The sequence below is a fragment of the Paenibacillus sp. JMULE4 genome (assembly GCF_013337105.1).
GTDB lineage: Bacteria > Bacillota > Bacilli > Paenibacillales > NBRC-103111 > Paenibacillus_G > Paenibacillus_G naphthalenovorans.
Window position 1 is genome coordinate 1 of record NZ_SGWF01000013.1, and the last position, 57,671, is coordinate 57,671.

Sequence of the window (57,671 nt, forward strand, 5' to 3'; positions counted from 1 at the left end):
GAGAAGTGCTCGTTTGGCACAAAGGTCAAGCAATTCCGCTGAAAGAGACGGAAAAGCCAGAACGGGTGAAGCAAGCAAAAAAGGCGAGTTCTGCGCAGCACCGCAAACCCGCCGCCGATCATCCTTGGAGGATGTATCGGAACAAAAACCAAGTTCAGAATAGCACAAAATTAACGGTAATCCAAGCCACCTGACGGTGGCTGGGCAAACTAAAAAAGTGACATTTTTATAGGCGAGTTAAGGTGACATTTTCACAGACGCTTGACACCTTGGGCACCCGCTGCGGAGAAATGACTTCACTGACGGTGCCAAGCTGGAGCCCCTTGGATTTGATCGCGCGAATCATTCCCGGGAGCGCTTTACTGCTGGAGGAGGTCGGATGCATGAGAATAAGCGAGCCGGGTTCTATTCTTGTCTCAATTTTACGGACGATGCTGGAAGGTTCAGGGTTTTTCCAGTCTACGGTATCGAGCGTCCAAAGGATGGTTCTCAACTTCATGCTGTGCGCGATCTCCACCGTAGTCTGATTGAAATCCCCGGAAGGCGGTGCAAAAAGCTTATTGTCTACACCGAGTTCCCGCTTTAACAGTTCTTCGGTTTTACTGATCTCGGCGAATGCCTGCGCCCGGCTTAATTTACTCATATCCTTATGGGAATACGCGTGATTGGACATCTCATGCCCCTGCTCCATGATGGTCCGGGCCATGGGAATATTTTTACGAAGCCACGATCCGTCAAAAAAGAACGTTGCGCGCACATTTTCTTTCTTCAACGTCTCCAGGATGACCGGTAAATATTCTTCCCCCCAAGCGACGTTGATCATAAAAGCAGCCATCGGCTTATTCGGATTCCCCTTGTAGACCGGATGAGGCCCGAGCTGCTCCAAGCCGACTTGAGGAGGAACCTCCCTGAAAAGAAGCTTGGGCGGGTCTGGAAACGACTCCCGCTCGGCAAGCTCCAACGTTTTCTCCACATCGATTTCAAGTCCGTTATATCCGGGTATCGCCTTCCAAACCCGGTCGACCTTCGCGTTAATCGGTGCAACGTTCAGCCGCTTCGCCTCCGCTTGAATATGCTCGAGCAGCTTCGCTTTACGGGTATCCGGGTCTTCTCGCCATACCTGCCTGGCTAATTGGCCCAGAGGAGATCCGATCAGATTCGTTGAGGCACTGCTTTGTATCGCATGCTGCACAAATCGTTCCACTTGAGGCGATTGCTGCACCAAGACAAGCACCGCACCGAAGCAAGCTGCTGTGAACAACAACTGGTAGCGTTTCATTCGCATTCTCCTGTCGTTCCTCATTTGTCCCATTCATATGCCTTTTGGGACAAGGTTAGAACCGGAGAACCAACAGGCCAAACAAAAAAGAGACAGACTGCTCTGACTCTTTCTTCATTCCCGCTTTATTAAGACTATGAGATTTAGTTTTGTGCCGGAACTTGTGCCGTCAATACCGCTTTGCGCGATAAATTCACGCGGCCCTGGGCATCAATTTCAGTGACTTTAACCGTAATCGCGTCACCGATCTTCACTACATCCTCTACCTTGCCAACGCGTTCGGTAGACAGCTGCGAGATGTGCACCAATCCTTCTTTGCCCGGTAAAATTTCAACAAAGCAGCCGAATTTCTCGATGCGCTTGACCGTGCCAAGATAGGTTTCTCCTACAACGACTTCGCGGACGATGCCTTCGATGATTTGACGAGCCTTCTCGTTCATCTCCTCGTTCGACGAGGCAATGTACACACGGCCATCCTGCTCGATATCGATTTTCACGCCGGTTTCCTCAATGATTTTGTTGATGATCTTACCGCCTGCTCCAATGACATCGCGGATTTTGTCCGGATTGATCTGCATCGTGACAATTTTCGGCGCATATTGCGACAACTGGGATTTCGGCTGATCGATGCGCTCGAGCATTTTGTTCAGGATGAACATTCGGCCTTTCTTGGCCTGCTCCAGCGACTGCGACAAGATAGCCCGGTCAATGCCGTCAATTTTGATGTCCATTTGCAGTGCCGTAACGCCTTTGGCCGTACCGGCCACTTTAAAGTCCATATCGCCGAGGTGGTCTTCCATCCCTTGAATATCTGTCAAAATGGAGAAGTGATCTCCATCTTTAATCAGTCCCATGGCAATACCTGCCACCGGCGCCTTGATCGGAACGCCTGCGTCCATCAAAGCCAGTGTACTGGCGCAAATACTTGCTTGCGACGTCGAACCGTTGGATTCCAATACCTCCGAAACAAGCCGAATGGTATAAGGAAATTCGGATTCCGAAGGAATAATCGGCTCAAGCGCACGTTCGCCAAGCGCTCCGTGACCGATCTCACGACGACCCGGAGGACGCAACGGCCTCGCCTCGCCCACACTGAACGGAGGGAAGTTGTAATGATGCATAAACCGTTTCGATTCTTCCAAATCCAGCCCGTCAAGAATTTGCACATCGCCCAGTGCCCCAAGCGTACAAACGCTGAGCGCCTGTGTTTGGCCGCGGGTGAAGAGTCCTGATCCATGCGTACGAGGCAGCAGATTGATGTCGCACTCGATCGGGCGGATTTCTTCCAATCCGCGTCCGTCCGGACGCACCTTGTCGTGCGTAATCAAACGGCGCACTTCTTCTTTTACGATATCGTAAAGCGTTTCTTTCACATCCGCCATCTTTTCCGGAGTTTCTGCATAGACCGCAGCAAAGTGCTCTATTGCATCGTTGTTTACCGCATCGATCGCATCTTGTCTGGCGTGCTTTTCTGGAACCTTCACCGCTTCGATCAGACGGGCAGTTGCAAACTCGCGAACCGCCTGGCTCACTTCCGCGTCCACGCTATGTAGCTTGACTTCCATCTTCGGTTTGCCGACTTCTGCAGCAAATTGCTCTTGTATGGCAACGATTTTACGGATTTCGTCATGCCCGAACATGATCGCTTCGAGCATCACTTCCTCGGGAACTTCTTCCGCACCGGCTTCCACCATCATAATGGCATCCTTGGTCCCGGCCACTACCAGATGAATGTCGCTTTTCTCGGCCTGTTCCACTGTCGGATTGATGACGAACTGTCCATCTACCCTTCCGACAATCACACCGCCGATCGGACCGTGAAACGGCACGTCCGAAATGCTGAGCGCCGCGGATACGCCGATCATCGCCGTAATCTCCGGCGCGCATTCCTGATCCACGCTCATGACCATCGCTACGACCTGCACATCGTTACGGAAGCCTTCCGGGAACAACGGCCGAATCGGACGATCCGTTAAACGGCTGGCGAGTATGGCTTTCTCGCTCGGACGTCCTTCCCGCTTGATGAATCCCCCCGGAATTTTCCCTACAGAATAAAGCCGTTCCTCATAGTTTACCGTCAGCGGGAAAAAATCCAAATCTTTCGGTTCAGCCGATGCCGTAACCGTGCAAAGCACGACCGTCTCACCGTAGCGGGCTAAAACAGCTCCGTTGGCCTGCTTGGCCAAACGTCCGGTTTCAAGAATCAGCGGACGCCCCCCGAGATCCATTTGCACCTTCTTCTCCATAAACAACCTCCTAAAAATTTGCGTTCGCTCCATGAAAAAACATATACACGAGAAATCGCTTATGTAGTGTTAGCGACCGTCTTCGGAGAAAATTACCGCGGCGGCCGGATCGAGTTTATCTATAATGCATTCTGCATAATGATTAGTATTTCCTTCTTTTGCGAAAATAGTAGCCGAAAAAAAGCAACCCCGCAAGCCTATGCATCCATCGCCATAGGCCTGGCGTGCACAAAGGACAAGCGTGGTTGCTTTTGTTATGACCGTAAATTAACGGCGCAAGCCGAGCTTTTCGATCAAGGCGCTGTAACGCTGAACGTCTTTGTTTTTGAGGTACGTCAGCAGCTTACGGCGCTGGCCTACCATCTTGAGCAAGCCGCGACGAGAGTGATGGTCCTTCTTGTGCGTCTTCAGATGGTTGGTCAAATTGACGATGTTTTCCGTAAGAATTGCGATTTGCACTTCAGGAGATCCTGTATCGTTCTCATGCGTCTTATGAGTTTGGATTAATTCCTGCTTGCGTTCTTGAGTCAATGCCATTCCAATTCACCTCCATAAATAATCTAATCTCCTTTGGCCCAGAGATCGTTGGAGTGTTCGATTCTCCACGCCAAGGTTTCTCTATTGTCCCGCTTGTCATCCCCAGAGATATGCACTCGGGCAACGTTACAAAGTATATCATATTCCATCTGTAAAAGTAAAATCATATTATAAGTTTTGCATGGATCTGCGTTCTGCTACGATGAAACGCGCTTGGTCCGCATCCTGGCGGATTTGGGAAATCAGCTCCTGAACGGAGCCAAATTTCCTTTCATGTCGAATAAATCCGAGCAGTTCCACCTCTATGGTCTCACCATAAACCATATCGGAGAAGTCAAACAAATGCGCTTCCAATACCGGCTGCAGCAGGCCGGTATCGAATGTCGGCTTGACTCCGACATTCATAACGCCGCCTACTTTACGTCCCCGAACGGTTGCAACAACGGCATACACGCCATTGGCCGGAATCACATAGTCTTCCGACACCTCAATGTTAGCCGTGGGAAACCCGATCGTGCGGCCGCGGCCGTCTCCGTGAACTACTCTCCCTTGAAGCTTGTACGGGCGGCCCAAAAGAAGACCGGCTTCTTGAACGTCGCCGCTTAGAAGCAGGTTGCGGATTTGCGTACTGCTCACCTTTTCTCCGCGAAGCTCAAACGGACGTACCACCTCTACGGCAAAGCGCCCTCCAGCGAGATTGCAAAGCGTGTCCGATGTGCCCGCGCCCTTAAAGCCGAAGGTAAAGTCAAACCCGACAAATACGGTATTCACCCTCAAAGGAATAAGCATTTGTTCAACAAACTGCTCAGGGGATACCCGCATCAAAGTTTCGTTAAAATCGACGATGTACGTCGTATGAACTCCAAGTGCTTCAAGCTGCTCCTTTTTGGCAGCAAGCGGTGTCAGCAGTTGAGTGTATTTATCTATCCCCAGCACTTGACGGGGATGCGGATGAAACGTCATAATGGCAGCCGGAAGGCGCAATTCGGCCCCACGCTCGACCGCACGACGGATCACTTCCCGATGACCGAGATGTACGCCGTCAAATTCGCCGATAGCCAGCACCCGGGAGTCTGCAACACACGCCTCAGGGAGCGGAAACGTTAGCTGTACCGTATGCATCGTATTTTATTTCACCTACATTTCTTATAGGGCACGCTTTGCCGCCCATCTTCAAGAAAAGATTTTGTTTGGTAATAAAAGACCGCGCCGCGGATCCCATTCAAAAATACCGATCAACCGGCCTTCGCCAGAGAATCCGGCAATAGGTTTGCCGGAATCCGCTTGTGAATTGTCCGTCTGCGGCCAATGAGCCGGCTCCAAACGAATTTTTTGTCCTGACAGCGCTCTTCGGGCTGATTCATCATCCAAACGGACCGATGGCAAACAGCTCAGCACATGTTCCATCGGTATCAGCTTATCCGACAGCGCCCCCCGTTCGTGAAGCTCTTCCACCTGCTCCAAGGTCAAGCACTGCTCCGGACCGATGTTGCCCGAAGACGTTCGCACCAACTCTCCCATCACCGCAGGGATTCCGAGCGCTGCACCAATGTCGGCGCACAGCGTCCGGATGTACGTACCCTTGGAACATTTCACGCGGAACCGGACTTCAGGAAATTCTCCCGACCAATCCGTTTTCAGCACTTCTATACTATAGATCGTAACGGTGCGTGCCTTGCGCTCGATTTCAACGCCTTGCCGCGCCAACTCGTATAAGCGCTTGCCCTCCACTTTCACAGCGGAATACATAGGCGGCACTTGTTCCATCGTTCCAACGAACTGTGCTATCGTCTCGGTCACCTGCTGAGGAGTCACCCTTCCTCCAGGATTCTCCAATCTTTGAAGCACTTGTCCGCTCATATCTTGCGTATCCGTACAAAGACCCAGACGGAGTACGGCTTCGTATGCCTTGGGCATTTCCTGCACGTACTCGACCAACCGGGTCGCACGCCCGATACAAAGCGGCAGCACGCCGGTCACTTGAGGATCCAGTGTGCCCGTATGGCCGATTCGTTTAATTCGTATGATCCGGCGAACCTTTGCCACCACATCATGAGAAGTAAAGCCTTTCGGCTTCCAAATCGGTAAAATGCCTTCGAGCGTCATGAGAGCTCCTTCCCTACTTCCTTGACTACTTGCTCAATCGCTTCCTCGAGACTGCCGCTGATCGTACAGCCCGCGGCACGAACGTGCCCGCCGCCCCCGAACCGCTTGGCAATGGCAGCCACATCCGCTTGGCCCGCTGACCTCAGACTTACTTTTACAGATCCGGGCTGCTTCTCCTTGAACAGCATACCGACCTCCACGCCCTCCACATTACGGGCATAGTTCACCAGCCCGTCCATATCCTCAGAGGTCGCTTCGGTGGACGACAAATCGTCCAGTGTCACATACAGCCAGGCCGCCCGATTATTATGGGCGAAAGACAATGTACTCAAGCTCCGCTTGAGCAGCGAAACCTGACCGTAAGTCATCGTTTCGAGCAGCCTTTCGGCGAGCTTGTGTCCTTGCACGCCGCGCGCCAGCATGTCGGCGGCAATTTGCAGCACTTTGGGAGTGGTATTGGCGTAACGGAAGCCGCCCGTATCGGTAAGAAGACCGGAATAAATGCAAATACTCAGCTCACGGGTCAGCTCGACGCCAAGCTCCAGTGCCAGATCGTACAGCACCTCGACTGTAGCTGCAGCATCGGCCCGGACCAGATTGACTTGCCCGAAGTTATCGTTTGTCGCATGATGATCGATATTTAAGAGCTGCCATTGCGGGGCAAAGCAGCTCCGTACTTGGCCGATACGCTCAAAATCAGCACAATCAACCGAAATAATCGTCCTGAACGTCCGTTCGGGACGTTCCAATTCGTAAGGTATGACAGAAAACGAGCCGGCCATGTACATGAACTTCTCCGGAATCCGGCCCTCATTGATCAACGTGGCCTTTTTATTAAGGGACTTCAGCAGCCATGCCATAGCGAACGTGGAACCGGAGGCATCCCCGTCAGGCTGGACATGGGATACCACCAGGAAATCATCGTTATTGCGGATAAACTCAGCCGCTGATCGGAGCTGAGCTTCGTAACCGACGGTCATATATTCGGGTTCTCCTGTTTAATTTGCTGAAGAAGCCCTTGAATCTTAGAACCGTAATCAATCGACTCATCGAATTTGAACAGGAGTTCCGGTATCTTGCGCATCCGAATTCGCTTGCCGAGCTCCGAACGGATAAAACCGGTGCTGCGGGTCAGTCCCTTCAACGTTTCTTCCTTCTGCTCATCGGTGCCGAGAACGCTCAAAAAGACCTTCGCCTGAGAAAAATCATTCGTTACATCCACGCCCGTCACCGTAATAAAACCGATCCGAGGGTCTTTTAACTCCGACTGGATGATTTGGCTCAGCTCTTTTTTGATTTGTTCTCCGACTCTGCCCACGCGAATTTTAGCCATATGCGGATCACCTCTCTACAGTTTCCATTACGAAGGCTTCAATCGTATCTCCTTCTTTAATATCATTGAATTTGTCTAGAGATATACCACATTCGTATCCTTGAGCAACCTCTTTGGCGTCATCCTTGAAACGTTTGAGTGAATCGATTTTTCCTTGGTAGACGACAATGCCGTCGCGAACCAGGCGCACTTCCGCATTGCGTGTAATTTTGCCGTCGATCACCATACAACCGGCGATCACGCCGACTTTGGACACTTTAAAGGTATTGCGCACTTCCGCATGGCCGATAACCACTTCTTTATATTCAGGATCAAGAAGCCCTTTCATAGCGTGCTCAATTTCTTCCATCACTTTGTAAATAATGCTGTGCATACGAATATCGACTTTTTCCTGCTCAGCCGTATTCTTCGCCTGCGGCTCGGGACGAACGTTAAATCCGATGATGATCGCATTGGAGGCCGATGCCAAAATAACGTCGGATTCCGTAACCGCGCCTACGCCGCTGTGTATGATTTTAACCCGTGCGCCTTCAACATCGATTTTTTCGAGCGAGCCTTTGAGCGCCTCGGCAGAACCTTGTACGTCCGCCTTAATGATGACGTTGAGATCCTTGATTTCGCCTTCTTTGATTTGTTTATACAAATCATCGAGCGTTACACGGGCATTCGCCCCCATTTCGGATTGACGAAGCGTCACCGCACGCTTCTCGGCAATGGCTCTTGCCTTACGTTCGTCTTCAAAGACAAGGAATGGATCGCCGGCCTGCGGAACTTCGGTCAAGCCGGTAATCTCAACCGGTGTGGAAGGTCCCGCTTCTTTAAGCTTACGGCCCCTGTCGTTGACCATCGCCCGTACGCGGCCAAAGCAAACGCCGGCTACGAAGCTGTCGCCCACCTTCAGCGTACCGTGCTGAATCAGAATGCGGGCAACCGGTCCTTTACCCTTATCCAGCTCTGCCTCGATGACCGTGCCTCTTGCCCGTTTATTCGGATTGGCTTTTAATTCCTGAACCTCGGCGACAAGCAAAATCATATCGAGCAGGTTCTCAAGACCGATGCGCTGTTTAGCGGAAATGTTGCAGAAGATCGTATCCCCGCCCCACTCCTCAGGTACCAGTTCGTATTCCGTCAGCTCCTGCTTGATGCGGTCCGGATTAGCATCCGGCTTATCAATTTTGTTGACAGCGACAATGATCGGTACTTTTGCCGCTTTGGCATGGTTGATCGCCTCGACGGTTTGCGGCATGACGCCGTCATCCGCAGCTACAACGATAATCGTAATATCCGTCACCTGAGCTCCGCGGGCACGCATCGACGTAAATGCTTCGTGGCCCGGAGTGTCCAGGAACGTGATTTTTTTGCCGTGAGCTTCCACTTGATACGCACCGATATGCTGAGTGATGCCTCCGGCTTCGCCTTCCGTGACGTTGGTCTTGCGGATCGCATCCAGCAGTGTCGTTTTACCATGGTCAACGTGACCCATAATGGTAACGACCGGCGGACGCTCGAGCAGATCAGCTTCGTCGTCAATTTCTTCAAACTGCTCGAACTTGTCTTCCTCAACCGGAATCTTCAGTTCCACTTCGACTCCGTAATCGGAAGCCAGCAATTGAATCGCATCCAAATCAAGCTCCTGGTTGATTGTAGCCATCACGCCCAGGAACAATAGCTTCTTAATCACCTCGGAAGCGTCCTTGTGAAGCGCCTTGGCCAACTCGCCTACCGTCATGGTACCGCGAACGATAATTTTCTTGGGCGTATTGTCGATCTTCGGCCTCGGAGGCTCGGAGTGATTTCTACCGCCCTTGCCTTGATTCTTTTGATTGCCGCGGTTTTGAAGCCCTTTGCCGCCCGATTTAAAATCGTCAAAACGTTTTTGTCCCAGTTTTGTTTTCTTGTTGGCTGCGCCTTTAGCTGCTACATTATCGTCGACATCCACCTGAAGCACGCTCCCCAGCGATCGGGACTCTCCAGACCCGGGAGTCCGATTACTGCCTCCGCGCTGGTCCAATCCGTTTCTGCGGGCATCCGGTCTTTGCCCCTGCTGACCTCCGCCTTGCTGACCTTGCGGACGCTGCCCGGGACCCCGGCCGCCTTGGCCGCCGCCGCGGTTAAAGCCGCCTCCCTGACCTTGTCCTTGACCGGAGCCCGCCGGGCCACGGCGTTCGCCTTGAGGGCGTCCGCCGCCTTGGTTTCCTTGACCGCTTTGACGATGCTGGCCCTGACCTTGTCTGCTGTCGCCCTGCGGTCTGTTGGAGGAGGATGGCCCCCCTTGACCTTGACCTTGACCGCCCTGCGGTCTGCCTGACTGTCCGCCGCCTTGGCCTTGCGGTCTGCCCGATGAAGGCGCGTTGCTTGGTCGGGTTGCCGCCGATTGCACTTGCGCCGCCGACTTTCTTTGCTCCGGCTTGGATTGAACTGCAACCGTCTGCTGCTTAGGTTCCTGTCGTCCTGCCGGTTTATCGGCCGATTTGGCGGCCGCCGCTCCATCATTTCTCTTTGCCGCTGCATTTGCCTTTACATCTTTGAAAAATTTCTCCACACTTTCCACCGCATCATTCTCCATTACGCTCATATGATTGTTCACCGGCTTGCCCAGTCGTTTTAAAATCGTAATAATCTCTTTACTGCTCATGTTCAAGGATTTCGCATACTCATACACTCTAATTTTATCTTTATTGTTGTCTTGTTTTGTCAATACAGTCCACCTCCGTGCGTTCTCCTACTGCTTCAACATGCGCGCAAACCCCGCGTCCGTTACCGCAATAACGACCCGCGTTTCCTTACCGATGCTTGCCCCCAGCTGATCCCGACGGCCGTACTGATAAATAGGAACCCCATAATAACTGCATTTATCGTTAACTTTTTTGAATGTACCCTCGGAAGCGTCTTCGGCTATGATCACCAGCTTCGCCTGGCCGCCTCGTATTGCTTCAATGACCATATCTTCTCCGGTGACCAGTTTTCCTGCCCTCATAGCCAGCCCCAAATTCGAAAAAAATTTATCATTCTTCATCTTCGTCGTCCACCGCATCTTTTCCGGCAATAAACTCGTCTTCCACCTTAATGAAATCCTGTTCAAGCGCATCGTAAATGTCCGGAAGGACCGCAGTCTTCAGTGCGCGGTCCAAGGCACGCGACTTTTTGGCCAGCCTGAAGCAGGACTGCTTTCCGCACAAATAAGCTCCTCGCCCCGCTCTCTTTCCCTTCAGATCGATATGGAGCTCGCCGTCGGGAGTCTTTACCACTCGGATGAGTTCTTTCTTTGGCATCATTTGCTGGCAGGCCACGCATTTGCGTAGAGGTATTTTTCGCTGCTTCATCGTTTCATTCCCTCCCGTATGCTAATCCACCGACCCGCCTGATTTAGTCGATGCTGACCGAATCCTGATGCATTTCTTCGGAGTTGGCTTTAGGACGCCCATACTCCTGCTCCGCTTGCGTTTCGCTCTTGATATCGATCTTCCAACCGGTCAGCTTTGCGGCAAGCCGGGCGTTCTGCCCTTTAATTCCGATAGCAAGAGACAACTGGTAGTCGGGAACGATGACTCGTGCCATTTTTTCCGCTTCGAACACCTGTACCTCCAGAACCTTGGAAGGGCTCAAGGCATTGGCCACATATTCTTCAATGTTTTCCATCCAGCGGACAATGTCGATCTTCTCGCCTTTCAGTTCGTTGACGATCGTTTGTACGCGCATGCCCTTGGGACCTACGCAGGAGCCGACCGGATCAACCTCCTCGTTGCGGGAATGCACGGCGATTTTGGAACGGTACCCGGCTTCTCGCGCTACCGAGCGGATTTCCACCACGCCTTGGAAAATTTCCGGAACTTCCAGCTCGAACAAACGTTTAAGCAGACCCGGATGGGTACGTGACAGCACAATTTGCGGACCTTTGGTCGTATTTTCCACTTTTGTGATATAAGCTTTCACACGGTCGCCCTGTTTGAATTTGTCCGTAGGCATCAACTCGCCAAGCGGCATCACCGCCTCAATCTTGCCGAGATCAATGTACAGGTTGCGTTGGTCCTGACGCTGTACAATCCCGTTGACGATGTCTTCTTCCTTGTCCACATAAGCGTTATATATCAAACCGCGTTCCGCTTCACGGATCCGCTGCGTGACGACCTGCTTTGCGGTCTGCGCCGCAATACGCCCGAAATCCCGCGGCGTCACTTCGATTTCGACGATATCGTTTAATTGATAGTTTTGATTTATCTCCCGTGCGGCGTGAAGTGAAATCTCCAGGCGAGGGTCGAGCACTTCATCCACAACCGTCTTGCGCGCATAAACTTTAATCAGACCCGTATGGCGGTTGATATCGACGCGCACGTTCTGCGCTGTATTGAAGTTGCGCTTATAACTGGAAATTAGAGCCGCCTCGATGGCATCGATGAGCACTTCTTTGGAAATGCCCTTTTCTCTTTCAATTTCATTTAACGCTTCAATAAAATCCATGTTCATTTGAACGGAGTTCCCCCTCTCGTATAATTGAGAAATGTGACTAACGACAATTCAATGCTTTATCAGAACACAATGGCAAGCCGTGCGCTTGCCACTTTCGCAAAAGGTATAACATGCTGTTTCTTGCCGACTTCAATCACTACCGTCTGCTCGTCGAACGACAGGAGCTTGCCCTCGAACTCTTTTAAACCGTCAACCGGTTCATAAGTCGTAACGAAAACATGCTCCCCTACCGCCTTGTGATAATCCTGGGTTTTCTTTAAGGGGCGCTCTGCTCCCGGGGACGACACCTCAAGGAAATAGGCGTTTGGTATCGGGTCCTTTTCGTCCAGCCTTGCGCTCAAATACTCGCTGATGCGCCCGCAGTCGTCAATGTCGATGCCGCCTTCCTTGTCGACGTACACCCTTAGAAACCAGTTGCCGCCTTCCTTGACATATTCAATGTCGATCAGTTCAAATCCGTTCTCGTCCAAAAAAGGCCGGACCAGCTCTTCCACTGTGGATTTGATGTGTGTGCTCAACCTGCTTCCTCCTATTCACTCGCTTGAATGCCTTATACAAAATGTAAAGAGTGGGTTTCCCCACTCTCTGGTTACGAGATATAACATTACTACCGTAGAAGATTATACCATAAGTGCCGTTCAATTTGCAATAATGATGAAAACGACAACCTCTTCCGTTTAAAACAGCGAAAGCTGGTTTGTCTCCGGCAAACCTCGGAAGCAGCCCATGCCGGCCAAAATTTCTACAATCGTTTTCGACGCTTTACTGCGCGTTTGGAAATCCTCGATAGACAAGAACGGACCATCGTTTCGGGCCGCTGCGATATTTTTGGCCGCATTCTCGCCGATTCCGCCAACAGCCGAAAACGGCGGTATAAGGGAGTCTCCGTCAATCAGAAACTTGGTAGCGTCCGATTTGTACAAATCGATGCTTTTGAATGTAAACCCGCGCGCAGTCATCTCCAGCGCCATCTCAAGGATGGATATCATATTTTTTTCTTTCGGGGAGGCTTGAAAGCCCTTTTCCTCGATCTCGATCAGCCTGCGGAGAATCGCGTCGTAGCCCTGGCACAGGAGCTCAATCTCAAAGTCCGTCGCCCGAACGGAGAAGTAGGTCGCATAGTAAGCAATCGGATGGTACAGCTTAAAGTAAGCGGTACGTACGGCGGAAATGACATAGGCAGAGGCGTGCGCCTTCGGGAACATGTACTCGATCTTCTCGCAGGAGTCGATGTACCACTGCGGGACATTATGCTTCTTCATCTCTTCTTTCCACTCTTCGGTAAGCCCTTTACCCTTACGCACGCTCTCGGTAATTTTAAAGGCGAGTCCCGCGTCCATTCCCGCTTTATAAATCAAATACAGCATGATATCGTCGCGGCAGCCAATCACCGTTTTGATCGTACATATGCCTTTTCTTATCAGCTCTTGCGCGTTGCCGAGCCACACTCCGGTGCCATGAGACAGCCCGGATATTTGCAGCAGATCCGCGAAGCTGCTGGGCTTCGCCTCTTCCAGCATCTGACGCACGAACTTCGTCCCCATCTCCGGAACGCCGTACGTCGCTACGGGTGTCCGAATCTGTTCCGGCGTGACGCCAAGCGCTTCTACGGAGTTGAACATGCTCATGACTTTCGGATCGTTCATAGGGATCGTTGTCGGATCGACCCCCGTCAAATCCTGCAGCATCCGCATCATCGTCGGATCATCGTGTCCCAGTATATCAAGCTTGAGCAGATTGGCATCGAACGCGTGATAATCAAAATGCGTCGTCTTCCATTCCGCGCTTGTGTCGTCGGCCGGGTACTGGACCGGCGTAATATCATTAACATCGATATAATCCGGAACGACCACGATCCCCCCGGGATGCTGTCCTGTGCTTCGCTTAACCCCCGTACAACCCATAGCCAAACGGTTCAGCTCCGCTCCGCGCCACTTTTTGCCGTGCTCCTCTTCATATTTTTTCACGAATCCGTAAGCCGTCTTTTCGGCAACCGTACCGATCGTTCCGGCCCGGAATACGTTTTTCTCGCCAAACAGCACCTTCGTGTAGTTGTGAGCATGCGGCTGGTATTCGCCGGAGAAGTTCAGATCGATATCGGGGACCTTATCCCCTTTAAAGCCAAGGAACGTTTCAAACGGAATGTCCTGACCGTCACCTTTCAACTTCTCGCCGCAATTCGGGCAATTTTTATCCGGAAGATCGAAGCCGCTCGGAATCGAACCGTCGAGAATCCACTCGCTGTGTTTACACGATTTGCATACATAATGAGGCGGCAGGGGGTTGACCTCGGAAATCCCCAGAAACGTAGCCACGACGGAGGAGCCGACGGACCCCCGGGAGCCGACGAGATAGCCGTCTTGGTTGGATTTTTTCACAAGCCGCTCGGATATCAAATAGTTGGCCGAGAAGCCGTACTTGATGATCGGCACCAATTCCTTCTCCAGCCGCGCCGTCACCACTTCCGGAAGCGGATCCCCATAAATCTGCCGCGCGGTTTCGTAGCAAGTGTTGCGGATTTCTTCGTCCGCACCCTCGATGATCGGTGTGAACAGCTTCGTCGGGAACAGCTCCAGCTCCTCGAACTGGTCGGCAAGCTCGGAGGTGTTTTTGACAACGACCTCATAAGCCGTCTCTTTACCCAAATATTCGAATTCGGCCAGCATTTCCTTCGTAGTCCTGAAATGAACGTCCGGCTTGCGGATGTCTTTCAAAGGACTAAAGCCCGTAATCCCGTGAATCGTAATGTCGCGCGATATTTTTTCACGCGGATGCAGGTAGTGCACATTGCCGGTTGCAATGACCGGTTTGCCGAGCTTGCGCCCGATCTCAATGATTTTACGGTTCGCATCCTCCAACTGTGCAGGGCTTCCAACCAGGCCTTTTTCCACCAAATGCATATTGATGCCGGTCGGTTGAATTTCCAGCACATCGTAGAACGCTGCAACGTTCTCCGCTTCTTCCAACGATTTATTGAGCACCGTTTCAAAAAACTCGCCCTTTTCGCATCCGGAAGCGATGATCAGGCCCTCGCGCATTTCCTGCAGCTTACTCTTGGGAATGCACGCCACCCGGTGGAAATATTCCGTATGCGATAAGGATACCAGGGTGAACAGGTTCTTTTTGCCTATCATGTTCTTGGCATAAATACAACAGTGGAACGGCCGTTGGGTAGCCAGATTCTTGCCCACCTGATCGTTAAGCCTATCCAGCTGCGTGTATCCCCTGTCCGCCGCTTCCTTTAACAGATGGAAGAGCACGAAGCCAAGCGCAATCGAATCGTCGATCGCCCGGTGATGGTTGTCCAGACTCACCTTGAACTTATCCGCCAGTGTATTGAGACGGTGGTTCTTCATCGTCGGGAACAATAAACGCGCCAGCTCCAGCGTGTCCAGCACCGGATTGCTCACTTCCGGCAAGCCAAGCCGCTTGCAGTTGGCCTGAATAAATCCGATATCGAACCTGGCGTTGTGCGCGACCAGAACGCTATCCCCGACAAACTCGATGAATTTAGGAAGCACATCCTCCAGTTCCGGAGCGCCCTTTACCATATCATCGGTGATGTTGGTCAATTGCTGGATATTGTACGGAATCCGTTCGTGCGGATCGATGAATGTAGCAAAACGGTCAATCTCCTTGCCTTCCTTCATTTTGACGCCGGCGATTTCAATGATTTTGTTGCTGGTCACGGACAAACCGGTCGTCTCGATGTCGAAAATAACGTACTCCGCGTCGGCAATCGCGATGTCGGTCGCATTCATGACCACTTGGACCGAATCGTCAATCACATTGGCCTCCAGTCCGTATATGACCTTAATGCCGTGTTTCTTCGAAGCTTTATAAGCCTCGGGAAAACTCTGAACGCCGCTGTGATCGGTGACGGCGATCGCCTTGTGCCCCCATTTGGCCGCTGTTTTAATATACTGATCCACAGGAGTAATCCCGTCCATCGTACTCATCGTCGTATGTAAATGAAACTCTACGCGCTTCTCCTCGGCATCATCCATACGATCCGGCGGAGCCACGATTTCGTTTATATCCGATGGAATCATGACCAACTCGGGTGTTTGCATAAACCGGTCGTACTCCACCCGTCCACGCAGCTTCAGCCATTTGCCGTTGGTGATGAGGTTGTAGATTTTTACGTCTTCCTTCGTTTTGGCGAATGCCTTCACCATAATGGAATCGGTAAAATCCGTGATGTTAAACATATATAAAGTGCTTCCGTTTTTCAGCTCCTTGACTTCCATGCCGAATACGGTTCCCTGTACCGTAATTTTCTTTTCCTCGTCCTGTACCTCTTGCAGCGGTACGGCCGGTTCCTTGATGTCATAGCCGACCATCAGCTTGAGTTCTTCATTTGACTGCGATGCCGCTTCGTTCTCCGCTTCCACCGCCGTCATGATGACACTTGCGACCTCTTTTTCTTCCTGAGCGATCTGCTTCGCGAATTTCTCCATTTCTTGCTCCCGTGACCCGCTCACGGCATACTTCACATGAAAATCAACGCCGAAGAATTGGCTGAAATAGTTCTGAATCAAGCCGCCGATATTTTTCTTCTTCGCCAGCTCAAGCCCGATGGAATCCAGCAGATGAAGCGTCAGCACGTTATCCTTCACTTCAATGTGCGCCTTGGTCATCCATCCGTTGATGGACGCCGCCTCCCGCTGCACCCACTCGATAAACATGCTCCAATATTCATGCGCGACCGCTTCCGGTTTGACCTCCGCCGTGTACTGCAGCACGAAACGTATCGCGGCAATATGTGAAAATTTATCGCGTATCATCTTGCAGAAGGAACGATAGATGTCAGAAGGGACGATTTGGCTTTTCACGATAAAGAAGACCCATTCTTTATTTTTACGACTCGTCTCTACCTTATCAATATACCCGTCCGAAAAAAAAGACTGAACTACATCTGTCGGAACGCCCGCCTGATGCATCAGCATCTCAAACCTGTCGCGTTTATGCGCCGTACTGCTGCTGCTCATCTTGACCTCCTATCTAAAGAAAAGCTCCTGATCAAAGCCCTTTCGTTAAAGAACCGTTCGTGGTTTAACTGCAGCTCTTTTCTTGCGATTATTGAATCCTCCGGCTCCGTTGAAACTTTCAGATGATGTATTCTTAAAAAATAAGGGGCTTGTATGGACAAACCCCTAAATTGGTTTCGTATTTTAGTACGCTCGTCCGAATACAACGGTATGCTTGGCATCCGAACCGCAAACAAGACATTTGGTTTTGTTCGTTCCCGGCTCAAACGGGATATTGCGGCTTGTAGCGCCTGTCTCTTCCTTCACGTGCGCTTCGCAAGTCTCCGATCCGCACCAGCCCGATAGCGCGAACCCCCGTTTCTGTTCGAGAAACGACTTCAGCTCGTCCACGGAGTCCGCCTCTGTCATATGCTCGTCGCGGAAACGCTTGGCCCGATCATACATTTCCTGCTGCGTTTCCGTCAGCAGCTTTTGCACTTCTTCCGTAAATTGATCCTGGGCCACGATGCGCTTCTCGCCGGTAATCCGGGAAACCAATACCACCTGACCGTTCTCCATATCGCGCGGTCCGAGCTCGACGCGAACCGGAACGCCGCGCATTTCGTATTCATTGAATTTCCAACCCGGGCTTTGGTCCGGACGGTCATCCACTTTCACGCGCACACCGGCCTTCTTCAACTGATCATAAAGCTCGTTAACCCGGCCGACCACCTGATCGCGTGTTTTGGGCGGTCCAATCGGGATCATAACCACCTGCGTCGGAGCCACCTTCGGCGGCAATGCAAGCCCGCGGTCATCTCCATGGACCATAATCAGGGCCCCGATTAACCGGGTGCTGACGCCCCATGAAGTGGTGTGGCAGTATTGATGCTGGTTTTCCCGATCCAAATATTTGATGTCGAACGCTACGGCAAAGTTCGTGCCCATATAATGGGAGGTTCCGGCTTGTACCGCTTTTCCGTCCTTCATCATCGCTTCGATAGAATATGTATCAACGGCTCCGGCGAACTTCTCGGAAGGTGTTTTTTGTCCCATGATGACAGGAATCGCAAGGAAATTTTCCACAAAATCACGGTAAATCTCCAGCATCTGCATCGTTTCTTTGCGTGCGTCCTCCTCATTCTCATGGGCCGTATGGCCTTCCTGCCACAGGAATTCGCTTGTACGCAGGAACGGCTGGGTACGCTTCTCCCACCGGACAACGTTTGCCCACTGGTTAATGAGCAGCGGCAGGTCCCGATAAGAGTTAATCCACTCGGAATACATATGACCGATCATGGTTTCGGACGTCGGGCGAATGGCAAGCCGCTCCTCCAGCTTCTCTCCGCCCGCTTCGGTTACCCAAGGCAGTTCCGGATTGAAGCCTTCGACGTGTTCTTTTTCTTTCTGAAAAAAGCTCTCAGGGATAAACATCGGAAAATAGGCGTTGCGGTGTCCGGTTTCTTTAAACCGCGCATCCAGTTCCTTCTGTATATGCTCCCATATTTCATATCCGTCCGGTTTAAACACGATACAGCCGCGGACCGGAGAGTAGCTCATCAGATCCGCTTTTTTGATCGTGTCAATGTACCAGCGCGAGAAATCTTCGCTTTGCGGCGTGATTTCCTTTACAAATTGTTTTTCCTGTTTTGAATTCGACATCACTCTGATTCTCCCCCTACAGAAGGCAGTTCTTACCCGTTCATCAAACGCAAAATATCGTTATACGTTACGGCAATCATAAGCAGCATCAGCATGGCGAAGCCGACAAAATGGACCATGCTCTCACGGCTGGGATCGACCGGTTTGCCCCGCACCGCTTCAAGTCCCAAAAAGACTAGGCGGCTTCCGTCCAAAGCCGGAATCGGCAGAAGATTGAAAAGCCCCAAATACAGACTCATAATGGCAGTCCACGAAATATACTGCGCCCATCCTGCGCTGGCCTGCTCGCTTGTAAACTCGACGATCCTCACAGGTCCTCCCAAATCGTCAAGTTTAAACTGCAGTGTCGCGAGCTTGCCGAATCCATCCAATATCAGCATGGTAGCGGAAGAAAGGCTGTTCCAGCCGCTTTTCAGTCCTTCCATTACGGTAGCCGGTCTCGTCTCGGCAACGAGCGTAACGCCGACGCGAATCACCCCGTCCTGGTCGACAGCCGGCGTCACATTCTTCCTGATGATCTCCCCGTTACGTTCAATCGTCCAATCCATGGGTTTATTGACGGAGCTTTGAATAAGGGAGGTCAGCTTGTTTCGATCCGCTCCGATGTCCACTCCGTTTACGTTCAAAATCAAATCCCCGGATTGAAGCCCCGCAAGCTGAGCGGCGGAACCCGGCACCGTACCGGCAATTTTCACTTTATGCGGCACGCCGGCAATAAACACAACGGTCACGAACAGAATGAACGCCAAAATAAAGTTCATCAAAGGGCCGGCAAATATCGATAGAGCCCTCTGGCCTACCGTTTTGCTGCCAAATTGGCGGTCCCAGGGAGCGATTTGAATTTCCTTGTCTTTGCTGATCATCATCGCTTTGGGATGGACGGAAAACCGTTGGATGTCGCCGTCGACGTCCAGGCGGACAAACAACTTTTTCTCCAAATCGATCTGTTCAACCACACCTTCCAAGCTGCCTGTACGACTGTCAAAGTCGTTTAAATAAATGTGGGTAACTTGATCGTCGGTCAGCTTAACGGCGATGCGTTGTCCCGGATTGATTTGAACGATTTCCGGATCTTCTCCGGCCATTCTTACAAAACCGCCGATCGGAAGAAGACGCAGTGTATATCGGGTTTCATCCTGTTTGAAGGACAGCAGCTTCGGTCCAAATCCAATGGCAAACTCTCTGACCAAAATGCCTGCACGTTTAGCAAAATAAAAATGTCCCCACTCATGAATCGATACGAGAACAAAAAACAAGAGCACAATTTGAAATATATTCTGCAGCGTCGCCAATACTTTTACGGCCTCCTTAAGCACGAATGTTCACATCGATAGTTACGTAAAAGGCGTTTCCTTATCTTAAGATTAACATTAATGATGAAAGGAATACAAGCCGCCCCGTGATATGAACCTATGACCGGTTTACCGGAAAAATGCTTGCTGCTTCAGGCTGCCATTATAGCTGTGGCATGACGTTCCGCGCGGCCAGCCTTGCCCATTTGTCGATCTCGAAGATCGCAGGCAAGTCGGGGAATGCGACCGGTTCGTGTTCGGCCATCACTTGTTCAATGACGCGCTCGATGTCCAAAAAGGAAATCTCTCCTTTTAAGAACCGTTCCACCGCCACTTCATTGGCTGCATTATACACCGTCGGCATAGATCCGCCGATTCTGCCGCTTTCAAAAGCCATTCGCAGGCACGGATACCGCGAGAAATCCATCTCGCGAAAATGCAGTCTGCCTATATCTTTCAACCGCAGCCGCCCGGCAGGTGTTTTCATCCGGTTCGGATACGTCAACGCATATTGAATCGGCACCCGCATGTCGGGCAGCCCCATCTGTGCGATGACGCTGTAATCTTTAAACTCGACAAAGGAATGAATGATGCTCTCCGGATGAATCAGCACTTCGATCTGGTCGTAAGACAAGTCAAAGAGCCAATGAGCTTCAATCACTTCCAAACCCTTGTTGACCATGGTCGCCGAATCGATCGTAATTTTGGCGCCCATGGCCCAATTCGGATGCTTCAATGCATCCTCAACCGTAACATGCTTAAGCTCGTCACGAGTACGGTCCCGGAAGCTTCCGCCGGAAGCGGTCAGCGTAATCGTATGTATTTGTTCTTGGCGCTCACCCTGCAAACATTGGAAAATAGCGGAATGCTCGCTATCGATCGGCAAAAGGCGAACGCCCCGCCGATTCGCAAGCCCGGTTACGAGATGACCGGCACTGACCAAGGTTTCTTTATTGGCCAGTCCGATTTGTTTCCCTGCTTCTATAGCCGCGATAGTCGGCGCCAAGCCTTGGCTACCCACAACCGCCGTGACGACAAACTCGGCATCCGTACCTGCCGCGATCTCGATGAGCCCCTCTTCTCCGTAATATACCTTTACATCCGAGGGGATTTCCAGTGATAACTGCTCTGCCAGCTCCTTTGTCGCTACCGAAGCCTTGCGCGGACGAAACTGCCGGATTTGTTCCGCCAGCAGCTTAATGTTATGTCCTCCGGACAAGCCCTCCACCGTATACTGCTCAGGATAATGGGAAATGACATCCAGCGTTTGCGTGCCGATAGAGCCGGTGGAGCCCAGAATGCTGATTTTTTTCACAATTGTTTACCTCCGGCTATATTATACGTGAGGGATCCATGACAGCAGGTGAAGAAACGGAAAAACAATCAACCAGCTATCCGTCCGGTCCAGCACGCCGCCGTGACCCGGAAGAATCGCACCCGTATCTTTAATGCCTTTTACCCGTTTGTAAGCGGACTGCATTAAATCCCCCATTTGGCCAACGACAGCAATCATCAGTCCAATCCAAGCCGCGCGAGCATAATCGAGAAGCTCGGGTTGAAACGAGGCGAAGATCAACGCAACAAGGATCGAAATCACCACTCCGCCAATGGCGCCTTCCACTGATTTTTTGGGGCTGATCGCCGGCCAAAGCGGTGTTTTCCCAAACTTTGATCCAACAAAATAGGCGCCGGAATCCGTTGACCAAATGCAAAGGAATACAAGCAGCGTCCAATACAACCCGTTTTCGGTCAGGTCTCTTGTCGCAATCATGTAATGAAATCCGAAACCGATATACACCATGCCGATGAAGGCCATCGCAATCTGATCTATCGTTGTTTTATTTTTGGAAATGACCGTTGCGGCCATAAAAAGAAACATGAACAACCAGACCAGTTGACTCAGCGTAACTCCGGTATGCTGCCACTGCAGGGTAAGGCAAAACACCCCTAAATAGCCGATGATGACAATGGCTTTGTTTCCCTTCAGTCCGTTCATCCGCAGAAACTCATCGTAACCGATCATCGACAATATCAAAAGAAGCCCGGCAAACCAATAACCGCCCAAATAAAGCATGATGAAAAACCCGATCCCTGCGACGATCCCTGTAACGATTCTCTGCTTCAATTCCATTCCTCCATAGAACTACAACCCACCGTATCTTCTGGCCCGGCGCTGGTACTCTTGTATAGCTTCGAAGAAATGCCGCTCCGTAAAATCAGGCCAGCAAAGATCCGTAAACCACAGCTCCGAGTATGCGAGCTGCCACAGCATGAAATTACTGATGCGTTTCTCCCCACTCGTGCGAATTAACAAATCGGGGTCCGGAAGCGGATCGGTCAGCAAATATTTGGAAAACAAGGTTTCATCGATTCCGTCCGGATGTACTTTGTTCTCTTTCGCATCTTGTACAAGCTGTTGGATGCCCCGAAGCATCTCTTTGCGGCTGCCGTAGTTCAGTGCAAAATTTAAAATAAGACCTGTATTCCGCTTCGTCTGATCGATCGCGTCTTCAATGGCTTTAAGCGTATGATCCGGAAGGCCCTCTTGCCAGCCGGTCATACGGATTTGGACGTTGTTGGCTATGAGTTCGTCGATTTCCTTGGGGAAAAATTCAAGCGGAAGTTTCATTAAATAGTCGACTTCCTCTTTCGGCCGCTTCCAGTTTTCCGTGGAAAAGGCATACATCGTAAGCACCTGCACACCGATGCTGTCCGCCGCCATCGTGATTCTCTTCACGTTTTTCATCCCGGAATGGTGTCCGGCAACCCGCGGCAGTCCGCGCTTTTGCGCCCAGCGGCCATTACCGTCCATAATCACAGCCACATGATTTGGAATATTATCTGCATCGAGCTGCCGGGCGAGCTCCTCACCCTCCGGTTTGCTTCCAAACCATTTCTTGAAAGGTATCATGCTAATCCCCCATCAGGAAAGACTAAAAGCCCCCTCAAACAAGGGGGTCTTCACCAATTATACTTCCATAATTTCCTTCTCTTTAGCTGCGAGCACTTTGTCGACTTCGGCAATATACTTATCCGTAAATTTCTGAATATCGTCTTGATGGCGACGGGATTCGTCTTCGGAAATCCCCGTCTTTTCCAACTTCTTGATATCGTCATTGGCATCGCGGCGAATATTGCGGATGGCGACTTTGGCCTCCTCGCCGTACTTCTTCGTCATTTTAACCAGCTCTGTACGGCGCTCTTCCGTCAATGCCGGAATGACGATACGAATGGAGCTGCCGTCATTGGTAGGTGTAAGGCCAAGATCCGATTTCATGATCGCTTTCTCAATAGCGGACACAGAGCTTTTATCCCAAGGCTGGATCATCAGCGTCCGGGAGTCCGGCGTGTTAATATTGGCCAGTTGGTTCACCGGGGTCATCGTACCGTAGTACTCTACCTGCACACGATCGAGCAGTGCCGGTGTTGCGCGCCCCGCACGAAGCGAAGCCAGCTCCTTCTTCAGCGCACCAATCGCTTTTTCCATACGGTTTTCCGCATTTTTCTTTATCGATTGAGGCATCGTTATACACTCCCTTTTACTATCGTACCGATTTTTTCACCGAGTACCACTCGCTTGATATTGCCGCTTTCCGTAATCGAGAAAACGATCAACGGTATGTTGTTGTCCATACATAAGGAGGATGCGGTTGAATCCATTACACCCAAATTTTTGTTGAGCACTTCAAGATAAGTGAGCGTTTCGAACTTTTGAGCATCCGCATGTTTGAACGGGTCCGCGGAATAAACGCCATCGACTTTGTTTTTCGCCATCAGGATAACCTCTGCCTCGATCTCAGCCGCTCTGAGCGCAGCTGTCGTATCGGTGGAGAAGTACGGATTTCCTGTGCCTGCCGCGAAAATAACCACTCTTCCTTTTTCCAAATGACGCATTGCTCTCCGGCGGATATAAGGCTCGGCAACCTGCTGCATCGTTATCGATGATTGAACGCGGGTAGGCACTCCGATCGTCTCCAGAGCATCCTGAAGCGCCAGCGCATTCATCACGGTCGCAAGCATGCCCATATAATCTGCGGTAGCACGGTCGATGCCTCTCGCGCTGCCGGCAATTCCGCGCCAAATGTTTCCTCCCCCGACGACAATGGCAACCTCGACTTGCAGGTCCACAACTTCCTTCACCTGCTGGGCGATGGATGAAATCACTTCAGCGTCGATGCCGTATCCCTGCTGTCCTGCCAAAGCTTCACCGCTAAGTTTCAAAACCACTCTTTTATATATCGGATGTTCCAAACAACAACCCTCCGTTTCAATCAGACCGCATTCCCTCTCCTGTTAAAAAAGAAGGAACACCAAGTGTTCCCACATTTCCTTGCCTATTCACTTCGATCAACGTTTTACTTGCGACATAACTTCTTCCGCAAAGTTTTCCTGCTTCTTCTCCAAGCCTTCTCCGAGCTCATAACGAACAAAGCGGCGGATCGAAATATTCTCTCCGATGGTGGCCACTTTTTCGTTCAGAAGAGCATTGATCGTTTTGTCCGGATCTTTAATGAAGGACTGCTCCAGCAAGCAGAATTCTTCAAAGAATTTGCTCATGCGGCCTTCCACCATTTTTTCAACGATGTTAGCGGGTTTGCCTTCATTCAAAGCCTGGTTTTTCAAGATTTCGCGTTCTTTATCCAAAGCTTCCTGCGGAACATCCTCACGGCGAACATATTTCGGATTCGCCGCTGCAATTTGCATTGCGATGTCACGGGCGAATTCTTTAAAAGAATCCGTTTTGGCCACGAAGTCGGTTTCGCAGTTAATTTCAACCAGTACGCCAATTCTTCCGCCGGCATGAATATAGGATTCCACAACACCTTCCGTTGCAATCCGGCCAGCCTTGTTTGCTGCTGCAGACAAGCCTTTCTCACGAAGGATCTCAGCCGCTTTCGTCAAATCTCCGTTTGCTTCCTCTAATGCTTTTTTGCAATCGAGCATACCCGCTCCGGTTTTTTCGCGCAATTCTTTTACTGCTGCCGCATTAACTGCCATAAGTTTGGCCTCCTCGAGTTCAATATGTAACCCTAAAAAAAGGGCGGTGAAAGGATTTTGCACCTTCAAACCACCCTTTCATGTATTCAATCCATTAGGCTGTCGTTTGTTCGCCTTGATGCGCTTCGATGACTGCGTCAGCGATTTTGGCTGTCAGCAGCTTTACCGCACGAATAGCATCATCGTTACCCGGAATGACATAGTCAATTTCGTCCGGATCGCAGTTTGTATCGACAATACCGACGATCGGAATACCCAGCTTGCGAGCTTCGGCAACGGCAATCCGCTCTTTACGAGGGTCGATGACGAACAGAGCGCTCGGCAAACCTTTCATATGCTTGATACCGCCCAGGAATTTCTCAAGGCGATCTTTTTCTTTACGCAGGATAATTACTTCTTTCTTAGGAAGCACATCGAATGTGCCGTCCTCTTCCCATCTTTCCAGTTCATGAAGACGGTTGATCCGGTTTTCGATCGTTTTGAAGTTCGTCAGCGTTCCGCCGAGCCAACGTTGGTTAATGTAGTACATTCCGCAACGTTCCGCTTCTTCCTTAACGGAATCTTGCGCTTGCTTCTTCGTTCCTACGAACAAGATTGTACCGTTCTCTTCAGCAATGGATTTGACGAAGTTATAAGCTTCCTCAACTTTTTTGACCGTTTTTTGCAGGTCAATGATATAAATTCCGTTTCTTTCGGTGAAGATGTATCGATCCATTTTCGGGTTCCAACGACGGGTTTGATGACCGAAGTGCACCCCAGCTTCAAGCAGCTGTTTCATGGAGATTACTGCCATCCTCACGCACCTCCTCTGGTTTTGGTTTTTTGGTTTCCTCCGCCAATCTCATCTTCGCGACAAAACTCCATTGACACACCAACCATCATGTTATGTAATAGCTGTTGCGATTGCCCTCAGAGCACCCTTGCCGGAATTAATCAGCGTGTGGATTTTAACACCGACAACTAATATACCATAACTGACATTGGTATGCAACACCCGCGATTTTAAACCTAATAACGACAAAATCGGACCCGGTCAGCCGGTTCCGATCCTAACGTGTCGTCAGCTTCGTAATTACTTCGGAAAGCTCCATCGGGCTCTTGAATACATGAATCCCGGTAACGATTTTATCATTTAACCGCTTGCGGCGCATCTCGTCCGCGAACGCTTTTCTGTCCGTAATGATACCGCTCGCCAGCAGCATATCCGCCACATGGCCCGCTGTCAGGCCGCCGGAGATATAAATGTAGGTTTCTTTGACCGGTGCGGAAGCCGCAGACTGCTGTTCGGCCGCCAGTTTTTCCTTTTCCTGCTGCAGTTTTTGCAGGACCAATGCATCGAGTTGGGTCTGATCATACAGCTTCTGATCTTTGTCATACACCTGAAAATATACGGACGCGGCTTCCTTCAGCTGCGCCGGATTCATTTCTTCCAGATCGGGACCGGACACTGCCGTTGAGGAAGACGCATTCATCAATTGGAGAAGCACCGCACCCAAAATCATTCCGGCGCCGAGTCCGGTAAGCATCGATTTATTGTTAGCCATCGGACAGCTCCTCCTGTTTGGCCAGTTGCAGAATCAGGTTGATTTCTCCTTTGTTCTTACCGAGCTTCTTCGCAATATAATCGGTCGATTTGCCCTGTTGATACAATGCGAACAACTCACTGTACCGTTCCTTCATATCCGAAACGAACGATACGGCAGGCGGCTCCTGCGTGACCGGCTCAGGAGGGCTCGCCGCATTCGCCGCTTCGGCATGCCGTTCGGGTTCAACCGAACCGGCGGTTTCACCAGAGTTTCCCGCATCGCTTCGCGTTTGGTCAGACAGCCGCGCTTGAAGCTGCTCGCAAACATACCCTATCCGGCTGATCTCCTGCTGAAGCTGGCTCCCTTGCTTTTCGAGTGTTTCTATGCGGTAAACGAGCTTAGCCGAATGCAGCTCGTATTCCTTCTTCGTTTCGGCAACCATCTGAATTAACGCTTTGTTCTGTTCGTCAAGCTCGGCGGCAAAATGGTCCATTGTTTCTTCCATTTCACTGAGCATGCTGCCGCTCTGCGATTTGCTTCCTTGGTTTCCCGAGCTTCTCGGAACCATTCTGGCATACACGATCAGCACGAGACCGACAAGCACAATATAAATCCAAGGTTGGTTCACTGCATTCACCTTTTTCACACAAGGGTTAAAGCGACAAATCGATATGCTGTCCTTTGAACGGATGGTCTCTCCGGGGCTCAGGCCTGGCGCCGCTCTGACCGGCAAACTTGCCGTCCCTACGGCGTTTTTCTTGCCCGTGCTGCCGCTTTGGCCCATCGTCCTTCACGGTGGAGCCGTTGGTCTCCTCCGCTTTGGCAGCGACTTGTCGCTCTTTCAACGTATGTTTCTCAGCTTCATTTGAGAGCACCGTCTGATCCTGAACAGGCTTGTTCATCAGTTGATGCTGCTTTAGTCCGGCTTCATCATTCTTATGAAGAGCGAACTGCATCTCAATGGATTTTAGGCTCATTTCAGGTACCCTCCTTTAAGCCGGGGCTTACATGATCAGCCGTTAAACGATTGGAAGCATGGCAATATCTCCGTCGAGCAATTGAAATTTCACCCGATGCGATGTGTCTTTAACGAATTTCGTATATCGCCCGATCACGATTTTCGCTCCGCTGTAGATCGTTGAAATGACTTCCACCTTGGCTTTTTCCGAATCCTCCAGCGACTTCTCGATTTCGAAGATCCGATTTTTGGCTGCGGCCATCTCTTCGGCGGTCTGCTTTTTGTTGTGGTTCAGCTTGATGCGCATGGACACTTTATCCGGCCCAAGCTGCCCGGCGGCAGCCAGCTGATCCAGCAAAGTAAGTGCTTTCTCCGTTTTTTCCATATTCTCGCTCATGGTTCTAAGATGGGCGCGAAGCTGCTGCAGCTCATTGCGAAGCTCAGGAAGCACCCCTACCTCAATGACTGTCGTCGTTGACATGGAGTTTCCGATGGTGCGGGCAGCGACCCACTCTCCCGCCTGAATCATTCCGCCGACAATGAGCCCTTTCGTGCCTTTGCAAACCACCCGCTTGCCCGCGCGGATTTGCGAATGCATAATGCTTTGACTGACGAGAACTTCCTCTCCCGCTTCCACCGTGGCGTCTTGAATAAAGGAGCTTTTCACCCGATTGCCTGCCCGAATGACACTTTTGTAATGTCCAAGAATGCCGGCGGTAATTTCGATGGAGCCTTCTGCTTCCAGATCGGCTCCGTCCACGCTTCCGGTGATCCGGATATCGCCGGCTGCTTTGATCCGAAAGCCCGGGAGCACACTGCCGCGGATGACAACTGCCCCGACAAAGTCAATATTGCCTATGTTATAGTCCACGTCCCCGTTCACTTCAAAAATCGGAAATACGTTGATCTTATCCCGGTCCGTTTTCGTCACCATACCGTCGATGGCCGCGTACATGGCTGTTTGCTCCGGATCCACAACAACGTTTTTGCCGATTTTGAATCTGGCTTCTTTGCCGTCTTTGGCAAACAAGGTTTCACCTGTAACCGCTTTTCCCGGCGTGCCTGGAATGGCAGGAACCTTTTGAGCGATCAACTGGCCTTTGCGTACATTATGGATCGACGTCACTTCCTTGTAATCCACTTTGCCGTCGTCAAGCTCCGCCGGTTTTTTCAATTTGTCATCCAAATTGTACAACATGTGGATATGCCCGTCCTGACCGTCAATCGGAGGGTGGCCTTGGGCAATCAGCGTCCTGGAATTGAAAAAGGCTGCGGGATTCTTGGCGATGGCAGTCAGCTTCTCCTCATCGATTCCGAACACGATATGGTGAGATTTTAAAAATTCCTCCAGCGCTTCACGCGAAATCTGAAAGGATTGGTCACAATTCGTAAACTGTAAATATGCGGACAATTTATCGTCTGACAAGGAGATATCCAAGTAAAAACTGATCGGCAACTCCGAATCACTCATCGTTACTCCGCCTTCCATTGGTTAATCGTATAACAAATGGGTCTTGTGCCGGCTCAAAGCGCCCTTCAAGCGCTGAATCGCTTTGGAATGCAGCTGGGAAATTCGCGAGGGGGAAAGGCTCATGACCTCGGCAATCTCGCTTAAAGACAATTCTTCATAATAGAAAAGCGAAACCACGGTTCTTTCCTTTTCCGTCAACCGCTCTATCGCTTTTGCCAACGTTTCCTTTATATAAACCTCGTTTACTTTGAATTCAGGGTTTTTGGCCTTCTCATCGATCAATAAAGAAAGTCTCGTCTCCGAATCCTCTTCTCTAATGGGATCATCAATGGAACAAACGGTAGAAACGGCAACGTCCTGCACCATTTGTTGAAAATCGTTCTCGCTAACTCCCAAATAGTCGCTCATTTCGGTATCCGAAACGGAACGTAAATAGCGCTGTTCGAGCACCTGGTAAGCTTCTTCAATCTTTTTGGCTTTCTCGCGCACCGAACGGGGAACCCAATCTCCTTGACGGAGGCCATCGATGATAGCGCCGCGGATTCGCCATGAAGCATAAGTTTCAAACTGCAATCCACGCTGATAATCAAATTTTTCTATAGCATCGATAAGTCCCATCACGCCGAAGCTGGACAAATCTTCTTTGGACACATTTTTGGGCAGGCCGATGGAGAGACGGCTGGACACATAGTCCACAAGCGGCAAGTACGTTTCGATCAGTGCCTTTTTTGCTTCCAATATCTTATTTTCTCTCCATTGCACCCATACGTCCATATTGGCTAAGTGGGATTTTTGGCTGATCATGACGGACTGTCACCACCCTTATTCATCAGACATTCGACGAACCGCTTGCGCCATCTCTTCCGGATCCGGCTGTTTTTTTACCCGGAGCTTCGGAGGATTCAACGGAGTAAAGTCAGCCGCTGCTGATTTCGGATCGGCTCCGGGTTTTAGCAGCTCATGCAGCTCCTCGTCCTCGTCAGGGGTCACCGCATCGACTGCGATACCTTTGGCTTCCGTTTCCCCGGCTTCCTGTTCTTGTACAGAAAGACGGTTCAGTCCGGCAAAGGTGCCCAGCAGAAAACGACACAAAAACACGAGAACAAACAGTATCGCAAAGCTGTAAAAGCTACGAATGATGGTTGTTAGCCAAATATTTTTGGACATGGAAAGTACAAACGTGACAATAAACGCCAAAGCGCCTATGATAAAATTCCAACGAATCGATCCAATCATGGTTCACAATTCCTTCACGCCGTGTTGTACGCTGCGAACTACAAGAATACCCGTTTGACAGTCAAACTCTATCGTTCTGCCATAATTGGCCCCGGTATCTTCCGCCTTGATCGGAATGCTGTAGCGGTGGAGCACTTCTTTGCAGGACTCTACATTCCGCGGACCGATCCGCATCGAGTCGGATTGGGTGCCGAATGAAAACATTTGTGCGCCCCCGGCCATTTTGGCTTCCATACGCCGAATCTCTGCACCAAGCGCTTGCATCAGACGGATCAGCTCCGGAAGGGCAGAGTCCGCATATTTGGCAATGTTGAACTTTCCTTCTCTTGCGATATCCGAGCTGGGGAGCATGATATGCGCCATTCCCGCCACTTTTACCTTGGCATCGTACAAAGTAACGCCTACGCAAGATCCCAAACCTGTTGTTTTCAACACCCCGGTCCTGTGTGCTACATTCAGGTCGGCCATTCCAACTTTAATGAGGTTTTCTTGAATCATGGAGTCTGTACTCCCAAAGCAACAAAAATTCGTTCAAACGATTCCGGATCCGGGATCAGGAAAAAATGACCCTCAATTTCATCATGACCGTCCAAAAATTTCGTATCGATGAGCAGCGCCTGATCTCCCATTTGACCGAATTGAAGCAGGCCGTAGCTTAGAATCGCCCCTGCCATATCCATGGCCAGTGAAGGTACGGTGGGCTGCATATTCAGGTTTGTAAAATCCGCCAGCGAGGTTAGATAGGAGCCGGCCAATATATTACCGATCTCGTTCAAGGCCGAAAGCTCCATCTCCGAATATTCTTCTTCGCCGGTCTCCTCGATGCCAACCACATTGCGGAGCAGCTTTTTGGCGGAATCCATGGTAAGGATAAAGAACAGATTGCCGGGCGTCTCCCCCTCTACCCGCAGGAAGATGGCGATAACCACCTCTTCCGCACCGCCCACGCTTTCCGCTACTTCTTCAAACGGAAGCAGCCGCACTTTGGGGACCAGCATATCGACGGGCTTATCGAGCAGCTTGGACAATGCCGTAGCGGCATGTCCGGCGCCGATGTTGCCCACTTCCTTTAGAACATCCATCTGGAACTCTGCAAAAGAGTTGAAAGTTTCCACTAAACCTGCTCCTCTAACTTTTCCAATTGGATGATTTCATTTTTATTGAGTACTTCCTTCAGATTCAAAAGCACCAGCAGGCGTTCATCGCTCACTTTTGCGATACCCCGCAAATATTTCGCTTTGATTCCGCCCACGATTTCCGGAGGATCCTCAATGCAGTCGCTGTCGATATCGATAACGTCATTGGCCGCATCCACAATCAAACCGACTTCCAAATCCCCTACAGCTACGATAATGATGCGCGTGTTGTCGGTATATTCGCTCGGCGGGAAGCCAAAGCGGCCATGCAAATCAATAACCGGCGTTACCACACCGCGGAGATTAATGACGCCCCGGACGAAATCCGGAGTTTTGGGAACACGGGTCATCGGCTGCATCCGCTCGATAGTCCGTACACTCTCCACCTCCACCCCATATTCTTCATGCGCTAGTGAAAAAACGATCACTTTTAACTCCTGTCCCATACTATCAGCCTCCTATAGTTATCGTGAGAAGCGAGAATTGCCGCTTTTACTTTATTAAAGCGTTCGTATCAATGATCAAAGCGACCTGCCCGTCACCCAGAATGGTGGCTCCCGAAACCGCAAACAGGTTGGTTAAATATTTACCCAGCGATTTCAAGACAATTTCCTGCTGACCTATAAACTCGTCGACGATAAGCGCCGCCATTTTATCTCCCTTGCGGATCACCACGATCTGTATTTCTGCGGCCGGCTCTCCGGTAAAGCCCGGTACGTCAAACAGCTGGGCCAAGTGAACAAGCGGAATGACGGAGCTGCGGTAATTGATCAAGGTACTGCCGTGCACAACGCGAATTTGATCGCTTTTGACAGCCATCGTTTCGACAATGGAGGAAAGCGGAATGGCGTATTTCTCATCACCCAGCCGAATGAGCATGGCCGAGATAATCGAAAGCGTCAGCGGAAGCTGGACTGTAAATTTCGTTCCCTTGCCCCAATTGGCGCTGACGTGAACTTGCCCTCCCAAACTCTCGATCTTGGTTTTAACAACATCCAGACCTACGCCGCGGCCGGAAATATCCGATATCTTGTCCGCTGTACTAAACCCCGAAGCAAACAGAAGCTGATATACATCCTCGTCGGACAATTTCCCGGATTGCTCTGCGGTTATGACTCCGTTCTGGATGGCCTTGCTGATCACCTTATCCCTGTTAATCCCTCGTCCGTCTTCCTCGATTTCGATAAATACATGGTTGCCGCTGTGATAGGCACGGAGATAGATCGTGCCGGTCTCCGGCTTGCCGATTTGCACGCGTTCCGCCACCGGTTCGATCCCGTGGTCTACGGCGTTTCTTAACAAGTGGACCAGCGGATCGCCAATCTCATCGATAACTGTCCGGTCCAATTCGGTATCGGCGCCGGTAATGATCAGATCCACCTTTTTATCGAGCGTCTTGGCCACATCGCGAATCATCCGGGGGAAACGGTTGAACACCGAATCGATGGGAACCATGCGCAGCTTCAGGACGATGTTCTGCAAATCGCCGCTCACTCTGGCCATATGTTCCACGGTTTCCGTCAGATCGCTTCTGCGGATCTCGCTGGCAAGCTGCTCCAGACGGACCCGATCAATGAGCAGTTCGCTGAACAAATTCATCAGTGTATCCAGGCGCTCGATGTCCACCCGGATGGTACGTCCTGCTACAGGCGCTCCTCCCCCGGCGGCCTTCTTCGCTTCAGGTTTGGGCGTTTCCGGCCGGGACGCCGAAGCTTCGCTTGCGGCAGGCTTGGATTGAGCCGATGCCGGCTCCGGAGCTTTCATCAGCTCATCCAGCTTGGACCGATCAAGCAATACAACGTCTACTTTGTCTATTTCGGACACGCCGGCGATTTGACTTGCAAGCTGATCCTGCGCCAACTGTGAAATATAATATACGGTGAATGATTGCTCGAACCGTTCCTGTTCGATATCCTCGACGGAAGGTGTGGATTGAATCACCTCACCGTTTTGCTCCAGCACGTTAAACACCATATACGCTCTGGCCGCTTTTAACACGCATTCCTGACGAATGGTCACCTCGATTCGAAAAACGGGAATTCCCGCTTCAATCGATTGCTGCAAAATGGAGTATTGAAATTCGTCCAGCTCTTTGTTTCCCCCGGCCTTATCCGCTTTCGCAGCCGCGGAACCCGATGCGCCGGCAGCAGAGCCGTTCTTGAGATAGTCCCCGGAAACAATCGACTTCAGCGCGGAGACGATGTCGGTGACATCCGCCTTTCCGGTTCCTCCTTGAATAATATCCTCCACCATCATTTCCAGCGCATCCAAGCTTTTAAAAATACAATCAAATATGAATGAATCCATCTGTAGCTTGTGATTCCGAACCAGATCGAGCACGTTCTCCATCTCATGGGTAAGCGAGGCCAAATCCTCAAAGCCCATGGTCGCCGACATCCCCTTCAGCGTATGAGCGGATCGAAAAATATGCTGGACGATGCTCACGTCTTCCGGACTGTTCTCAAGGCTAAGTAAATGCTCGTTCATGGCTTGCAAATGATCTCTGGATTCGTCGATAAACATCGAGAGATACTGATTCATTTCCATAACCACACCTCCATCATTGATCGTTGTTATGTATACTTCCAGGCAGTCAAGACTGCCCGCCGACGGCTTGCATCAATCTGGCGGCAATTTGCTGAAGCGGCAATACATCGGTTACGCATCCCAATTCAACCGCGGCACGAGGCATACCGTAAACGACACAAGTTTGTTCCGCTTCGGCAATGGTGGTTATGGCCCCTGATTGCTTTAGCGCCAACATCCCCTTTGCACCGTCAGAGCCCATCCCCGTCATGATCACAATATGGCGCTTCAATTCCTTAAGCGGCAGCAGCGATTCGAACAATACATCCACAGAAGGACGATGACCGTTGCGCGGGTCCTCTTTGGACAAATGAATTTTGTAGGAATTCGCCCCGTTCCTCGCTACCGTCATATGATAACCTCCCGGCGCCACATAAGCTGTTGCGCTCTCCAGCACCATCCCGGGCTCCGCCTCAACGACCCGCAAATAGGAATCGGAATCAAGCCTCTGCGCAAGCGATTTGGTGAAATTGGGCGGCATATGCTGCACAATCAAAACCGGAGCACGAAAGCCGTCCGGTATTTGCGACAGCACTTGATGCAGTGCCCTGGGACCGCCCGTAGAGGTGCCGATCGCCACAAGATGCTCAAGCGGAGCCGGCTGCGCCACGGATCTTTTCTCCGTCTTTACAGCCGGTTTAACTGTCTGTGACGATACGGGGCGGATCGGAGCGTGAACGCCCTTCACCTTCGTTCTAACGGCAACACGCAGTTTCTCCAACAAATTTTGCTTCACCTTATATAAGTCAAGCGAGATAGAGCCGGAAGGCTTGCCGACGAAATCGAATGCCCCGAGATCCAGCGCACGAATCGTCTCCATTGCGCCGGCCTGAGTCAAGCTGCTGAGCATGATCACCGGCACAGGATGCTCTCTCATGATCGTCCGGAGTGCATCAAGGCCGTTCATTTCCGGCATTTCAATATCCATGGTCACGGCATTCGGATTCAGCTTTTTGACCATTTCTATCGCCTCCCGCCCATTTCTGGCGGTTCCCACTACACGAAGCTCCGGATCCTCACCGATAAAATCCGAAATAATTTTCCTCATAAAAACCGAATCGTCCACTACCAATACATCATACGGCGGCATCATTCCACTCCTCTTCGTTGTCTCGGTCAGAGGACTTTAAGCCCTTCCCTTAACCTTGCTTCAACAGCCTGATCATTTTGGTTAAGAAGCCTTTGACCGCTCCTGTTTGCATCTCCGCCGGAGATTGTTTGGCGATAAAATTGTCTGTCAATTCACTGATTGATTTGGAAGCGGCACTAAACGGAAAAGCAACGGTAAACGGAACTTGTTTCTTCACCGCTTTGGAGACGTTGCTGTCGTCCAATACAAATCCCAGCGCAGGTATGTCCAAATTCAGAAATTGTTTGGCTACCATGCTGATTTTGTCTGCTGTCTGCCGACCCTCCTTCCAATCCGTCGCCCGGTTTACCACCAAACGGAACGCTACCTGGTCGTTCATCGAATGAACCATCTTGATGATGGCATAAGCATCGGTGATCGATGTAGGCTCCGGTGTGGTGACGACGATGGTCTCCTCCGCGGCCACGATGAATTTGATCGTCTCCTTGGACAAGCCGGCTCCCGTATCGAATATGATGAAATCGACATGACCGGTTAATTGGTTGACCTGATCCGCAAAATAATCGAGCTGTTCATCGGATAAGCGAATCAAATCGTTAAATCCTGATCCTCCTGCAATAAACTGCAAATCATCGTGCCCGGTTTGAATAATTTCCCAGATGGTTTTTTCTTTTTTCAATAAGTGATATAAGTTGAATTTGGATGATATCCCCATCAGCACATCGATATTGGCAAGACCGATGTCCGCGTCGAATACCAGTACCTTGAATCCTTTTTTTTGCAGGGATAATGCGAAATTAAGCGTAAAGTTCGATTTGCCGACTCCGCCTTTCCCGCTTGTCACCGTAAGAATGCGTGTCGCTTTGTCTTTCGGATCGCTTTGATTCCGTATCAGATTGCGCAACCCCTGCGCCTGATCGCTCATGACTTGCCCGCCTCCAGAATCAAATCAATCAATTGATGTTCATTCAGCTCTTGGATATCGTCCGGCACGCTCTGTCCGTTAGCGATATAAGACGTTTGAAGTCCGAATTCGCGAATAAGGTTCACAACCGAGCCGTAAGAGTCGGTCTCGTCCATTTTGGTGAACAGCACCTTATCCAGTTTGAATTTGCAGAAATTGTTTGTAATAGCCTGCATATCTTTGTACTTGGTCGTCATGCTGAGGACCAGATACGTCTCGCTCTTCCCGTTAGATTTCAGCAGCGCATTCAGCTCCGAGACATACATCTCGTTGCGAAAATTTCTTCCCGCCGTATCCATAAAAATCAAATCGCAATCCCGCAGCTGCTCAAAGGCTCTATTCAAATCCAACGGCGAGAAAACAACTTCAAGCGGCACGTTCAAAATGGTTGCGTATGTTTTTAACTGTTCAACGGCGGCTATTCGGTACGTGTCGGAAGTAATAAATCCGACCTTGCGGTGATGCTTAAGCACCTGCTCTGCAGCCAGTTTGGCGATCGTCGTCGTCTTGCCGACACCCGTCGGTCCGACGAAGTGGGCGATCCGGGTATCTGCGGCGATCGATTTGTTCTTGGAAGAGCACAGCATGGCCTCCAACTGCCTCTTCAATGAGGAAGATGCCCACTCCTCGGTAAGCTCCGCCCCTTCCGCTTCCGCCTCTTTGGATACGTTCATTAAAAGTTCTTCCACGAGAAGAGGATCCAGCTCCTGGCGGAGAAGGCGCGCTTCAAGCTCCTTCAGCACCGGATTCACAGCCTCCTGAACTGTGCCCTGCCGGGTAAGCTTCAGCATCATTTCTTTCATTTGCCTGATTTCATCCATCAAAAGCTCTTCTCTGGGTTTGACCATTGTGGCCCCCGCAGGCTGGGCGGCCGCTGCAGCCGCCTGTCCCGTCACCGGCAGCACATCCGGCACTTCGGGAAAGGAAAGCGGCGGTTGTTCCCGTCGCTCCCGTTGAGCTCCGTAAGCCGCGGTGCCGAACCTCATCGGAGCAGCGGGGACGACGTTAAGCTCCGGTTTCGGAATTGCCCCAGTCGTTGCTGCATTGGAAGTCATCGCTCCGCCGGCGGGAATGGCGGTATCCGTCGCTGCAATGACCTCGATTTTCTTTTTGGAGAACATCCCAAGAAAACCGCCGGAACGAATTTCTTTCGTATTAATAATGACCGCTTCTTTCCCCAGATCAGTCCGAATTTTTTGGAGGGCATCCGGCATGGAATCAACGACGTACCGCTTTACTCTCATAGATTCACAACCCCCATACTTTGAATTTCAACGTTCGGCTCGAGCTCGCTGTAAGACAGGACCGGAATATCCTGCATGGTGCGCTCCAGCAGTTGACGGAGATACATCCGGATGGTCGGCGATGTCAAAACCACAGGCTGCTGACCCGCTTGAATCAGCTTGGTGACCTGATCGTTAATGCGCTGATAAATCACTTGAGTGGACGTAGGGTCAAGCGCCAGATAGCTTCCTTGATCCGACTGCTGGACCGATTCCGCAATTTTCTTCTCCAGGGTCGGTCCCACGGTAATCACCTTTAGAGATTCGCCGCTTGTCGTATACTGCTGAGTAATTTGTCTGGACAGCGCCTGTCTTACATATTCCGTCAGGATTTCCGTATCTTTGGTATAAGTGCCGTAATCCGCCAACGTCTCGAGGATCGTGACCAGATCGCGAATCGAAATTTTCTCCCGAAGAAGTTTGACCAGCACCTTTTGCACGTCGCCTAAAGATAAGACGTTGGGAATAAGGTCGTCCACAAGGGCGGGATAATTCTCCTTGACATTCTCGATAAGAGCCTTCGTTTCTTGCCGGCCCAAAAGCTCGTGAGCGTGCTTTTTGATGACCTCGGTCAAATGAGTAGCTACAACGGAAGGAGGATCTACCACGGTATAACCGGACAGCTCCGCGCGTTCTTTGGTGCTCTCGTCAATCCAGAGCGCCGGAAGCCCGAACGCGGGCTCCAGCGTATCAATTCCTGTAATGGAATCATCCTCAATGCCCGGGCTCATCGCCAAATAATGGTTCAGCAGAAGATCGCCGCGAGCGACGGTATTCCCTTTAATCTTGATCACATATTCATTAGGTCTAAGCTGAATATTGTCGCGGATCCGAATGACGGGAACGACAACGCCAAGCTCCAGCGCGCACTGTCTGCGGATGAGAATAATCCGATCCAATAAATCTCCCCCTTGCTGGGCATCCGCCAGAGGGATCAAACCGTAGCCGAATTCGAATTCAATCGGATCAACCTGCAGCAATCCGATGACACTTTCAGGACTGCGGACCTCCTCGATCTGCTGCTCCTCTTCAAGCTGAACCTCTTCCGCTTGCTTGCGGGTGAAATTCTGCTGCATGCGATAGGCCGCAAAGGCGAGCAATATGGCAATAGGAAAGGTGGTCATGACATGGATCGGAGTAAAAATACCGAGTGCAGCAATCGTTCCGGCTACGATATACAGCAGCTTCGGATAAGAAAACATCTGCGCCGTAAGATCCTGGGCCAAATTGCCTTCGGAAGATGCTCGCGTGACGACAATACCCGCTGCTGTAGAGATGAGCAGTGCCGGGATTTGGCTTACCAGACCGTCTCCGATCGTCAGGATGGAATACAGAGAGCCTGCTTCCGCGATTGACATATCATGCATAGCCACCCCGATGATCAAACCGCCGATGATATTGATAACCAACATGATGATGCTGGCAATGGCATCTCCCTTAACGAATTTGCTGGCTCCGTCCATCGCGCCGTAGAAATCAGCCTCCCGGGCTATCTTCTCCCGTCTTTCCTTGGCTTGCTGCTCATTGATCATCCCCGCGTTCAAATCCGCGTCGATGCTCATCTGCTTTCCGGGCATCGCATCGAGCGTAAAGCGTGCAGAAACCTCGGCAACGCGCTCAGAACCTTTGGTAATGACGATAAATTGAACGACGACCAAGATAAGGAAGACAACAAAGCCGACGACGATGTTGCCCCCTGCTACGAACTCACCAAAGGTTCTGACCACACTACCGGCATCCGCGTTTGCCAGAATGTTTCTCGTGGTGGATACGCTGAGGGCCAAGCGAAACAACGTCGTGATCAGCAGCAGAGACGGAAAAATCGAGAATTGAAGCGCGTCCTGCGTATTCATGCCAATCAAAATAATCAGCAGTGCTGCAGCAATATTCATAATGAGCAGAAAATCCAGCAGCCATAATGGCAGCGGAATGACCATCATTAGAACGATTCCGATGATGCCTACGAGAACGACTAAATCTCTGGCTTTCACTCCATTACCCTCCTTTCCTTACTTTTAGTTCGCTTTCCCTTTTAATTTGTATACATAGGCAAGCACTTCAGCTACGGCCTGGAACATATCGGCGGGTATCGATTCGCCGATTTCCACTTGAGCATACAGCGCCCGGGCCAGAGGCTTATTTTCCATCGTAATGATTCCGTTATCCTTGGCGACCTGCCTAATCTTAAGAGCAATATAATCGGTACCCTTGGCAATGACGGTCGGCGCTTGCATTTGGCCTGCATCATACTTAATGGCTACCGCAAAGTGAGTCGGGTTTGTGATTACGACGTCCGCTTTTGGAATCTCCTGCATCATTCGCTGCAGCGCCATCCTCCGTTGCTTTTCACGAATTTTACCTTTAATGAGCGGATCGCCTTCCGTCTTTTTGTACTCGTCCTTAATGTCCTGCTTGGACATCCGGATACTCTTGCCATGCTCGTAACGCTGATACATATAATCGAAGATCGCCAGAATGATTAAGATCAGGCCAATCTTAAGGCCTAGCGATAGGGTGAGCGACCATGTAAACAGAGCAATTTCTTCAAGCGGCATCTGCGCGAGCCTCAAGATATAATCCTTCTGCGCCACCAGCGTCGTATAAACGACAATCCCGATAATCGACATCTTCAGCACCGATTTCAAGAAGTCGACTAACGCCCTCATGGAGAATAACTGTTTAGCACCTTGGATCGGATTGATTTTATTAAATTTCATCATGAGCGGTTCTCCGGTGAGCAGAAACCCGATTTGCAAATAATTACCTAGTACGGCAACCGCAACGGCAATCAGGAAAATCGGCCCGACGATCAGAAGAAGCTGTAATGCCATCTTCTCAAACAACACGATAACGTTATCTGCGGTAAGATTGAGAAGGAGAAAGTCATGAAGCGTCGACTGGAACAATCCGAACAACCGATCCTTCATAAAGGCTCCGAACAAGGAAAACGACAGGAAGGAAAAAAACAGGATAAAGGCAGCCGGCAAATCCATACTTTTGGCGACCTGGCCTTTTTGTCTGGATTCTTGTTTTTTCTTGGGCGTAGCTTCTTCCGTTTTTTCTTGAGAGAACAGCTGCAAATTGAGTTTTAAACGAAACTGCGCCACGTCCTTGCCTCCGTTCTTTCCTATTCGTTGAATAATCCGAAGAAATCCCTGATCGCATCCAGCATCGAAGCAAACATGTCTTTGTAGACTGTTTCATAGCCGGGAAATAACAAGAGCAGCATGACGAATCCGAGCAAAATTTTGAGCGGCAGGCCGATAACAAAAATATTGAACTGCGGCGATACCCTTGCCAGGAGGCCAAGCCCTACGTCAGCCAGAAACAAGGCGACCACCAAAGGAGCAGCGATTTGAAAGCTTATCGAGAACACGCTGGAAAACGTACGTATCATAAAATCGGACAGCTGCCCATTATTATTCAAATAGAACAAGTTGTTATCGAGCGGAATCCATTCGTAGCTCCTCATGATCCCTTCAAGCAAAAAATGGTGGCCGTTAAAAGACAGAAACAGCAACAAAGCGATAATATATTTTAAATTGCCGAGAATCGGACTTTGGGCTCCCGTCATCGGGTCGATGACGTTCGCAATACCGAACCCCATCTGAAGGTCAATGAACGAGCCCGCAATTTGTACAATCGTAAAAAACATGTACGCGATGAAACCCAAACACAAGCCTACAAGCACTTCACGTATGACGGTCAAAACATATAGCGAATCCATCGCCACCGGCGCAGCCGTTCCCACACCGAAATATGCGATAAAGGCTGTAAAAAACGCAAGGCCGATCTTGAACTGTGCCGGTACATGCTGCGCTGAAAACACGGGAGATACAACGAAAAATGAAGTAACCCGACAAAGAATCAGCAGAAATCCCGGAAAATACGTGAGAAACCATTCCATAATCCACAACCTAACCCACGTATTTATACAAGTTGTTCAGCAATTGATAAGTAAAATCAACCAGCGTATTCAGAATCCAAGGTCCGAATATGAGCAAAGCAAGCAAAACGACGACAATTTTGGGCACGAATGCCAGCGTCTGCTCTTGAATTTGCGTTGTCGCCTGAAATATGCTGATGACAAGTCCGACCACCAGCGCCAGCACCATCATCGGCGCACTGGCCTTTAGAGTCGTAAAGACAGCCTCTCCTGCTATTCTGATTACGAATTCCGAGCTCAAATCGTTCTCCTCCTGATGGCCTTCTATGTGTTGTAGCTAAGCAGCAACGACCTTACGACCAGATACCAGCCATCCACCAGGATGAACAACAAGATTTTAAAAGGAAGTGAAATCATCACCGGCGGAAGCATCATCATCCCCATCGCCATCAATGTGCTTGCTACTACCATATCAATGACAAGAAACGGAATAAAAATCATAAAGCCCATCTGAAAGGCGGTCTTTAACTCGCTGATCGCATAAGCCGGAACGAGGGCCGTCAAAGGCGTATCTTCTACGCCGGTCGGCGGAGCCGCTTTGGAATAATCCAGAAACAGCTTCAGGTCCTTCTGCCTCGTATGCTGGAACATAAACTTTTTCATAGAAACAGATGCATTATCCAAAGCCGCTGTCTGTGTAAGCTCTCCTCTCATGTAGGGCTGCAGCGCGGTTTGATTGATCTCTCCCAATGTCGGAGCCATGATGAAAAAGGTAAGAAACAGCGCTAACCCGATGAGCACCTGATTCGGCGGCATCGACATCGTACCCAATGAAGTACGAACAAAGCCGAGTACGATGATGATGCGGGTGAAGCTGGTCATGAGAACCAGTATAGCCGGGGCTATACTTAAGATCGTGATCATCAGCAAAATCGTAACCGTGTTCGAGGCTCCTTGCGGATCGCCGGAAGTCCCGATATCGATATTGATTCCCGGAATCGGATCTGCTGCATACGCTTGGCCGGATAACATTCCCGACAAGCTTAAAAGTAAGAGAACCAGGTAAAGCCTGCGTCTGTGATTCATGATTTATCATTCAACCGATCTGAATTATTCTCTTGCTTCAGCATCTCTTCCATCATTTTCTTTCGGTCTGTCATCTGCTGCATTTTGGTTTGAAACACCTGCTGAAACGATGCGGTCACTTCCATCTCTTCGTCTACCTGCGGTCTGTGACGCAGCTTTTTCATGAATTCCCCTAACGATGCAAAGGAAGGACCCGTAAAAGCCGTCCCGCTGGCCATCATCTCCGCGATATGGGCAACCTCGGCCTCATCGGTAATTTTGTCAAGCAGCTGTATGTTTTCACCGATGCCTACAACATATAAGGCATTCCCGATTTCTACGATTTGAATGGATTTATTCGGACCGAGCGGCAGTCCGCCAAGCGAGCGAAGCGTACGGCCCGATAAAAATTTGTTTTTTTGTTGCGAGATGACCTTCATTATGATGAAGAAAATGCCGATAATAAGAACAAGAAACAATATGACTTTGACAATCATCCAAAGCGTGTCCCCTGGTGAAACACCAGGTATCGGCTCCGATGAATCAAGCAGCCCCGGCTCATGGGGGGGCGTGCCCGTTTCGCCGTAACAAACAGCAGCAGCCGCTGCTGTTTGTATCCAAAATACTGCAGCGAAAAACAACCATTTGGTTGTGAGTCTGGTCAACGCTCTACATTCCCTTCCGTCTTCGTAGACTCTCCCCAACGCTTCGGTATCATCTACCCTAAGGTTTTCTTAATAGCCTCAATAACACGGTCAGCCTGGAACGGTTTTACGATAAAATCTTTTGCCCCTGCCTGAATGGCGTCAATAACCATTGCTTGCTGCCCCATCGCAGAACACATAATCACTTTTGCATTAGCATCAATCTTCTTAATCTCCTTCAACGCTTGAATCCCGTCCATTTCCGGCATGGTTATGTCCATTGTAATCAAATCCGGGGAAAGCTCTTTAAATTTCTCTATCGCTTGAGCTCCATCATTGGCTTCACCGACAACCTCATATCCATTTTTAGTCAAGATGTCGCGGATCATCATTCTCATAAATGCTGCATCGTCTACAATTAAAATTCGGTTTGCCATAATTACACAGTCCTCCCAAGGTTGCTTAATCTAATATTGTAATTTTTGAATTCTGTCCCATTGATTTACGATATCCGTAACACGAACACCAAAGTTTTCATCAATAACGACCACTTCGCCTTTAGCGATCAGCTTGTTGTTCACCAGAATATCGACCGGTTCCCCTGCCAGCTTGTCCAATTCGATAATCGAACCCTGAGACAACTCCAATATGTCTTTTATGACTTTGTGTGTTCTCCCCAGCTCAACAGTAACCTTCAGAGGAATGTCGAGCAGCAGGTTCAAATTCGTATCTTCCGCAGGAGTCAGATTCGTCGGTGTAAAGTTGGTAAACTGAGCCGGCTGTACATTGACATTCCGTGAATCCGGCATGCCGTAAGCGGCAGGCTGCGACGGATAAGCCTGTGGATTTGGCGGCATCGGCGGTTGGCCATACATCGGTTGTTGATATACCGGCGGCTGCTGCGGCGGTTGACCGTACATCGGCTGTTGGGACGGTTGGCCGTAAGGCGGCGGCTGCTGTGCAGGCGGCGCTGAATAATAATCGTTCACCGGCTTATGATCTGCATGCTGTGCATACGGTTCTGGCGCTGGTGCAGCTGGTGCGGGCGGCGCCGATGGAGCAGGCGGTTCGGCAACCGTCTCTTCCTGAAATTCCCCCCCTCCCATAAGAATGGATACCATATCTTTAGCGAAGGGGACCGGAAGCAGCTGCATAATGGTCGAATCGATCAGATCTCCAATCGTTAACCGGAAAGAAACTTTGATGAACACTTCTTCCGGAGGCAGCGCAGCCGTTCCTTCTCCTTCCGACAAGTTCAGAATATCAATCCCAGGCGGTGAAATATTGACAAACCGGTTAAAGATGGTCGACATGGATGTAGCCGAGGAACCCATCATTTGATTCATCGCTTCCTGGACCGCACTAATATGGATCTCGCTCAATTCGTCGGTTTGCCCTGTTCCATCACCGCCCATCATCAAATCGGCGATGACTTGAGCATCCCGCGTTTTAATGACAAGAAGATTGATGCCGTGAAACCCATCGACATAATTGACATGAACCGCAACATGAGGCTTTGGAAATTCCTCGATCAATTCCTCTCGCGCAATGACGGACACTTTAGGCGTGGTAATATCTACCTTCTTTCCAAGCAGCGTGGATAATGCGGTAGCGGCACTGCCAAAGGTAATATTGCCGATTTCGCCTAATGCGTCTTGTTCCAACGAGGACAAATAATCTTCCACTTTTGGAGCAAAACCGGAACCGCCGACTGAATCGACTTCAGCCGATTGTCTCAACAAGGCATCGATTTCTTCTTGAGACAAATAATCCTTATTATTCGTCATACTCTTCTACTCCTTCTTGGACAATCTCATTGATTTGCACAGCCAGCTTGCCTCGGGTCGTTCCCGGACTTCCGAAAAATTTCAGCTTATCCCCGATCCGAATATGCAGTGGCTCCTCGACGGACCGGTTCAATGTAATCACATCGCCGACGTTCAGACTCAAAAATTCCCTGACCGATATTTGGGATGTGCCAAGCTCTGCAATCACTGGCAATTTTGCTTTATGAAGCCTCGATTGAAGGGCCGTCATTTCTTCCGGCGCGCTGGTCTTTTTCTGGGATACAAACCAATGATGAACTGACAATCTCGGCATAATCGGCTCAATAACGACATGAGGTATGCACAAGTTGATCATCCCGGTTGTATCTCCGATTTTAGTACTCAATGAAATGAGTGCAATGGTTTCGTTAGGTGAAACAATCTGCATAAATTGCGGGTTGGTTTCCAAGGCTTCCAGCCTCGGTGACAAATCCACAACCGTTTTCCATGCTTCCTGCAGACTTTCAAACGCCCGGCTGAAGATGCGTTCCATCACGATCGTTTCGATTTCCGTCAGTGCATTAATTTTGGTTGGGGACGTACCCACACCTCCCAGCAGCCTGTCCAGCATCGCAAACGCTATGTTCGGATGTACTTCCAGCACCATTCGTCCTTCCAAAGGTTCGGCTTCAAAGATGTTAAGAATCGTCATCTTGGGTATGGACCGAATAAATTCGTCATAGGGCAGCTGCTCGACCTGTACGACATTGATTTGCACAAAGGTACGGAGCTGGGCGGAAAAATAGGTAGTCAGATATCGCGCGAAGTTCTCATGGATCCGAGTAAGACTTCGGATATGATCTTTGGAGAAACGAACCGCTCTCTTAAAATCATAGGCTCTGACTTTTTTCTGCGTCTCTTCTTTTTTAAGCTCTTCCGCATCCATTTCTCCTGATGATAGCGCCGCGAGCAAAGCGTCGATCTCATTCTGAGAAAGTACATCTACCATTAGCGTCACCTCCTTCGTGCCGTAACTCTACTTGCCTTATTAAGCTTTCTGCTATTGGAGAACAATGTCGGTAATCAATATTTGATTCAGTTTTCCTTGCTGCAGAAGCGGGTTCATTTTATTCATAAGGGCTGAAGTGAGATTGTCAAAGCCTTTGCTTCCCGACACTTGATCCGGGGTCATATCGGCGAGCGTTTGGATCACGATCGCTTTCATCTGCGTTTCCAGCTTTTCAAACTCCTCCCTCGCCTTCTTATTTTCCAGTTCAAAGGCAAAGCTTACTTTAATGAACTTGTTGTTTCCGCCAGAAAGGTTGGTCAACACATCCTTCATGCTGAAGGTGTTGTCCCGCACCTCATCCGGAGTAAGCTTCTTGCCCGACTTGACTTCACTGGCCGATTGCTGCGCCTGATCCCGGAGGGTGCTGTTAGCTTTATCCATATAATTCCAGAGGATGAAAGCTGCCGTCAAAATTAATGTAATGGCGATGAGGACGGCCACCACCATGATGAATATTTTACTCCTAAACAATTACGACCCCTCCGAATCCAGGCTTTTTATCGTACTGCCTACAAGCCCAAGCGACTGCAAGAAACGTTGAACCATGGCAACTGTATCATCCACTTTTTCCAGCACCATTATTTTCTTACCGGTTACTAAAGTAATCATTGTATCCGGTGTCTCCTCGATCGTTTCGATCAGGAGAGCATTAATCGTAATTTGCTTTCCGTTAAGCCGAGTCAAGCGAATCATCAGCTACCTCCGGTATACTTAGTAATTGGGGGAGGGAATCCTCCCCCATCCCTCAGATTATCGTTTCAGATTAACGACCTCTTGAAGTACTTCATCCGAAGTCGTGATAATTCTGGAGTTAGACTGGAATCCGCGCTGGGCAATAATCATCTCGGTAAACTCCGAGGTCAAATCGACATTGGACATTTCGAGCTGTCCGGAGATAATGGCGCCGGTACCGGTAACCGGATTATTCGCCTGAGCCTCTTCCCCGGTAGGCAGCTCTTGCGCGTCCGGCGGCATCGCGTTAGGCGTCACGCGGTACAAGTTACCGCCGATTTTCTCGAGCCCGGAAGGATTAACTACCTTTACGACGCCAATAAAGACACCGCTCGGAGTCGCTATTCCATCTTCTCCTACAGTGATAAGCTCGCCCGACTGTGAGATTGAAAAGGCCGTCACCGTATCGTCAAGCTGGATAATCCCTCCCTCGCTGTCCGACACGAAGAGTCCGTCAGCGTTGACCAGCCTGCGGTTGGAGTCCAGCGTGAAATTCCCCGCACGGCTCAAAAAAGGTTGTTCTTGATCTTCCGTTGCTCTCAGCATGAAGAAGCCGTCACCGTCAATTCTCAGGTCCGTTACGACGTTCGTCGTCATGGCGCTGCCCGGCGTGTGCAATGTGTCAATGGCACCGACGGTAACACCAAGTCCGATTTGCTTCGCGTTGACGCCGCCACGTTCGTCCGTAGGTGCCGACACGCCGGAGACGGTTTGGCTGAGAATATCCTTGAACATGACACGGCCGGCCTTAAAACCAACCGTATTGACGTTGGCAATGTTATTGCCGATGACGTCCAGCTTGGTTTGAAATCCTCTCATACCTGATACGCCGGAATACAGAGATCTTAACATCGATAGATTTCCTCCCTGAATGCGAATATGTACTGAAATGCCGGTTGTTTCAGTCGATCCACAACCGAGGCCTCCGCGCAGCGGGCCGGCCTAAACATTTAAGAAATGATGATGGCACTGTCAATTTGCGTGAACAAGTTGTCTTTCATAGAGGCTTCGTCCATGGCCGTAACCACGGTACGACTCTTAATATTCACAATCAAGGCCGTATCATCGATCAGCATAAGCGATTCTTTCATGCCTTTGGTCGCAGCTTTATCGATGGCCGAATTGATTTTGGCCAGATGTTCGGGCTGGAACTGAATCCCCCGCTGTCGCAATCGTTCTTCGGCATGATGGCTGAAACGCAGCGTTTGTTTTTGTAAAATTTTATCAAACGATAAGTTACCGTTTGGGGGGGATGCCGCTGTCTTAATGGAGTGGTTTGGAGTCACCACATTCGGATAAAGACGGCCAATCGTTATTCGCTCCGTCATTTAGCTTTCCTCCGGATTCGAAATTTGGCTGATTTTATCGAGCGTAACTTCCTCTCCATTTACCTTTGCAAACTGCTCGCCCTTTTTTACCGTGATGGACTCGACGATGCCGGATTTCGTTTGTGTGTCTCCATTACTATCCACATAAGTCCATGTAATGCTCTTCCCAATCAATCCGGATGCAAAGCCGAGCGATTGTCGGAGCATTTTCATTTCACCGGCCATATTGGTCAACTGTTCCACCGAGGTGAACTGAGCCATTTGGGCGATAAACTCTTTATCCTGCAATGGCTGGGTCGGATCTTGATTTTTTAATTGGGCGATCAAAATTTTCAAAAATTCATCTTTGCCCAATTGATTCTTGTCTTCAGAGCCTGCGCGCTGAACATTTTCTTTGGCGTAATAAGGCCATACGTTTCGGGTACTGATATTCGAGTCTGGCACGGAATCACCTCCTGCTGGCCGTTATGATCCGATAAGACGGTTTATGCCGTCACATCGATGGAGCCCTTGTCGTTCAATGCCTTATTCAAGTTAGCAGATATGTTTATCGGCTGTTCTTCCTCCATGCTCTCTACACTGCCTCTGCCCGATTTGTTTTGCTTGGAGGATTGACCGGAGGACTGCTGCCGCCGATCTTCTTGGAACATGCCGGACTGGAAGCTCTGACTCTGGCCGACCTCGAGCTTTTCGACTTGAATGCCTTGGTTTTGCAATGTCGTCCGAAGCTGGGTTAACTGGCTTTCAAGCATTTCTTTACCAGACAAGCTGTCCGCCATGAATTGGGCTACCAGCATGCCGTTGTGCATCGTCAGTTTCACTTCCACATGTCCAAGATGCTGCGGAAACAATGAGATCTTGGCTTCGGTTAAACCGTCTGCGGACGTGGCAAGAGAAAACGAGCTGACGACAAACTGCGTCATATCATTGGCAAATGTACCTGCGGACATATGCAGTACCGGATGCTTCGGCATCGCATTTCCCGCTTGAGCTCCCTTCATCCAATCCTGCACGGTCATCACGGGATGCTGTCCGTTTACCGGTTCGGAATCGGCCGGCATCAACGGTTCGAATAAGGGTTGATCCTGGATTGCCGGCTGCTCCGCAGAAAGCTTGGCAACCGTATGCTTCACCGCCAGCAGCTCAAGCTTACTCAACTGGGCAGCGGCCACCCGGATGGTCTCTTGTGTCCCGGAGGTCTCCACATCCGCTGCCGGCTGCTCCGCAGAAAGCTTGGCAACCGATTGCTTAGCTGCCAGCATTTCAAGCTTACTCAGCGGGTTAGCGGCCACCCGGATGGTCTCTTGTGTCCCGGAAGTCTCCACATCCGCTGTCGGTTTTACGATGAGCGACGGTTGAGACGGACGATCCGCACGCTCGGCTTCTTTACGCAGATGGCTTTCGCTTGCTGCTGCAGAAACCAAGACCGCAGAAAGCTCCTTCAACGTTTGCTGAAGCTGCGGGTCTTTATGGCCTTGTTCAATCATTTCTTTCAACCGATTCAACATTTGAACCGCTTCGGAAAGGGAGATTCCTGCCTGTATTGTACTGCTGCTCTCCCCTTCCGTTCCTTGATTCTCCGTAGTGGGCGCAGCTGCAATCAGCGGAATAAACAGCATTGGATTTAATGCTTCTTCCAAATGATCGTTAGCCTGAGACGCCGGAGCCAAACCGCCTTCCCATGTGCCGTCGTCAGCACCATTTTGCGGGTTCGGGGTAAGAGCCACCAGGATCGACTGAAGCTGAACGAGCCATGCTTGCAGATCAGGGTTCGATAATAAGGAATGTTCCTCTTCACCGTCCTGCGGTTTTTCCAGCAGTTGAATTAAGCCTTGGATTTGCTCGCCTGTCAGCGCTGCTGCAGATTCGTCTGTTTGAACAGCAGCCATCAGAATAGGGGTAATCAGGCCCGTCAAAACCGAAAGGCCGGTCGCGGCTGAAGCCGAATCCTTACCTGCCTGCGGATGGGCTGAAATCAGCATCCCGTTGAGCGTCGTGGAAAAACCGGAGCCGCCGGTTCCCGAATTGATCGCTCCTGCCGTTCCACCGGCCGTTGTACCGACAGATCCGGCTGTTGATGTTTGGGCTGTAATTTCCATTTTATTTCACCTCCTTTCGGGTTTATTGAACGAGTCGTGCAGAAAGCAAAGCAGCGGTCTCTTTGGATTGCTCGGAGACAGCAGACAATACCCTCGAACGCCCCATGCTGTCCATCGACTTTAATATGGAGAGAACTTTGTCCGGATTTGACTTTTGCATCTCTATTAAAACCGTTGCGGCGCTTTTGGGCGTCATATTCGCAAATGTAGACCCAAGATCATCTTTGCTTAAATGGGTGTCCGCTTGTGACGTCGCAGAGACCGATTGATTCAGCCTTTCCTGAAGGGCGGCAATTTGCGTATCCCTTACGCTGGTTTGGTCTTTTAACAGAATGGAAGCCTCGGCAGCTTTCGCCGGATCCATGCGCTCCAAAACTTTGACCCGTTCATCCGGTTTCATCATTCCCAGAACCAGCACCAATTCGTTTTTGGTCAAATTCTCCAGGATCGGTGCAGCCTTGGAGGGCGACATTTTTGCGTACATCCCGGCCAACTGTTGAATTTGAGCCGTGTACTCATCTTCAGAAATCGTCTTGGTCTTGATCTGTTCTTCTAAACCGCTGTTTTTCAATTGCAGATCTTTGATCGTTTGATCACGCTGCTGAAGCGCTGCTTCAGCTTGCTTCAGCTCCTGCTCCTTTTGCTCAAGCTGCTCAGCATAATTTGCAGCCGTCGGCTCTTGCCCAGGTACGGCCTCACCCTGCGTCTGCTGCGGATCTTGATTCCCGTCCTCGGCATTGGTTATTGGAAGGATCGAATTTATAACCGGAATCTTGCTCACTGTACGCACAGCATTACTCATGACATCATAGCCGAAGATGGTCATCAGCACGCCTAACAGTACAGCAGTAAAAACAAAAGGAATGAGGAACCAGATCAGAAACCGTTCCATGGCTCCGTAAGACGACGATTGCTCCGTATTTGCGTTTGCCATGACCTCACCTCCTTCAAATTATGACTATGATAGCCTTTGATATCGGTTTGTCGCCATTTCGTCTAACCGATTTTGTTCAACTTTCAGCACGCCGGCGGAAAATTTTTGATAAGCTTTTTCCTTGGCTTTCGTCCACACCTTTTCTTGCAGCAATTTTCCGGTCAAATCGTCCTGCCTGATCTGCACGTTCGTCTTGGCCGTATGCAAATCTTGATGCTTGTCTCTTATGCGCAGATCGATATGATCAACGTAACTTTGCAGCAGCAGCAGGTTCGAAACGGTTGTACGATTTTCGGAAACTTTATGCAGCTTTTCCTGCAGCTCCTTCTTCGCATCCTCCAGCTTAGCCAGAGTCGATTCCTCTTCGCGCAGTTTTACGATCGCTTGAGATAACATCCATTCCGCTTGAGTCTTTTCATTCGTTTTAAGATCAACGATTTTTTGAAAAGCGTACTGAAAACGCATGTTTCATCTCATCCCCTGTAAAATTCTCGAATTAATCGCTCTTGTGCGTCAGCAAAAGTCAGCTTCTCGTTTACCCGCTGCTTGGTATAATCCCAAATCGACTGGATGGAATCAATTGCCAGATCAATTTCCGGATTGGAGCCTTTTTGATACGCCCCAATATTGATGAGATCCTCCGAATCTTTATATGTAGACAGCAGCATCTTTAATTTCTCCGCTGCAAGCAGTTGTTCTGCCGGAACAATTTCTTTCATGACGCGGCTAACGCTGGACAATACATCAATGGCCGGGTAATGGCCACGGTTGGCAATGCTCCGGTCGAGAACGATATGCCCGTCCAAAATTCCGCGGACCGCATCGGCAATCGGTTCATTCATGTCATCCCCGTCGACAAGCACGGTATAAAATGCAGTGATGGAACCTTTAGGTCCCGTTCCGGACCTTTCGAGCAGTTTCGGCAATGCCGCGAAAACGGACGGCGTGTATCCCCTCGTGGCAGGAGGTTCGCCTACGGCCAGTCCCACTTCCCGTTGAGCCATGGCGAAGCGGGTTACCGAGTCCATCATCAGCATGACATTCAAGCCGCGATCCCGGAAATATTCGGCAATGCTCGTAGCAATCAATGCGCCTTTAATTCGAATGAGAGCAGGTTGATCTGACGTTGCGACAATGACCACGGAACGGGCCAATCCTTCCGGACCGAGGTCACGTTCGATAAAATCAAGCACTTCCCTGCCCCGTTCGCCAATGAGTGCAATCACGTTCACATCCGCAGACGTATTGCGCGCAATCATGCCCATCAGCGTACTTTTACCAACGCCTGACCCGGCAAAAATCCCTACACGCTGTCCTTTACCGATCGTCAGCAGACCATCAATGCATCGTACGCCGACGCTGATCGGTTCCAAGACACGCGGACGAATTAACGGGTTGCTAGGCATGTTATTGGTAGAGTAATGCGTCATCCGGGACGGTAAATAGGTCCCGTCGAGCGGTTGGCCCAAGCCGTCGAGCACCTTGCCAAGCAGTTCATGTCCTACCTGTACAGTGAGCGGCTTGCCTGTGCCGACTACATCACAGCCAGGGCCTATGGACTGCAGCTCGCCGAGCGGCATCAGAATGACTTTATTGTTCTTGAAGCCTACGACTTCGGCTTTTAGCGGCGTGTTCGACTTCAATGGATAAATATAGCAAACATCGCCTATGCTTGCATCGGGTCCTTCCGATTCTACCGTCAGCCCGATCACCTGCGTCACTTTTCCGTTCACCCGGATCGTGTCCATTTGATTTAGGTGTTCGATATACTTTTGAGCGCTTGGCGCCTGCATAAGCTTATGATCCCTCGTTTCGCACAGCCAACTGCTGGAGCGCAGTTTTAATTTCTTTCAGTTGGGTATCGATTCTCGCGTCAATGCTCCCAAAGGTTGACCGGACTACGCATCCCTGATCCAATACGGAAGCGTCCGGTATAATTTGCAGTTCCGCCTGCGAATCGATAGCTAGCAAAAGCTCTTCACGCGCATCTTGTATGTATGAGAACTGGGCAGGGGATACGCACAGCGTAATGATTCCCTTCTCCCTCCGCCGGGAAAGCACTTTTCGGATGGAATCGATGATCCATTCGGGTTCAAGCGTCAACTGGCGCCCGATCACTTTCTCTGCAATGGAGCAGCTAAGCTCGATCAGGAACGGTTCGGCTTCCTGAATAATTTGCTGCTTCAACAGATAGGCCTGCTCCAGAATCTGCGATGCTTCCTGAAGCGTTGCTTCATATTGCTCACGAAGCTCCATCTCGACCTGTGCCATTCCTTCTTGATAGCCTTGAGCATGGCCCCGGTCTCTCGCTTCGTTCAAGGCTTCCTGGTCCTTGAGCCTGCGTTCATGCCACCACGCTTCGATCTCGGCTTGCGCTTGCTGTCTGATGGCCGCCGCCTCTTCCATGGCTGCCCGCACCTGTTCTTCAGCAAACGACTCGGCATCTTGCAGAATCTGTTCTTTCATCTGCAGCAGATCGTTTAATTCCTGATGATGTTCCGGCAGATGATCTTCTGTCTCTTCCGGATGTTCTTGTTTAAGAACAGAAGCAGCCGGAGGCTCGACAATTTTCGTGTCTTCGACAGCTACATACTGAAATAGTTTGATGACATTAGACAATAATATCATCCCCTCCGCCGCGAGCGATGATAATTTCACCGGCTTCTTCCAAACGTCTTATCGTGGCTACAATGCGTGTTTGGGCTTCTTCCACATCACGCAGCCGAACGGGACCCATATATTCCATTTCTTCCCGGAATGTTTCAGCCATCCGTTTGGACATGTTCTTGAAGATCGCTTCACGCACCTCTTCACTGGCAACTTTCAGCGCCAATTGCAAATCGGCATTCTCGATATCGCGTATAATGCGCTGAATCGAACGGTTGTCGATATTGACAATATCTTCAAAGACGAACATCCGTTTCTTGATTTCCTCCGCCAATTCGGGATCCTGAATTTCAAGTGAATCCAGAATGGTACGTTCGGTCCCCCGGTCAACACCGTTTAAGATTTGGACTACCGCCGAGATCCCGCCCGCATTCGTATAGTCCTGGGTCACCGTAGCGGAAAGCTTCTGTTCCAGCACACGCTCGACTTGACTGATGACTTCCGGCGAGGTGCTGTCCATAAGCGCAATCCGCTTCGCCACATCGGCCTGCTTTTCCTGCGGCAGCGACGATAAAATAATGGAAGCCTGCTCCGGCTGCAAATAGGAGAGCACGAGGGCGATGGTCTGGGAATTTTCATTCTGGATAAAATTCAATATCTGAGCCGGATCCGCTTTACGCGCAAAGTCGAATGGTCTGACCTGAAGCGTCGCCGTCAATCGGTTGATGATATCGAGTGCCTTCTGTGACCCTAAGGCCTTCTCCAAAATTTCCTTGGCATATGCGATACCGCCCTGAGAAATGAATTCCTGCGCCAGACAAATTTGGTGAAACTCAGCCAATATGGCATCCTTCTCGACATTATCCACTTTCCTGACATTGGCTATTTCCAAAGTGAGCTGCTCGATTTCTTCGTCACGAAGATGCTTGAAAATTTGAGCGGACACTTCCGGTCCCAAACTGATTAATAAAATAGCGGCCTTTTGTCGGCCCGTCAAAGTCGCTTGCTGCACTTTAGCCAAGCCATGTACACCTCTATTCTTCTACTAACCAAGTACGAAGCAGATTAACAAACTCTTCCGGCTTCCTCTTGGCTAACTGCTCTAACTGTTTACGCACCTGATTTTCATTGTTTACATTATCGATATCAATCGTCGGAAACTCCACTTTTGGTGTTTCGTCCACAATCTCTTCGTCAACCTCTTGCTGGGCTCTGCGTCTGCGTATCCACCAGTAAGCGCCGCCCCCGAGCAATGCAAGGGCCAAGCCGCCAAGAGCACCGTAAAGCAGCATCGAATTCGCGTTTACCCCCTGATTATCGTTCGTTCTAGCGAACGTTTGGGGGAACACGGTGACTTTCCTGGCCAATTCTTCTTCCGTAAACGCGGTTCCGCTATCCGCCAATGCGGCCCGGACTATGTTCACCAGGATTTGTCGGACAGCTTCAATCGTCTGCGGAGTCAATGAATTGATATCCAGCGGGTCTGGAGGTTCAATGCCCACATTGATGGTTAAATCCTTGACAACATAAGGCGTGAGTACAATTTCGTTCGTAATTCGATTGACCTCGCGGTTGACCGTTCTTTGAAGCTCCTCGGAATTGGTTCTTCCGTTATTGGCGGTGCCCGGATAACCCGGCACGTCCGTTGCTCCCGTTCCCGGCACCCCGCCCTGCTGAGCACCGTCGCTTGTATAATTTTTCTGAATCTCCTGAATGGAGATGTCCAGACCGGTTTGATCTACCGTGTTCGGGGCGGTTACCAATTGTTCCTTACGTCTGGTCTGATCAAAATTCATCGTCGAGAAGACACTGACGATCACTTTATCTCTGCCGAGGATTCCTCCGAGCATTTGTTGAACATTCCGCTGTACGTCATTTCGGAATTTGTTATTAATTTCAAACTGCTGCATGGCCATGTTCGATGCATTGTTGATTTGATTCTGGCCTTTGGAATATTCAAGCAAATTACCGTTCTGATCGGAAATAGTAATATTTTCAATAGGCAAATCTTTGATGCTGTGGGAAACCAGATTGTACATCGTGTCGATCTTGGCCTGATCCAGCGAGTAACCCGGCTTGATATCCAGCACAACCGAGGCGGATGCTTTCTCCGGTTCTCCGCCGGCAGGCAGAAAGACGCTTTCCTTCGGCAAATTAATTAGTACTTTTGAACTATTAATGGCCGTGTTGGAATTGATCAACTGCTGAAGTTCGCCTTGAACTGCATTCAGGTACTTGACGTCAAATTCCCGGTCCGTCGTCCCAAACGTGCTGCTTTGGTTGAAGGAGCCATAGCCGATGTTGCCATTCTTGTTCAGCCCCTGGGACTCAACGCCTAATTTAACATCGGCCACCTGGCTTCTCGGGACTCCGATGCTCTTCCCGTCTTCACTAAGCTGGTAAGGAATCTTGGCCTCGTCCAAATACGCTTTGATCGCTGCCGCATCGCTCGGCTGCAAATTCGTATAAGCAAGAGCATATTCCGTTTTGGATAAATTATAACTGATGATTCCAATCGTAAGTATGACAATAATCACAGTTGCGATTAATGTTAATTTCTGCGTTTTGCTAAACTGAGTCCAATATTGCTTCGCTCTATTCCAATATTGGAGTAGGTTCTCGTTCACTGTTTCACCTCATCCGATTGACCGTCACCAGAATTTATCAAGATCAAGATCAGACCTGCATTCTCATGATCTCTTGATAAGCTTCAATGACCTTGTTCCTCACTTGTACTGTCAATTCCAATCCCAAGGAAGCTTTCTGTGAAGCGATCATCAATTGGTGGACGTCGGAAATTTCCCCTTTAACGAACCCTTCGTTCAGTTTGTCGACCGCAGCTTGTTGGTCGTTTAAATTAGCCATCGCCTCATTTAAAAACTTTCCAAACTGATCAGATACTTCTGCAGCGCTTATGTTCTTGGGCTGAATGCTTTCCGTGATTTTCTGCGGCTGTACATTAACGAAGTCAATCATTTTAACTAGCCCCTTTTATGTATTTATCTTCCGATTTCCAACGCTTTACCGACCATGGCTTTAGTAGCGTTCAGAGCCGTTACATTCGCTTCGTATGAACGGGTGGCGGAAATCATATCGACCATTTCTTTAAGCACGTCAACATTCGGCAGCATGACAAAACCGTTCTCGTCGGCATCCGGATGTGTCGGATTGTAGACCTGCTTAAAGGGAGAAGTATCTTCAATGATTCTGGTAACGCGTACTCCTTCTCCTGCTCCGCCTGCTTGACCGGCCATAGCATTCTGAAGCGACTCCGCAAAGTTAGACTGCTTCGGTTCTATCGTAACGAGCTTGCGTTGGTAAGGAACCCATTTGCCGTTGACCATCCTTGCTCTTGTCGAATCGCTGTTGGCAATATTGGACGAAATGACATCCATGCGAAAACGCTGCGCCGTCAGAGCGGAAGCGCTAATATCAAATCCGTTGGTCAGCTTCATCCGTTACATCCTCCCTATAGCCGTCCTGACCTTATTAATCTCGCTGCTCACCTGCTGCACCATCGTATTGTACCGAAGCTGATTTTTGGCCATAAGCGCCATTTCATAATCAATATCCACATTGTTCAAATTGTTATTGATCATCGATTGGTTATCACGAACAATCTGCGGCCGAGGATCTGAAGAACGACCTATGTAAAAATGCCTAGGATCCGTTCGATAGCCCTGCAATTCGCCGCCATTCAACTCCTGCTGTAGAAACTCCTCAAACCGGACTTCCGATCGTTTAAAATAGGGCGTGTCAACATTTGCGACATTATCCGCTATCACTTTCTGTCGAAGTGTAGCTGCATTGAGAGATTGTTCCAGCAGTCGGAACGAGGGTTTACTCAAGATATTCATGGACAATTTCCCACTTTCCCGCAATGATCTGATTTTCTAATTATTCAACAAGGCTAGAACAAATCCTCCTTTGTTCGACATTTTCTTCAAAAAAATATAGCAGTGCTGGGATAATTTGCACTTGTGTAGGACTATATTTATATTGAAGAATTTTGGAAATGATTACAATGAGAAAAAAGCCCTATATTTTCATATAGGGCCACCATTTCTTAAATATTTACAAAAAAGACATAAATGTGTCAGGATTCTGCACTTTGAATCGTGCTTAGCAGTTGATCGTTCAACACCCGGATGTAGGTACCCTTCATGCCGAGCGAACGAGTTTCAATCACTCCCGCGCTTTCCAGTTTGCGGAGCGCGTTCACAATGACCGAACGGGTAATTCCGACACGATCTGCAATTTTACTGGCAACGAGAAGACCTTCCATCCCCTCCAGCTGCTCAAAAATGTGTTCAACCGCCTCCATCTCGCTAAATGACAAAGAGCCGACCGCCACTTGAACTACCGCCTTTGAACGCGCCTCGATCTCAATTTGTTCCGCTT

60 protein-coding genes and 1 pseudogene (1 of these 61 running past the window's edge) are annotated in these 57,671 nt (G+C 50.1%); 1 reads left to right on the forward strand and 60 read right to left on the reverse strand.

All coding sequences use genetic code 11. The annotated features are described in order from the left end of the window. A pseudogene (locus EXW96_RS26955) lies at positions 1 to 194 on the forward strand (ISNCY family transposase); the annotation flags it as partial. A gap of 32 nt (positions 195 to 226) precedes the next feature. Here EXW96_RS26955 and EXW96_RS11480 read toward each other — a convergent pair. The 60 genes from EXW96_RS11480 to codY all read right to left on the reverse strand — a co-directional run. Further along, positions 227 to 1,279 (reverse strand): polysaccharide deacetylase family protein, encoded by a 1,053-nt coding sequence (locus EXW96_RS11480; protein WP_174350601.1) that lies wholly within the window; start codon positions 1,277 to 1,279, stop codon positions 227 to 229. Between the two features lie 143 nt (positions 1,280 to 1,422). Next, a complete protein-coding gene (pnp, locus tag EXW96_RS11485; protein ID WP_074728457.1) occupies positions 1,423 to 3,525 on the reverse strand; it encodes a polyribonucleotide nucleotidyltransferase in 2,103 nt (700 codons plus the stop codon). A gap of 267 nt (positions 3,526 to 3,792) precedes the next feature. Then, entirely contained in the window at positions 3,793 to 4,062 is a 270-nt protein-coding gene (rpsO, locus tag EXW96_RS11490) for a 30S ribosomal protein S15 (protein ID WP_062408008.1), read from the reverse strand. Between the two features lie 168 nt (positions 4,063 to 4,230). After that, a complete protein-coding gene (locus tag EXW96_RS11495) occupies positions 4,231 to 5,184 on the reverse strand; it encodes a bifunctional riboflavin kinase/FAD synthetase (protein WP_174350602.1) in 954 nt (317 codons plus the stop codon). A gap of 51 nt (positions 5,185 to 5,235) precedes the next feature. Continuing rightward, entirely contained in the window at positions 5,236 to 6,168 is a 933-nt protein-coding gene (gene truB / locus EXW96_RS11500) for a tRNA pseudouridine(55) synthase TruB (protein ID WP_054818105.1), read from the reverse strand. Then, complete coding sequence (locus EXW96_RS11505) at positions 6,165 to 7,148, reverse strand: DHH family phosphoesterase (protein ID WP_174350603.1); 984 nt, start codon at positions 7,146 to 7,148, stop codon at positions 6,165 to 6,167. The genes truB and EXW96_RS11505 overlap by 4 nt, the downstream gene beginning before the upstream one ends. Then, positions 7,145 to 7,501 carry a 30S ribosome-binding factor RbfA gene (gene rbfA / locus EXW96_RS11510; protein ID WP_062408003.1) on the reverse strand — a complete coding sequence of 119 codons (357 nt, stop codon included), beginning with the start codon at positions 7,499 to 7,501 and terminating at the stop codon, positions 7,145 to 7,147. Before rbfA ends, EXW96_RS11505 begins: the two co-directional genes overlap by 4 nt. Before the next feature lie 7 nt (positions 7,502 to 7,508). After that, complete coding sequence (gene infB / locus EXW96_RS11515; RefSeq protein WP_174350604.1) at positions 7,509 to 10,199, reverse strand: translation initiation factor IF-2; 2,691 nt, start codon at positions 10,197 to 10,199, stop codon at positions 7,509 to 7,511. A gap of 24 nt (positions 10,200 to 10,223) precedes the next feature. Then, positions 10,224 to 10,517 carry a YlxQ family RNA-binding protein gene (locus EXW96_RS11520; protein WP_074728453.1) on the reverse strand — a complete coding sequence of 98 codons (294 nt, stop codon included), beginning with the start codon at positions 10,515 to 10,517 and terminating at the stop codon, positions 10,224 to 10,226. Next, positions 10,507 to 10,824, reverse strand: a complete 318-nt coding sequence (gene rnpM, locus EXW96_RS11525; protein ID WP_054818902.1) for an RNase P modulator RnpM — start codon at positions 10,822 to 10,824, stop codon at positions 10,507 to 10,509. The genes EXW96_RS11520 and rnpM overlap by 11 nt, the downstream gene beginning before the upstream one ends. A gap of 43 nt (positions 10,825 to 10,867) precedes the next feature. After that, positions 10,868 to 11,965 carry a transcription termination factor NusA gene (nusA, locus tag EXW96_RS11530; protein WP_062408000.1) on the reverse strand — a complete coding sequence of 366 codons (1,098 nt, stop codon included), beginning with the start codon at positions 11,963 to 11,965 and terminating at the stop codon, positions 10,868 to 10,870. A gap of 62 nt (positions 11,966 to 12,027) precedes the next feature. Further along, positions 12,028 to 12,486 carry a ribosome maturation factor RimP gene (gene rimP / locus EXW96_RS11535; RefSeq protein ID WP_054818901.1) on the reverse strand — a complete coding sequence of 153 codons (459 nt, stop codon included), beginning with the start codon at positions 12,484 to 12,486 and terminating at the stop codon, positions 12,028 to 12,030. A gap of 159 nt (positions 12,487 to 12,645) precedes the next feature. Continuing rightward, a complete protein-coding gene (locus EXW96_RS11540; RefSeq protein ID WP_174350605.1) occupies positions 12,646 to 16,959 on the reverse strand; it encodes a PolC-type DNA polymerase III in 4,314 nt (1,437 codons plus the stop codon). Between the two features lie 183 nt (positions 16,960 to 17,142). Continuing rightward, positions 17,143 to 18,600 carry a proline--tRNA ligase gene (gene proS / locus EXW96_RS11545; RefSeq protein ID WP_174350606.1) on the reverse strand — a complete coding sequence of 486 codons (1,458 nt, stop codon included), beginning with the start codon at positions 18,598 to 18,600 and terminating at the stop codon, positions 17,143 to 17,145. 32 nt (positions 18,601 to 18,632) lie between these two features. Further along, on the reverse strand, positions 18,633 to 19,892 hold the full coding sequence (gene rseP, locus EXW96_RS11550) for an RIP metalloprotease RseP (protein WP_062407997.1): 1,260 nt from the start codon (positions 19,890 to 19,892) through the stop codon (positions 18,633 to 18,635). Between the two features lie 163 nt (positions 19,893 to 20,055). Next, positions 20,056 to 21,207 carry a 1-deoxy-D-xylulose-5-phosphate reductoisomerase gene (locus EXW96_RS11555; protein ID WP_082660706.1) on the reverse strand — a complete coding sequence of 384 codons (1,152 nt, stop codon included), beginning with the start codon at positions 21,205 to 21,207 and terminating at the stop codon, positions 20,056 to 20,058. 21 nt (positions 21,208 to 21,228) lie between these two features. After that, positions 21,229 to 22,017 (reverse strand): phosphatidate cytidylyltransferase, encoded by a 789-nt coding sequence (locus EXW96_RS11560; RefSeq protein WP_174350607.1) that lies wholly within the window; start codon positions 22,015 to 22,017, stop codon positions 21,229 to 21,231. A gap of 18 nt (positions 22,018 to 22,035) precedes the next feature. Next, positions 22,036 to 22,803: an undecaprenyl pyrophosphate synthase gene (locus EXW96_RS11565; RefSeq protein ID WP_062407994.1), complete on the reverse strand. Its 768-nt coding sequence runs from the start codon at positions 22,801 to 22,803 to the stop codon at positions 22,036 to 22,038. A gap of 57 nt (positions 22,804 to 22,860) precedes the next feature. Then, positions 22,861 to 23,415: a ribosome recycling factor gene (frr, locus tag EXW96_RS11570; protein ID WP_054818900.1), complete on the reverse strand. Its 555-nt coding sequence runs from the start codon at positions 23,413 to 23,415 to the stop codon at positions 22,861 to 22,863. A 2-nt stretch (positions 23,416 to 23,417) separates the two neighbouring features. After that, positions 23,418 to 24,143 (reverse strand): UMP kinase, encoded by a 726-nt coding sequence (pyrH, locus tag EXW96_RS11575; protein WP_062407992.1) that lies wholly within the window; start codon positions 24,141 to 24,143, stop codon positions 23,418 to 23,420. A 96-nt stretch (positions 24,144 to 24,239) separates the two neighbouring features. Beyond that, positions 24,240 to 24,890 carry a translation elongation factor Ts gene (gene tsf / locus EXW96_RS11580; protein ID WP_054818899.1) on the reverse strand — a complete coding sequence of 217 codons (651 nt, stop codon included), beginning with the start codon at positions 24,888 to 24,890 and terminating at the stop codon, positions 24,240 to 24,242. 94 nt (positions 24,891 to 24,984) lie between these two features. After that, positions 24,985 to 25,683 carry a 30S ribosomal protein S2 gene (gene rpsB, locus EXW96_RS11585; RefSeq protein ID WP_062407990.1) on the reverse strand — a complete coding sequence of 233 codons (699 nt, stop codon included), beginning with the start codon at positions 25,681 to 25,683 and terminating at the stop codon, positions 24,985 to 24,987. A 256-nt stretch (positions 25,684 to 25,939) separates the two neighbouring features. Then, the gene (locus tag EXW96_RS11590; protein ID WP_054818897.1) at positions 25,940 to 26,434 is read right to left on the reverse strand and encodes an MltG/YceG/YrrL family protein; all 495 of its coding nucleotides are present in this window, start codon (positions 26,432 to 26,434) and stop codon (positions 25,940 to 25,942) included. Further along, positions 26,427 to 27,044 carry a hypothetical protein gene (locus EXW96_RS11595; protein ID WP_249929547.1) on the reverse strand — a complete coding sequence of 206 codons (618 nt, stop codon included), beginning with the start codon at positions 27,042 to 27,044 and terminating at the stop codon, positions 26,427 to 26,429. Before EXW96_RS11595 ends, EXW96_RS11590 begins: the two co-directional genes overlap by 8 nt. A 25-nt stretch (positions 27,045 to 27,069) precedes the next feature. Beyond that, positions 27,070 to 27,393: a hypothetical protein gene (locus tag EXW96_RS11600; protein ID WP_054818895.1), complete on the reverse strand. Its 324-nt coding sequence runs from the start codon at positions 27,391 to 27,393 to the stop codon at positions 27,070 to 27,072. A gap of 42 nt (positions 27,394 to 27,435) precedes the next feature. After that, complete coding sequence (locus EXW96_RS11605; protein ID WP_174350608.1) at positions 27,436 to 28,845, reverse strand: flagellar assembly protein A; 1,410 nt, start codon at positions 28,843 to 28,845, stop codon at positions 27,436 to 27,438. A gap of 21 nt (positions 28,846 to 28,866) precedes the next feature. After that, positions 28,867 to 29,649, reverse strand: a complete 783-nt coding sequence (locus EXW96_RS11610) for a FliA/WhiG family RNA polymerase sigma factor (RefSeq protein WP_062407986.1) — start codon at positions 29,647 to 29,649, stop codon at positions 28,867 to 28,869. Positions 29,650 to 29,667: 18 nt separating this feature from the next. Next, positions 29,668 to 30,081 (reverse strand): hypothetical protein, encoded by a 414-nt coding sequence (locus EXW96_RS11615; protein WP_174350609.1) that lies wholly within the window; start codon positions 30,079 to 30,081, stop codon positions 29,668 to 29,670. A gap of 3 nt (positions 30,082 to 30,084) precedes the next feature. Continuing rightward, positions 30,085 to 30,579, reverse strand: a complete 495-nt coding sequence (locus EXW96_RS11620) for a chemotaxis protein CheD (RefSeq protein ID WP_174350610.1) — start codon at positions 30,577 to 30,579, stop codon at positions 30,085 to 30,087. Then, positions 30,576 to 31,163 carry a chemotaxis protein CheC gene (locus tag EXW96_RS11625; protein ID WP_137670112.1) on the reverse strand — a complete coding sequence of 196 codons (588 nt, stop codon included), beginning with the start codon at positions 31,161 to 31,163 and terminating at the stop codon, positions 30,576 to 30,578. The genes EXW96_RS11620 and EXW96_RS11625 overlap by 4 nt, the downstream gene beginning before the upstream one ends. 32 nt (positions 31,164 to 31,195) lie before the next feature. Then, positions 31,196 to 31,663, reverse strand: a complete 468-nt coding sequence (locus tag EXW96_RS11630) for a chemotaxis protein CheW (RefSeq protein ID WP_174350611.1) — start codon at positions 31,661 to 31,663, stop codon at positions 31,196 to 31,198. A 46-nt stretch (positions 31,664 to 31,709) separates the two neighbouring features. Continuing rightward, complete coding sequence (locus tag EXW96_RS11635; protein WP_174350612.1) at positions 31,710 to 33,764, reverse strand: chemotaxis protein CheW; 2,055 nt, start codon at positions 33,762 to 33,764, stop codon at positions 31,710 to 31,712. Between the two features lie 46 nt (positions 33,765 to 33,810). After that, positions 33,811 to 34,893 carry a protein-glutamate methylesterase/protein-glutamine glutaminase gene (locus EXW96_RS11640; protein WP_074728447.1) on the reverse strand — a complete coding sequence of 361 codons (1,083 nt, stop codon included), beginning with the start codon at positions 34,891 to 34,893 and terminating at the stop codon, positions 33,811 to 33,813. A gap of 49 nt (positions 34,894 to 34,942) precedes the next feature. Then, entirely contained in the window at positions 34,943 to 35,818 is an 876-nt protein-coding gene (locus EXW96_RS11645; RefSeq protein ID WP_174350613.1) for a MinD/ParA family protein, read from the reverse strand. Further along, positions 35,815 to 37,101: a flagellar biosynthesis GTPase FlhF gene (gene flhF, locus EXW96_RS11650; RefSeq protein ID WP_174350614.1), complete on the reverse strand. Its 1,287-nt coding sequence runs from the start codon at positions 37,099 to 37,101 to the stop codon at positions 35,815 to 35,817. The genes EXW96_RS11645 and flhF overlap by 4 nt, the downstream gene beginning before the upstream one ends. Next, positions 37,098 to 39,131, reverse strand: coding sequence for a flagellar biosynthesis protein FlhA (gene flhA, locus EXW96_RS11655; protein WP_062407978.1), 2,034 nt, complete (start codon positions 39,129 to 39,131; stop codon positions 37,098 to 37,100). The genes flhF and flhA overlap by 4 nt, the downstream gene beginning before the upstream one ends. Positions 39,132 to 39,155: 24 nt before the next feature. Further along, complete coding sequence (flhB, locus tag EXW96_RS11660) at positions 39,156 to 40,247, reverse strand: flagellar biosynthesis protein FlhB (protein WP_062407976.1); 1,092 nt, start codon at positions 40,245 to 40,247, stop codon at positions 39,156 to 39,158. A 20-nt stretch (positions 40,248 to 40,267) separates the two neighbouring features. Next, positions 40,268 to 41,047: a flagellar biosynthetic protein FliR gene (gene fliR / locus EXW96_RS11665; protein ID WP_174350615.1), complete on the reverse strand. Its 780-nt coding sequence runs from the start codon at positions 41,045 to 41,047 to the stop codon at positions 40,268 to 40,270. A gap of 10 nt (positions 41,048 to 41,057) precedes the next feature. Continuing rightward, entirely contained in the window at positions 41,058 to 41,327 is a 270-nt protein-coding gene (fliQ, locus tag EXW96_RS11670) for a flagellar biosynthesis protein FliQ (RefSeq protein ID WP_054818890.1), read from the reverse strand. 23 nt (positions 41,328 to 41,350) lie between these two features. Continuing rightward, a complete protein-coding gene (gene fliP / locus EXW96_RS11675) occupies positions 41,351 to 42,058 on the reverse strand; it encodes a flagellar type III secretion system pore protein FliP (protein WP_256846769.1) in 708 nt (235 codons plus the stop codon). A 50-nt stretch (positions 42,059 to 42,108) separates the two neighbouring features. Further along, a complete protein-coding gene (locus EXW96_RS11680; RefSeq protein WP_249929545.1) occupies positions 42,109 to 42,756 on the reverse strand; it encodes a FliO/MopB family protein in 648 nt (215 codons plus the stop codon). A gap of 53 nt (positions 42,757 to 42,809) precedes the next feature. Then, positions 42,810 to 43,172: a response regulator gene (locus tag EXW96_RS11685; RefSeq protein ID WP_054818888.1), complete on the reverse strand. Its 363-nt coding sequence runs from the start codon at positions 43,170 to 43,172 to the stop codon at positions 42,810 to 42,812. 30 nt (positions 43,173 to 43,202) lie between these two features. Beyond that, positions 43,203 to 44,522, reverse strand: coding sequence for a flagellar motor switch phosphatase FliY (gene fliY, locus EXW96_RS11690; RefSeq protein WP_062407970.1), 1,320 nt, complete (start codon positions 44,520 to 44,522; stop codon positions 43,203 to 43,205). Then, on the reverse strand, positions 44,512 to 45,510 hold the full coding sequence (fliM, locus tag EXW96_RS11695) for a flagellar motor switch protein FliM (RefSeq protein WP_174350616.1): 999 nt from the start codon (positions 45,508 to 45,510) through the stop codon (positions 44,512 to 44,514). Before fliM ends, fliY begins: the two co-directional genes overlap by 11 nt. A gap of 51 nt (positions 45,511 to 45,561) precedes the next feature. Then, positions 45,562 to 46,017 (reverse strand): flagellar basal body-associated FliL family protein, encoded by a 456-nt coding sequence (locus EXW96_RS11700; RefSeq protein WP_174350617.1) that lies wholly within the window; start codon positions 46,015 to 46,017, stop codon positions 45,562 to 45,564. 24 nt (positions 46,018 to 46,041) lie between these two features. Continuing rightward, positions 46,042 to 46,263, reverse strand: a complete 222-nt coding sequence (locus tag EXW96_RS11705) for a flagellar FlbD family protein (RefSeq protein WP_174350618.1) — start codon at positions 46,261 to 46,263, stop codon at positions 46,042 to 46,044. A gap of 57 nt (positions 46,264 to 46,320) precedes the next feature. Next, positions 46,321 to 47,154 (reverse strand): flagellar basal body rod protein FlgG, encoded by an 834-nt coding sequence (gene flgG / locus EXW96_RS11710; RefSeq protein WP_174350619.1) that lies wholly within the window; start codon positions 47,152 to 47,154, stop codon positions 46,321 to 46,323. A 98-nt stretch (positions 47,155 to 47,252) separates the two neighbouring features. After that, entirely contained in the window at positions 47,253 to 47,630 is a 378-nt protein-coding gene (locus EXW96_RS11715) for a TIGR02530 family flagellar biosynthesis protein (protein WP_062407964.1), read from the reverse strand. After that, positions 47,631 to 48,074, reverse strand: a complete 444-nt coding sequence (flgD, locus tag EXW96_RS11720) for a flagellar hook assembly protein FlgD (RefSeq protein WP_174350620.1) — start codon at positions 48,072 to 48,074, stop codon at positions 47,631 to 47,633. Positions 48,075 to 48,115: 41 nt separating this feature from the next. Next, entirely contained in the window at positions 48,116 to 49,729 is a 1,614-nt protein-coding gene (locus EXW96_RS11725; protein ID WP_174350621.1) for a flagellar hook-length control protein FliK, read from the reverse strand. A gap of 22 nt (positions 49,730 to 49,751) precedes the next feature. After that, positions 49,752 to 50,663 (reverse strand): MotE family protein, encoded by a 912-nt coding sequence (locus tag EXW96_RS11730; protein ID WP_074728432.1) that lies wholly within the window; start codon positions 50,661 to 50,663, stop codon positions 49,752 to 49,754. A 24-nt stretch (positions 50,664 to 50,687) separates the two neighbouring features. Continuing rightward, positions 50,688 to 51,128, reverse strand: a complete 441-nt coding sequence (gene fliJ / locus EXW96_RS11735; RefSeq protein ID WP_054818883.1) for a flagellar export protein FliJ — start codon at positions 51,126 to 51,128, stop codon at positions 50,688 to 50,690. 8 nt (positions 51,129 to 51,136) lie between these two features. Continuing rightward, complete coding sequence (gene fliI, locus EXW96_RS11740; RefSeq protein ID WP_062407957.1) at positions 51,137 to 52,456, reverse strand: flagellar protein export ATPase FliI; 1,320 nt, start codon at positions 52,454 to 52,456, stop codon at positions 51,137 to 51,139. Between the two features lie 4 nt (positions 52,457 to 52,460). After that, entirely contained in the window at positions 52,461 to 53,282 is an 822-nt protein-coding gene (locus EXW96_RS11745) for a FliH/SctL family protein (RefSeq protein WP_074728430.1), read from the reverse strand. Continuing rightward, complete coding sequence (gene fliG / locus EXW96_RS11750; protein ID WP_062407953.1) at positions 53,275 to 54,291, reverse strand: flagellar motor switch protein FliG; 1,017 nt, start codon at positions 54,289 to 54,291, stop codon at positions 53,275 to 53,277. The genes EXW96_RS11745 and fliG overlap by 8 nt, the downstream gene beginning before the upstream one ends. A 13-nt stretch (positions 54,292 to 54,304) precedes the next feature. Then, entirely contained in the window at positions 54,305 to 55,897 is a 1,593-nt protein-coding gene (fliF, locus tag EXW96_RS11755) for a flagellar basal-body MS-ring/collar protein FliF (RefSeq protein ID WP_054818881.1), read from the reverse strand. A gap of 49 nt (positions 55,898 to 55,946) precedes the next feature. Further along, positions 55,947 to 56,246 carry a flagellar hook-basal body complex protein FliE gene (fliE, locus tag EXW96_RS11760; protein WP_062407951.1) on the reverse strand — a complete coding sequence of 100 codons (300 nt, stop codon included), beginning with the start codon at positions 56,244 to 56,246 and terminating at the stop codon, positions 55,947 to 55,949. Between the two features lie 23 nt (positions 56,247 to 56,269). Next, positions 56,270 to 56,725 carry a flagellar basal body rod protein FlgC gene (gene flgC, locus EXW96_RS11765; RefSeq protein ID WP_054818880.1) on the reverse strand — a complete coding sequence of 152 codons (456 nt, stop codon included), beginning with the start codon at positions 56,723 to 56,725 and terminating at the stop codon, positions 56,270 to 56,272. A gap of 3 nt (positions 56,726 to 56,728) precedes the next feature. Then, complete coding sequence (flgB, locus tag EXW96_RS11770; RefSeq protein WP_074728427.1) at positions 56,729 to 57,127, reverse strand: flagellar basal body rod protein FlgB; 399 nt, start codon at positions 57,125 to 57,127, stop codon at positions 56,729 to 56,731. A gap of 239 nt (positions 57,128 to 57,366) precedes the next feature. Beyond that, positions 57,367 to 57,671, reverse strand: the 3' end of a protein-coding gene (gene codY, locus EXW96_RS11775) for a GTP-sensing pleiotropic transcriptional regulator CodY (RefSeq protein WP_062407947.1). It continues 469 nt past the right edge of the window; only the last 305 of its 774 coding nucleotides appear in the window; its start codon lies off the right edge, out of view — the gene reads right to left on this strand; the stop codon is at positions 57,367 to 57,369.

Coding starts and splice junctions, on each gene's coding strand:
- EXW96_RS11480 (WP_174350601.1), bottom strand. CDS start 1,279: ATGAAACGCTACCAGTTGTTGTTCACAGCAGCTTGCTTCGGTGCGGTG.
- pnp (WP_074728457.1), bottom strand. CDS start 3,525: ATGGAGAAGAAGGTGCAAATGGATCTCGGGGGGCGTCCGCTGATTCTT.
- rpsO (WP_062408008.1), bottom strand. CDS start 4,062: ATGGCATTGACTCAAGAACGCAAGCAGGAATTAATCCAAACTCATAAG.
- EXW96_RS11495 (WP_174350602.1), bottom strand. CDS start 5,184: ATGCATACGGTACAGCTAACGTTTCCGCTCCCTGAGGCGTGTGTTGCA.
- truB (WP_054818105.1), bottom strand. CDS start 6,168: ATGACGCTCGAAGGCATTTTACCGATTTGGAAGCCGAAAGGCTTTACT.
- EXW96_RS11505 (WP_174350603.1), bottom strand. CDS start 7,148: ATGACCGTCGGTTACGAAGCTCAGCTCCGATCAGCGGCTGAGTTTATC.
- rbfA (WP_062408003.1), bottom strand. CDS start 7,501: ATGGCTAAAATTCGCGTGGGCAGAGTCGGAGAACAAATCAAAAAAGAG.
- EXW96_RS11520 (WP_074728453.1), bottom strand. CDS start 10,517: ATGAAGAATGATAAATTTTTTTCGAATTTGGGGCTGGCTATGAGGGCA.
- rnpM (WP_054818902.1), bottom strand. CDS start 10,824: ATGAAGCAGCGAAAAATACCTCTACGCAAATGCGTGGCCTGCCAGCAA.
- nusA (WP_062408000.1), bottom strand. CDS start 11,965: ATGAACATGGATTTTATTGAAGCGTTAAATGAAATTGAAAGAGAAAAG.
- EXW96_RS11540 (WP_174350605.1), bottom strand. CDS start 16,959: ATGAGCAGCAGCAGTACGGCGCATAAACGCGACAGGTTTGAGATGCTG.
- proS (WP_174350606.1), bottom strand. CDS start 18,600: ATGTCGAATTCAAAACAGGAAAAACAATTTGTAAAGGAAATCACGCCG.
- EXW96_RS11565 (WP_062407994.1), bottom strand. CDS start 22,803: ATGATACCTTTCAAGAAATGGTTTGGAAGCAAACCGGAGGGTGAGGAG.
- frr (WP_054818900.1), bottom strand. CDS start 23,415: ATGCCTCAATCGATAAAGAAAAATGCGGAAAACCGTATGGAAAAAGCG.
- tsf (WP_054818899.1), bottom strand. CDS start 24,890: ATGGCAGTTAATGCGGCAGCAGTAAAAGAATTGCGCGAAAAAACCGGA.
- rpsB (WP_062407990.1), bottom strand. CDS start 25,683: ATGGCAGTAATCTCCATGAAACAGCTGCTTGAAGCTGGGGTGCACTTC.
- EXW96_RS11590 (WP_054818897.1), bottom strand. CDS start 26,434: ATGGCTAACAATAAATCGATGCTTACCGGACTCGGCGCCGGAATGATT.
- EXW96_RS11600 (WP_054818895.1), bottom strand. CDS start 27,393: ATGAGCCTAAAATCCATTGAGATGCAGTTCGCTCTTCATAAGAATGAT.
- EXW96_RS11605 (WP_174350608.1), bottom strand. CDS start 28,845: ATGAGTGATTCGGAGTTGCCGATCAGTTTTTACTTGGATATCTCCTTG.
- EXW96_RS11610 (WP_062407986.1), bottom strand. CDS start 29,649: ATGATCAGCCAAAAATCCCACTTAGCCAATATGGACGTATGGGTGCAA.
- EXW96_RS11615 (WP_174350609.1), bottom strand. CDS start 30,081: ATGATTGGATCGATTCGTTGGAATTTTATCATAGGCGCTTTGGCGTTT.
- EXW96_RS11620 (WP_174350610.1), bottom strand. CDS start 30,579: ATGATTCAAGAAAACCTCATTAAAGTTGGAATGGCCGACCTGAATGTA.
- EXW96_RS11625 (WP_137670112.1), bottom strand. CDS start 31,163: ATGGATGTTCTAAAGGAAGTGGGCAACATCGGCGCCGGACATGCCGCT.
- EXW96_RS11630 (WP_174350611.1), bottom strand. CDS start 31,663: ATGGGACAGGAGTTAAAAGTGATCGTTTTTTCACTAGCGCATGAAGAA.
- EXW96_RS11635 (WP_174350612.1), bottom strand. CDS start 33,764: ATGGAAATGAATCAGTATCTCTCGATGTTTATCGACGAATCCAGAGAT.
- EXW96_RS11640 (WP_074728447.1), bottom strand. CDS start 34,893: ATGCCGCCGTATGATGTATTGGTAGTGGACGATTCGGTTTTTATGAGG.
- EXW96_RS11645 (WP_174350613.1), bottom strand. CDS start 35,818: ATGAGCGATCAGGCGCAGGGGTTGCGCAATCTGATACGGAATCAAAGC.
- flhF (WP_174350614.1), bottom strand. CDS start 37,101: ATGAGAGTAAAGCGGTACGTCGTTGATTCCATGCCGGATGCCCTCCAA.
- fliR (WP_174350615.1), bottom strand. CDS start 41,047: ATGGAATGGTTTCTCACGTATTTTCCGGGATTTCTGCTGATTCTTTGT.
- fliP (WP_256846769.1), bottom strand. CDS start 42,058: ATGTTATCCGGCCAAGCGTATGCAGCAGATCCGATTCCGGGAATCAAT.
- EXW96_RS11685 (WP_054818888.1), bottom strand. CDS start 43,172: ATGGCAAACCGAATTTTAATTGTAGACGATGCAGCATTTATGAGAATG.
- fliY (WP_062407970.1), bottom strand. CDS start 44,522: ATGACGAATAATAAGGATTATTTGTCTCAAGAAGAAATCGATGCCTTG.
- fliM (WP_174350616.1), bottom strand. CDS start 45,510: ATGGTAGATGTACTTTCTCAGAATGAGATCGACGCTTTGCTCGCGGCG.
- EXW96_RS11700 (WP_174350617.1), bottom strand. CDS start 46,017: ATGGTGGTGGCCGTCCTCATCGCCATTACATTAATTTTGACGGCAGCT.
- EXW96_RS11705 (WP_174350618.1), bottom strand. CDS start 46,263: ATGATTCGCTTGACTCGGCTTAACGGAAAGCAAATTACGATTAATGCT.
- flgG (WP_174350619.1), bottom strand. CDS start 47,154: ATGTTAAGATCTCTGTATTCCGGCGTATCAGGTATGAGAGGATTTCAA.
- EXW96_RS11715 (WP_062407964.1), bottom strand. CDS start 47,630: ATGACGGAGCGAATAACGATTGGCCGTCTTTATCCGAATGTGGTGACT.
- EXW96_RS11725 (WP_174350621.1), bottom strand. CDS start 49,729: ATGGAAATTACAGCCCAAACATCAACAGCCGGATCTGTCGGTACAACG.
- EXW96_RS11730 (WP_074728432.1), bottom strand. CDS start 50,663: ATGGCAAACGCAAATACGGAGCAATCGTCGTCTTACGGAGCCATGGAA.
- fliJ (WP_054818883.1), bottom strand. CDS start 51,128: ATGCGTTTTCAGTACGCTTTTCAAAAAATCGTTGATCTTAAAACGAAT.
- fliI (WP_062407957.1), bottom strand. CDS start 52,456: ATGCAGGCGCCAAGCGCTCAAAAGTATATCGAACACCTAAATCAAATG.
- fliE (WP_062407951.1), bottom strand. CDS start 56,246: ATGATTGACTTCGTTAATGTACAGCCGCAGAAAATCACGGAAAGCATT.
- flgC (WP_054818880.1), bottom strand. CDS start 56,725: ATGAAGCTGACCAACGGATTTGATATTAGCGCTTCCGCTCTGACGGCG.
- flgB (WP_074728427.1), bottom strand. CDS start 57,127: ATGAATATCTTGAGTAAACCCTCGTTCCGACTGCTGGAACAATCTCTC.